The sequence below is a fragment of the uncultured Sphingobacterium sp. genome, assembly GCF_964277905.1.
Taxonomy (GTDB): domain Bacteria; phylum Bacteroidota; class Bacteroidia; order Sphingobacteriales; family Sphingobacteriaceae; genus Sphingobacterium; species Sphingobacterium siyangense.
Genome location: NZ_CAXYKD010000043.1, coordinates 57,672 through 115,342, shown reverse-complemented (window position 1 = coordinate 115,342; position 57,671 = coordinate 57,672). Strand labels below are relative to the sequence as shown.

50 protein-coding genes and 1 pseudogene (2 of these 51 cut by a window edge) are annotated in these 57,671 nt (G+C 38.6%); 26 read left to right on the top strand and 25 right to left on the bottom strand.

Annotation, left to right across the window (positions count from 1 at the left end; translation table 11 throughout):
- Both msrA and msrB read left to right on the top strand, forming a co-directional pair.
- Positions 1–19, top strand: a pseudogene (msrA, locus tag ACHWSC_RS18945) (peptide-methionine (S)-S-oxide reductase MsrA); its annotated part reaches 557 nt to the left of the window's first position; the annotation flags it as partial.
- Positions 20–127: 108 nt separating this feature from the next.
- The gene (msrB, locus tag ACHWSC_RS18940) at positions 128–547 is read left to right on the top strand and encodes a peptide-methionine (R)-S-oxide reductase MsrB (protein WP_343566901.1); all 420 of its coding nucleotides are present in this window, start codon (positions 128–130) and stop codon (positions 545–547) included.
- A gap of 58 nt (positions 548–605) precedes the next feature.
- Here msrB and ACHWSC_RS18935 read toward each other — a convergent pair whose 3' ends face one another.
- Complete coding sequence (locus ACHWSC_RS18935) at positions 606–1,361, bottom strand: response regulator transcription factor (RefSeq protein ID WP_075992811.1); 756 nt, start codon at positions 1,359–1,361, stop codon at positions 606–608.
- Between the two features lie 149 nt (positions 1,362–1,510).
- Here ACHWSC_RS18935 and ACHWSC_RS18930 point away from each other — a divergent pair, with 149 nt between their 5' ends.
- On the top strand, positions 1,511–2,317 hold the full coding sequence (locus ACHWSC_RS18930; RefSeq protein WP_201668232.1) for a DUF5694 domain-containing protein: 807 nt from the start codon (positions 1,511–1,513) through the stop codon (positions 2,315–2,317).
- An 84-nt stretch (positions 2,318–2,401) separates the two neighbouring features.
- Positions 2,402–3,133, top strand: coding sequence for a DUF3667 domain-containing protein (locus ACHWSC_RS18925; protein ID WP_394677795.1), 732 nt, complete (start codon positions 2,402–2,404; stop codon positions 3,131–3,133).
- 45 nt (positions 3,134–3,178) lie between these two features.
- Here the strand turns inward: ACHWSC_RS18925 and ACHWSC_RS18920 are convergent, their stop codons facing one another.
- Together ACHWSC_RS18920 and ACHWSC_RS18915 are read right to left on the bottom strand one after the other, a co-directional pair.
- Positions 3,179–4,894, bottom strand: a complete 1,716-nt coding sequence (locus tag ACHWSC_RS18920; RefSeq protein ID WP_394677794.1) for a hypothetical protein — start codon at positions 4,892–4,894, stop codon at positions 3,179–3,181.
- Positions 4,895–5,033: 139 nt separating this feature from the next.
- Positions 5,034–5,978 (bottom strand): aldo/keto reductase, encoded by a 945-nt coding sequence (locus tag ACHWSC_RS18915; RefSeq protein ID WP_201668230.1) that lies wholly within the window; start codon positions 5,976–5,978, stop codon positions 5,034–5,036.
- A 322-nt stretch (positions 5,979–6,300) separates the two neighbouring features.
- Here ACHWSC_RS18915 and ACHWSC_RS18910 point away from each other — a divergent pair, with 322 nt between their 5' ends.
- Positions 6,301–6,768 (top strand): GNAT family N-acetyltransferase, encoded by a 468-nt coding sequence (locus ACHWSC_RS18910; protein WP_394677793.1) that lies wholly within the window; start codon positions 6,301–6,303, stop codon positions 6,766–6,768.
- Between the two features lie 16 nt (positions 6,769–6,784).
- On the opposite strand, the gene ACHWSC_RS18905 is transcribed toward ACHWSC_RS18910, so the two are convergent.
- Complete coding sequence (locus ACHWSC_RS18905) at positions 6,785–7,840, bottom strand: NAD(P)-dependent alcohol dehydrogenase (RefSeq protein WP_394677792.1); 1,056 nt, start codon at positions 7,838–7,840, stop codon at positions 6,785–6,787.
- Between the two features lie 199 nt (positions 7,841–8,039).
- On the opposite strand from ACHWSC_RS18905, the gene ACHWSC_RS18900 reads away from it, so the two are divergent.
- Positions 8,040–8,606, top strand: a complete 567-nt coding sequence (locus tag ACHWSC_RS18900; protein ID WP_075992815.1) for a YceI family protein — start codon at positions 8,040–8,042, stop codon at positions 8,604–8,606.
- Between the two features lie 325 nt (positions 8,607–8,931).
- Positions 8,932–9,516: a hypothetical protein gene (locus ACHWSC_RS18895; protein WP_394677791.1), complete on the top strand. Its 585-nt coding sequence runs from the start codon at positions 8,932–8,934 to the stop codon at positions 9,514–9,516.
- Positions 9,517–9,548: 32 nt separating this feature from the next.
- Here ACHWSC_RS18895 and arr read toward each other — a convergent pair whose 3' ends face one another.
- Together arr and ACHWSC_RS18885 are read right to left on the bottom strand one after the other, a co-directional pair.
- Positions 9,549–10,292: an NAD(+)--rifampin ADP-ribosyltransferase gene (gene arr / locus ACHWSC_RS18890; RefSeq protein ID WP_394677790.1), complete on the bottom strand. Its 744-nt coding sequence runs from the start codon at positions 10,290–10,292 to the stop codon at positions 9,549–9,551.
- 225 nt (positions 10,293–10,517) lie between these two features.
- On the bottom strand, positions 10,518–11,729 hold the full coding sequence (locus tag ACHWSC_RS18885; RefSeq protein ID WP_394677789.1) for an amidohydrolase: 1,212 nt from the start codon (positions 11,727–11,729) through the stop codon (positions 10,518–10,520).
- A gap of 413 nt (positions 11,730–12,142) precedes the next feature.
- On the opposite strand from ACHWSC_RS18885, the gene ACHWSC_RS18880 reads away from it, so the two are divergent.
- Positions 12,143–12,793, top strand: a complete 651-nt coding sequence (locus ACHWSC_RS18880) for an ankyrin repeat domain-containing protein (protein WP_201668225.1) — start codon at positions 12,143–12,145, stop codon at positions 12,791–12,793.
- 98 nt (positions 12,794–12,891) lie between these two features.
- Positions 12,892–13,296, top strand: a complete 405-nt coding sequence (locus tag ACHWSC_RS18875; RefSeq protein WP_112376394.1) for an NUDIX domain-containing protein — start codon at positions 12,892–12,894, stop codon at positions 13,294–13,296.
- A gap of 35 nt (positions 13,297–13,331) precedes the next feature.
- Here ACHWSC_RS18875 and ACHWSC_RS18870 read toward each other — a convergent pair whose 3' ends face one another.
- Together ACHWSC_RS18870 and ACHWSC_RS18865 are read right to left on the bottom strand one after the other, a co-directional pair.
- Entirely contained in the window at positions 13,332–14,516 is a 1,185-nt protein-coding gene (locus ACHWSC_RS18870; protein ID WP_088161732.1) for a metallophosphoesterase, read from the bottom strand.
- Positions 14,517–14,725: 209 nt separating this feature from the next.
- Complete coding sequence (locus ACHWSC_RS18865) at positions 14,726–15,931, bottom strand: aminotransferase class I/II-fold pyridoxal phosphate-dependent enzyme (RefSeq protein ID WP_394677788.1); 1,206 nt, start codon at positions 15,929–15,931, stop codon at positions 14,726–14,728.
- A 144-nt stretch (positions 15,932–16,075) separates the two neighbouring features.
- Between ACHWSC_RS18865 and ACHWSC_RS18860 the strand changes: the two genes are divergently transcribed.
- Positions 16,076–16,534, top strand: a complete 459-nt coding sequence (locus ACHWSC_RS18860; RefSeq protein ID WP_201668223.1) for an Lrp/AsnC family transcriptional regulator — start codon at positions 16,076–16,078, stop codon at positions 16,532–16,534.
- A gap of 6 nt (positions 16,535–16,540) precedes the next feature.
- Here the strand turns inward: ACHWSC_RS18860 and ACHWSC_RS18855 are convergent, their stop codons facing one another.
- Positions 16,541–17,563 (bottom strand): bestrophin family protein, encoded by a 1,023-nt coding sequence (locus ACHWSC_RS18855; protein ID WP_394677787.1) that lies wholly within the window; start codon positions 17,561–17,563, stop codon positions 16,541–16,543.
- 247 nt (positions 17,564–17,810) lie between these two features.
- Between ACHWSC_RS18855 and ACHWSC_RS18850 the strand changes: the two genes are divergently transcribed.
- From ACHWSC_RS18850 to ACHWSC_RS18835, 4 genes are all read left to right on the top strand, one after another.
- Positions 17,811–20,213, top strand: a complete 2,403-nt coding sequence (locus ACHWSC_RS18850) for an outer membrane beta-barrel protein (protein ID WP_394677786.1) — start codon at positions 17,811–17,813, stop codon at positions 20,211–20,213.
- 408 nt (positions 20,214–20,621) lie between these two features.
- A complete protein-coding gene (locus tag ACHWSC_RS18845; RefSeq protein WP_394677785.1) occupies positions 20,622–21,452 on the top strand; it encodes a sensor histidine kinase in 831 nt (276 codons plus the stop codon).
- Positions 21,445–22,155, top strand: coding sequence for a LytTR family DNA-binding domain-containing protein (locus ACHWSC_RS18840; protein WP_201668220.1), 711 nt, complete (start codon positions 21,445–21,447; stop codon positions 22,153–22,155). Before ACHWSC_RS18845 ends, ACHWSC_RS18840 begins: the two co-directional genes overlap by 8 nt.
- A 141-nt stretch (positions 22,156–22,296) precedes the next feature.
- Positions 22,297–22,836, top strand: coding sequence for a hypothetical protein (locus tag ACHWSC_RS18835; protein WP_145326854.1), 540 nt, complete (start codon positions 22,297–22,299; stop codon positions 22,834–22,836).
- Between the two features lie 29 nt (positions 22,837–22,865).
- Here the strand turns inward: ACHWSC_RS18835 and ACHWSC_RS18830 are convergent, their stop codons facing one another.
- Both ACHWSC_RS18830 and ACHWSC_RS18825 read right to left on the bottom strand, forming a co-directional pair.
- The gene (locus ACHWSC_RS18830) at positions 22,866–23,435 is read right to left on the bottom strand and encodes a gluconate 2-dehydrogenase subunit 3 family protein (RefSeq protein ID WP_394677784.1); all 570 of its coding nucleotides are present in this window, start codon (positions 23,433–23,435) and stop codon (positions 22,866–22,868) included.
- 20 nt (positions 23,436–23,455) lie between these two features.
- On the bottom strand, positions 23,456–25,144 hold the full coding sequence (locus tag ACHWSC_RS18825) for a GMC oxidoreductase (RefSeq protein ID WP_394677783.1): 1,689 nt from the start codon (positions 25,142–25,144) through the stop codon (positions 23,456–23,458).
- Between the two features lie 348 nt (positions 25,145–25,492).
- Here ACHWSC_RS18825 and ACHWSC_RS18820 point away from each other — a divergent pair, with 348 nt between their 5' ends.
- Together ACHWSC_RS18820 and ACHWSC_RS18815 are read left to right on the top strand one after the other, a co-directional pair.
- Positions 25,493–26,545 (top strand): sugar phosphate isomerase/epimerase family protein, encoded by a 1,053-nt coding sequence (locus ACHWSC_RS18820; protein WP_394677782.1) that lies wholly within the window; start codon positions 25,493–25,495, stop codon positions 26,543–26,545.
- A gap of 34 nt (positions 26,546–26,579) precedes the next feature.
- Positions 26,580–27,737 (top strand): Gfo/Idh/MocA family protein, encoded by a 1,158-nt coding sequence (locus tag ACHWSC_RS18815; protein ID WP_394677781.1) that lies wholly within the window; start codon positions 26,580–26,582, stop codon positions 27,735–27,737.
- 65 nt (positions 27,738–27,802) lie between these two features.
- Here the strand turns inward: ACHWSC_RS18815 and ACHWSC_RS18810 are convergent, their stop codons facing one another.
- The 6 genes from ACHWSC_RS18810 to ACHWSC_RS18785 all read right to left on the bottom strand — a co-directional run bounded on the left by ACHWSC_RS18810 (position 27,803) and on the right by ACHWSC_RS18785 (position 35,265).
- Positions 27,803–29,026 (bottom strand): retropepsin-like aspartic protease, encoded by a 1,224-nt coding sequence (locus ACHWSC_RS18810; RefSeq protein ID WP_394677780.1) that lies wholly within the window; start codon positions 29,024–29,026, stop codon positions 27,803–27,805.
- A gap of 315 nt (positions 29,027–29,341) precedes the next feature.
- Positions 29,342–29,671, bottom strand: a complete 330-nt coding sequence (locus ACHWSC_RS18805) for a helix-turn-helix domain-containing protein (RefSeq protein WP_394677779.1) — start codon at positions 29,669–29,671, stop codon at positions 29,342–29,344.
- Positions 29,672–29,738: 67 nt separating this feature from the next.
- Positions 29,739–30,743: a YihY/virulence factor BrkB family protein gene (locus ACHWSC_RS18800; RefSeq protein ID WP_394677778.1), complete on the bottom strand. Its 1,005-nt coding sequence runs from the start codon at positions 30,741–30,743 to the stop codon at positions 29,739–29,741.
- 66 nt (positions 30,744–30,809) lie between these two features.
- A complete protein-coding gene (locus ACHWSC_RS18795) occupies positions 30,810–32,090 on the bottom strand; it encodes a hypothetical protein (protein ID WP_394677777.1) in 1,281 nt (426 codons plus the stop codon).
- Between the two features lie 334 nt (positions 32,091–32,424).
- Positions 32,425–33,057 (bottom strand): response regulator, encoded by a 633-nt coding sequence (locus tag ACHWSC_RS18790; RefSeq protein WP_394677776.1) that lies wholly within the window; start codon positions 33,055–33,057, stop codon positions 32,425–32,427.
- A gap of 12 nt (positions 33,058–33,069) precedes the next feature.
- A complete protein-coding gene (locus ACHWSC_RS18785; RefSeq protein WP_394677775.1) occupies positions 33,070–35,265 on the bottom strand; it encodes an ATP-binding protein in 2,196 nt (731 codons plus the stop codon).
- A 205-nt stretch (positions 35,266–35,470) separates the two neighbouring features.
- On the opposite strand from ACHWSC_RS18785, the gene ACHWSC_RS18780 reads away from it, so the two are divergent.
- Both ACHWSC_RS18780 and ACHWSC_RS18775 read left to right on the top strand, forming a co-directional pair.
- Positions 35,471–35,800: a multidrug efflux SMR transporter gene (locus tag ACHWSC_RS18780; RefSeq protein ID WP_075992835.1), complete on the top strand. Its 330-nt coding sequence runs from the start codon at positions 35,471–35,473 to the stop codon at positions 35,798–35,800.
- 53 nt (positions 35,801–35,853) lie between these two features.
- On the top strand, positions 35,854–37,152 hold the full coding sequence (locus ACHWSC_RS18775) for a DEAD/DEAH box helicase (protein ID WP_394677774.1): 1,299 nt from the start codon (positions 35,854–35,856) through the stop codon (positions 37,150–37,152).
- A 158-nt stretch (positions 37,153–37,310) separates the two neighbouring features.
- On the opposite strand, the gene ACHWSC_RS18770 is transcribed toward ACHWSC_RS18775, so the two are convergent.
- The 3 genes from ACHWSC_RS18770 to recQ all read right to left on the bottom strand — a co-directional run bounded on the left by ACHWSC_RS18770 (position 37,311) and on the right by recQ (position 41,510).
- Entirely contained in the window at positions 37,311–38,405 is a 1,095-nt protein-coding gene (locus ACHWSC_RS18770) for an SGNH/GDSL hydrolase family protein (RefSeq protein ID WP_394677773.1), read from the bottom strand.
- Positions 38,406–38,489: 84 nt separating this feature from the next.
- Positions 38,490–39,305, bottom strand: coding sequence for a 3-deoxy-8-phosphooctulonate synthase (gene kdsA / locus ACHWSC_RS18765; RefSeq protein ID WP_394677772.1), 816 nt, complete (start codon positions 39,303–39,305; stop codon positions 38,490–38,492).
- A gap of 15 nt (positions 39,306–39,320) precedes the next feature.
- On the bottom strand, positions 39,321–41,510 hold the full coding sequence (gene recQ / locus ACHWSC_RS18760; RefSeq protein ID WP_120334126.1) for a DNA helicase RecQ: 2,190 nt from the start codon (positions 41,508–41,510) through the stop codon (positions 39,321–39,323).
- 101 nt (positions 41,511–41,611) lie between these two features.
- On the opposite strand from recQ, the gene ACHWSC_RS18755 reads away from it, so the two are divergent.
- From ACHWSC_RS18755 to ACHWSC_RS18740, 4 genes are all read left to right on the top strand, one after another.
- Entirely contained in the window at positions 41,612–42,577 is a 966-nt protein-coding gene (locus tag ACHWSC_RS18755) for an SIS domain-containing protein (RefSeq protein ID WP_075992840.1), read from the top strand.
- Positions 42,578–42,675: 98 nt separating this feature from the next.
- Positions 42,676–43,050 (top strand): DUF1573 domain-containing protein, encoded by a 375-nt coding sequence (locus tag ACHWSC_RS18750; protein WP_075992841.1) that lies wholly within the window; start codon positions 42,676–42,678, stop codon positions 43,048–43,050.
- Between the two features lie 97 nt (positions 43,051–43,147).
- Positions 43,148–44,347: a pyridoxal phosphate-dependent aminotransferase gene (locus ACHWSC_RS18745; protein ID WP_394677771.1), complete on the top strand. Its 1,200-nt coding sequence runs from the start codon at positions 43,148–43,150 to the stop codon at positions 44,345–44,347.
- A 162-nt stretch (positions 44,348–44,509) separates the two neighbouring features.
- Entirely contained in the window at positions 44,510–44,803 is a 294-nt protein-coding gene (locus tag ACHWSC_RS18740; RefSeq protein WP_075992843.1) for a hypothetical protein, read from the top strand.
- A 42-nt stretch (positions 44,804–44,845) separates the two neighbouring features.
- Here ACHWSC_RS18740 and cmk read toward each other — a convergent pair whose 3' ends face one another.
- From cmk to topA, 3 genes are read right to left on the bottom strand one after another with little or no spacing between them, the layout of a single operon-like run.
- Positions 44,846–45,541 carry a (d)CMP kinase gene (cmk, locus tag ACHWSC_RS18735; RefSeq protein WP_313188540.1) on the bottom strand — a complete coding sequence of 232 codons (696 nt, stop codon included), beginning with the start codon at positions 45,539–45,541 and terminating at the stop codon, positions 44,846–44,848.
- Positions 45,541–45,954 carry a hypothetical protein gene (locus ACHWSC_RS18730; protein WP_046672862.1) on the bottom strand — a complete coding sequence of 138 codons (414 nt, stop codon included), beginning with the start codon at positions 45,952–45,954 and terminating at the stop codon, positions 45,541–45,543. Before ACHWSC_RS18730 ends, cmk begins: the two co-directional genes overlap by 1 nt.
- 2 nt (positions 45,955–45,956) lie before the next feature.
- A complete protein-coding gene (gene topA, locus ACHWSC_RS18725; protein ID WP_120334123.1) occupies positions 45,957–48,356 on the bottom strand; it encodes a type I DNA topoisomerase in 2,400 nt (799 codons plus the stop codon).
- 378 nt (positions 48,357–48,734) lie between these two features.
- Here topA and ACHWSC_RS18720 point away from each other — a divergent pair, with 378 nt between their 5' ends.
- Positions 48,735–49,649, top strand: coding sequence for a glycerophosphodiester phosphodiesterase family protein (locus ACHWSC_RS18720; RefSeq protein ID WP_120334122.1), 915 nt, complete (start codon positions 48,735–48,737; stop codon positions 49,647–49,649).
- A gap of 110 nt (positions 49,650–49,759) precedes the next feature.
- Here the strand turns inward: ACHWSC_RS18720 and ACHWSC_RS18715 are convergent, their stop codons facing one another.
- Complete coding sequence (locus ACHWSC_RS18715; protein WP_145326870.1) at positions 49,760–50,575, bottom strand: patatin-like phospholipase family protein; 816 nt, start codon at positions 50,573–50,575, stop codon at positions 49,760–49,762.
- Between the two features lie 110 nt (positions 50,576–50,685).
- Here ACHWSC_RS18715 and ACHWSC_RS18710 point away from each other — a divergent pair, with 110 nt between their 5' ends.
- Positions 50,686–51,390, top strand: coding sequence for a DsbA family oxidoreductase (locus ACHWSC_RS18710; RefSeq protein ID WP_394677770.1), 705 nt, complete (start codon positions 50,686–50,688; stop codon positions 51,388–51,390).
- A gap of 69 nt (positions 51,391–51,459) precedes the next feature.
- Positions 51,460–55,002, top strand: a complete 3,543-nt coding sequence (smc, locus tag ACHWSC_RS18705) for a chromosome segregation protein SMC (RefSeq protein WP_394677769.1) — start codon at positions 51,460–51,462, stop codon at positions 55,000–55,002.
- A gap of 137 nt (positions 55,003–55,139) precedes the next feature.
- Here the strand turns inward: smc and ACHWSC_RS18700 are convergent, their stop codons facing one another.
- A complete protein-coding gene (locus ACHWSC_RS18700) occupies positions 55,140–56,315 on the bottom strand; it encodes an MFS transporter (protein ID WP_394677768.1) in 1,176 nt (391 codons plus the stop codon).
- A gap of 556 nt (positions 56,316–56,871) precedes the next feature.
- Between ACHWSC_RS18700 and ppk2 the strand changes: the two genes are divergently transcribed.
- Positions 56,872–57,671: the 5' portion of a polyphosphate kinase 2 gene (gene ppk2 / locus ACHWSC_RS18695; protein ID WP_120334118.1), read on the top strand. The gene runs 10 nt beyond the window's last position; only the first 800 of its 810 coding nucleotides appear in the window; its start codon is at positions 56,872–56,874; the stop codon falls past the right edge of the window.

Sequence of the window (57,671 nt, the reverse complement as noted above, 5' to 3'; positions counted from 1 at the left end):
CCTGGACAAAAACCCCGGGGGTTATTGCCATATAAGCCCTGATTTATTTAAACTTGCGCGAAATGCCAACCCCGAAAAAGCGAAATCGGACGTTAAAAACACGTATAAAAAAGCAGACAAAGAGACCTTGAAGAAGGAGTTGACTCCATTGCAATACGATGTTACACAAAACAATGCAACGGAGCGCGCATTTGACAATGCCTATAATGATGAATTTAGGGAAGGTATTTATGTCGATATCACAACCGGAGAACCCTTATTTGTTTCTACAGATAAATTTGAATCGGGATGTGGGTGGCCCAGTTTTTCCAAACCAATTAGCGATAGCCTGATTGAAGAACACTCCGACAATTCGTACGGAATGCGCAGAACGGAAGTACGCAGCAAAACTGGTGATGCACACCTTGGCCACGTTTTTAACGATGGACCGGCAGATAAAGGTGGTCTGCGCTATTGTATAAACAGTGCTTCACTTCGATTTATTCCAAAAGACAAGATGAAAGCACAGGGTTACGAAAAGTATTTGCCATTATTGGTGAAAAAATAGGCTGCAGCGCCTCATTGGAGGCGCTTGCTATGAACATTCAGAACCCTTCAGGCTACCCTTATAATAACCTATTATTCAATGCAAAAACCAATGCTTCATTCATGTTGCTTACCCCTAGCTTTTCAAATAATTTTCGCCGATGAAATTTCACCGTATCAATGGAAACGAAAATTTTCTCCGAAGTTTCATGAATGGTCAGACCTCGATGATAAAAACGTAAAATCTCTATTTCACGTTCGGTAAGATTAATCTTTTTCTGGGAGTTCCATTTCCCAGTCAACAGATCCAATTCCCATACTAAGTTGGAGTGCAACTTTTCGATAGTCACGTTTCCTGAAGATATATTAGTGGATAAAGACACGATACAAATTGCTTTCCATATTTTCCCCTCTTCTGTCAAAAAAACAGGTGTCAGTTTATGATTAATTAAAATAAACTTGTTGTGTGCATTTTGTATCTGAAAATCATACGATATAACATAAAGCTTCCGTTCCTCAATGGGTATTTTTTCATAAAAGCTAAACCCCGCTTCGTTAATCGTAATGAGCATCTGGAAATCATCAGATGGAACATATTTTTGATAAAAGCCATAGCCCATTTCCATCACCTCTTTGGCTGTTAAACCAGCGAGAAACAGCGGGTTGTCTGAAACAAACTCAAAACTTTTAGCTTGGTAATCGATTAGGTAAATACTCTGATAAGTAATCCGTGAGAAGGCTTTGACGAGCTCAATATAGCCGTGGGTCTGCTGGATGTCCTTTTCTGAAAGACGATCAACAGTATTTTTTTGTGAAAATAGCGCGTTAAAATCCATAACGAAATTCTAAATGTCGAAGTTAATTAAAACTACACTCAAGTGTAGCTTTTATTTGGACAAACTGTAATACTTTTGGACAAAACAGCTAAAAAATATAGCTAACTGAACGAAAAGCCGGAAAAAACATAAAACCACTTCTTACACAAATGCTTATTAACACTATTCAAATTCGAAATATTGGAATCGCTATCGGGATCTTATTTTTTGGAAACAGCTATGCACAGCAGAAAATTGAGGTTCTAAATTTTGGGACATTTCACATGAGCTATACGCCTGATGCACATAAAGTGGAATTTGACGAAAAAGATCAAAAAAACAGAAAAGAAACATACCAAGTAGCTAAACTGTTGGCAGACTTTAAACCAACTATCATCTGCGTGGAAATCATCCCTGAAAAAAACGAAGAATTGAACGGCGACTACAGCTCTTTTATTAAAGATAAAGGACATAAAGCTAAGTTCGGTGGTGAAATAGCCATAATTGCATATGAAGTTGGCAAACTTGCAGGGGTAAAAAAAATTTATGGAATTGATGAACAACAAACTGCTGCTTATAATTACAACATTGCAAATGAGTTGGAGAATCAGGTAGACAGTGTAACCTATAAAAGCTACATGGGAAAAATTATGCAGGAATTCGCCCATATTGATAAACTCTCCATTTTAGAAAAATTAAAGGTATTTAATCAAAAAGAGACCTTGCAAAAGTTTATCAATGTAAACGCCGATATCTTAACCTACAGCAGTACAAAAGGTAATTTTGAAGGAGCAGATGAAGCCAGTAAATTCTACCGAAGAAATCTACGGATATTCTCCAATTTAAATCAGATCCCGGTCACTGGGCAGGATCGAATTTTGCTAATCACGGGCGCTACTCACGCAGCTTTCCTTGGTGAACTTTTGCAACGGAGCCCCAAATACAAACTCGTAGAAGTTGCCAAATACCTTCAATAAAACCATCGGTAAGCAAAGACTCCTTTGGCGAATTTCGAATGAAGCAGATTAACAAACCTTAATTATTTAAAGAAACACTTCAACATGATAACATGCAAAAACTGTGGCACGGGCATTACGTCAAAATTCTGTCCCGATTGTGGCCAACCTGCGACGCTAAAAAGGATAGACGCTCATTATATCACCCACGAAATAGAACATGTGCTTCACTTTGAACGCGGTATTCTCTATACCATTCGAGAATTGGTGACAGCTCCAGGTAAGAATGTGCAAAACTACATTTCTGAAAATCGCAGCCGACTGGTCAAACCTATTATTTTCGTTATTGTCACATCTTTAGTGTATTCTATTATTGCCCACTTTTTCCATACTGAAGAGCGCTATTTGCAATCAATCGACAGCCATGGTATTGAAAGCAAACTCGTCATCACAACCAACATCTTTCGATGGCTACAAGGTCATTATGGTTATGCTAACATTATTATGGGGTTCTTTATTGCACTTTGGACTAAATTATTTTTTAAAAAATACGGTTATAATCTTTTTGAAATCATCATCTTATTATGTTTTATTATGGGGATGACAATGTTAATTTATGCACTTTTTGCAATAATTGACGGTATCACGCACCAAAGTTTAATCCTATATGCAACTTTAGTAATTTGTATATATTACTCTTGGGCCATAGGACAGTTTTTTGATAAAGCTAAAAAGATCAACTATTTTAAAGCATTTGCCGCTTCAATAATAGGCTTTTTCTCCTATTTGATCGTCATACTTTTCATTGGTATTACATTGGATATACTTATAAAATAGCAATTTTGTGACTGATGCAGACATATATCTAGGAAGCCACCATCATCAATTGATGCGATAAATGGGATAAAGAAGATGTGACTCTTCATAATAAGGTGAATGTTTGTATATCCAATCCAGCTGCGCACTACTACTTGCAGCAAGTTTAGGGTTACTCATCTTTTCACGTTCAAAGGCAGATCTTAAATCTTTATTCTCCTTTAGAAGCTTGGCTGCTGTATCTTCAAAAACATAAGCTGAATAGTATTCTTTCTGTCCTAAGATCGCATCAAAGAAATTCCAATTAAAATAAGAGTCTATTGCTTCAGGTTCCAAGGTTTCCAGCAGAAACTTCACACCGTCCTGATTCAAAGGGACCAAAAAGTCACCGGCACTGAAGTTTACCTTGTTGGAGTCCCTAAGGAGGCTGGTATCAAAATGCAAATAATGCCCCTCATATGGACTTGAAGTTGTCTTGAAATCCTTAATCCTATACTGTTCCACTGCAATAACAGAATCTTGTTTAAGCGGAATCATCTTGATTTGATTGAGTGTCAACAATTCAATAACTTTCCATTCAGACTGCGGAATGACATAATACGATGGAATCGTCACTTCTTTTGTCGGAACATATGTATTATATAACTTAACTTGTTTTGAAAACTTAGCGTTTCTATCATACCACAACCTATCTTTCGAAGAAACGTCACTTGGTTTATATTTTGCCTCGAAGCCCTTAAATTCCAGCGATTCATATTTTGATGAATCAAGCTTCCATGCTATGGCATATTTATCCCCTATTTGATATTGCTTTAGGTTTTCAGCTCTTTTTTGTTTAATCACCTTATAATTCTGTTCGATAAAATCCAAGTTACAACGCATATAGTCATAAGTCGCTTTGACACGTTCTTGATAAGGTTTCAACATATGTGTTTCCACAACCGTTCCGATTACATTAAATAGACTGGTGTAGCCTGTTGCATATCTTGGCGAATCCATAAAGGTTGGAAAACCACCATCGGGCACATCGTTGCGGATGTTAACATAGGGAACAGACATAAATCCTTTCTTTTGGAGATCCTTGAGTAAGTTCTTTTGCATGTGACTGTTAAAATAATTTCCCAAAAGGTTTCCTAAACGTTCTTTGTTTGTTGAGATATAGGTGAAGGTGTACTGATAATCGGCCCCATTGCTGACATGATTATCTATAAAAACATCTGGTTTGACCCATTGGAAAATCCGCTGAAAGCTCCGCGAGTTTTTAGTATCTGTCTTAATAAAATCCCTATTTAAGTCATAGTGTCTTGCATTTCCACGAAAACCATACTCTTCAGGGCCATTTTGATTAGCTCTGGAAAAGCTCCCACGATTTAACATCCCACTCACATTATAACTCGCCAGCGCAACAACACTAACATTTTGAGGTGCCTTTATCTTTCCTGTTGCCAAATCGCGCATAAGCATCATAGTCGCATCAATACCGTCTGGCTCTCCAGGATGAATACCATTGTTGACCAATAAAATGCACTTCTCTTCCCTAGCCACTTCCAATGTCTTTCCAAATGGATTAAATACAACAACATCTATTGGTTTATTGTTATCGTCTTCTCCTCGTGTTTCATAGTGAATTGTTGTATATTTCCGTGCCAATTCCTGATAATATGCCCGCATTTCCTCAAAACTTGCCGATTGATTGCCATTACCCCGTTCATAAGGTGTAAGTATTTGCGCATAACTTCTGCCAAAAAGCATGAAATAAAATAATATCAGGAACTGTTTCATAAGATCAATTTAGGCTCCAATTTACGATAAACTTGTTAAAATGCGTAAGCAATTTCTACCTTCTATTAGGAACGGCTTCCCAATAAAAACAAAATCCCTAAGAAATGTAGGGATTTTGTTTTTACTCTTTATCACTATTTCATTTGCTGACCTCATTTAATAATTCAATATCTTCCGTATCTAATTTAAGAGTCGGCGCCGCACATAGCGTATCCAATTGACTCTCACTTGTAGCACTTACAATGGGAGCGGTAATTAGCGGTTTAGCCAACAACCATGCTAATGCTACAGTAGCCTGTTTTGTCCCGTGTTTCTCGGAGATAACATCGAGCGCTTTTAGGACAGCTTTACCTTTAGCATCAAAATATTTTTTGATCCCACCACCCCTAGCCGTTTTATCAAAGTCAGCTTCAGTACGGTATTTACCGGTCAAGAAACCTGCAGCAAGCGACCAATATGGAAATACACTCAAACCGTACTTCTCGACCAATCCCGCATAATCTGTTTCAAAACCAGCACGCTCTACCAAATTGTAATGCGGTTGCAAAGCAACATATTTAGGAAGACCATTTTTCTCCGCAACATCAAAGCTTTCCGTTAACCGCGTTGGCGATAGATTAGAAGCGGCAATATAACGTACCTTACCTGCTTTTATTAAGTCAGCATAAGCCGACAATGTCTCTTCCACAGGGGTTACGTTATCGTCAAAGTGGGTATAGTATAAATCAATATGATCTACTCCCAATCGTCGCAACGATTCATCAGCAGATTTCAAAATATGTTTTCTTGAGATATCATACCCGTGCTCCTTAGTCTCGGATCCAACTTTTGTTGCGATTACTATATTTTGACGGTTGCCACGGCTTTTTAACCATTTCCCAATAATTTCTTCGGACTGCCCGCCGGTTCCATTCACCCACCAAGAATACGTATCTGCCGTATCGATAAAATTAAATCCTGCTCCTACAAATTTATCTAGCATTTCAAACGATTTTTGCTCATCTAATGTCCAGCCAAAAACATTCCCGCCAAAATTAATTGGAGCTATCTGCAAATCTGTGTGTTGTATTTCTACCTTTTTCATTGAAATTATCTGTTTATTGTTCCTTTAAATAAAAAATCGCTATGCAAGTACAGCTATAAAGCTAAAGTTACGGTATTCATCTTGAGCCACGCCAGCATTCTTCACATCTAAATGTCAAAAAGAGTAAAGTACGCTATTGCAATTTAGTACGCAGTTACTATGATTATACTAAATTGCAGCCGACTTTCGATCAGATCATTGTGCTCATAGTTAAAAATCTTATCTTCGTACTCATGGCCCATATCAATCTGACCTTCTTTGAGCATGTCAGATAAAGCCTTCAATAGATTGAACAGATTACATTGATAAAACCCAATCATCTATGATCCCAATAGTATATAGACGAGCAATGGAAAGTGATTTGACTTTTCTTTTAGATCTACGATTAAAGACAATGACCCAACATTTAATAGCCGCTGCTTTACCCACAACGAGGGATTCACATCTACAAAGAATTAAATACAAATTTGAACATGCTGCTATCATTGAATACAACCATATCCCTATCGGACTTTTGAAAACCGAGAAAGGACGGGCTCATATCGAGTTGATTCAAATACAGATCGATCCCCGATACCAAGGGAAAGGGCTAGGAAAAAAGATATTAAAAGATCTTATAGATGAAGCAATTTACGAAGGGAAGTCGATTTCATTACATGTATTAAAAACCAATAAAGCGCAAAAGCTCTACTTTAGTCTTGGTTTCGAAATTATCGGAGAAGATGAGCATTCATATCATATGAAGTACTCAAACAAGGATAAGATTTTAAAAAACAGGTCGGCTCTTTAACCGACCTGTTTTTTCATTACTTTTCAATAGACGACATATCGATTACAAAACGATATTTCACATCACTATCCAATACTCTTTGATACGCCTCATTTACATAATCGATATCAATCATTTCTGTTTCGGGTAGAATATTATGTTCAGCACAAAAATCGAGCATATCCTGCGTTTCCTGTATTCCCCCGATGCTGGAAGCCGTTAGGATCTTATTTCCCCCCATGATTGAGCGTCCATTAATTTCCATGGGTGCAGCTGGAATCCCCACGCAAATATAAACTCCGTTTGTTTTCAATAATGCAAGATAGAGATTATAGTCATGTGGTGCCGATACGGTATCAATAATAAAATCAAAATACGAGGAGAATTCCTTTATTTCATCGGCCTCATGGGTATTTAAGAATTTGTGTGCTCCAAGTAGAGCGGCATCGTCCTTTTTGCGTGGTGAATGGCTTATCATTGTGACTTCTGCCCCCATTGCCACTGCAATTTTAACAGCCATATGTCCCAATCCGCCTAAGCCCAACACACCAACTTTATGCCCCTTGCTAATATTCCATCTTTTTAATGGCGAATAGGTGGTGATTCCAGCACAGAGTAGCGGTGCCACCTTTTTAATGTCCAAAGATTCCGGCACATGAAGCACAAAATCTGCATCCGCAACAATATTATTGCTATAACCACCAAAAGTAAAGCTGTGATCATGCATCACATCTTTACTGTTGTACGTCCAGACGGTCTTTTTTTCTGAACAGAACTGTTGTTGGTCTGACTTACAGTTATCGCATTCGCCACAAGAAGCAACCATACAACCGACACCCGCCAAGTCACCTTTTTTGAACTTAGTCACCCCAGGACCAACTGCACTTATCCGACCAACAATTTCGTGCCCAGGAACAATTGGGTATTGTGTTCCACCCCACTCATCATGTACTTGATGAATATCAGAGTGACAGATCCCGCTGTACAAGATATCTATTAAAACATCGTTTGCACCAAGCTCTCTCCTTTCAAACTCCCAGTATTCAAGTGGAGAACTACTGTCTTTCGCCGCATAACCTTTCGACTTAATCATATTATCTTTTTTTATAGACCACAATTTGGATACGAAGATATCTTCGATCCCCTATTTACGCTGTACTAAGTTAGCGCGTATCGATGACGAATAAAGAAAAGCAAGCACAATATTGACACTACGCAAACAAAAAAACAAGTTTAAACATAGAAGTATCCGCACGAGACCATGTATATTTGAGTTCATATAAATCACTTCAATGAAAAGAACCAGTCTAACGCTAGCAATTATTTGCTTAACATCAATGGCCTTCGCCCAAAAGATAAGCTACAAAGTGAACACGCAAAATTCGACGATCAAATGGAATGCGAAAAAAGTTGTCGGGGGACATGTGGGAACAATCAATATACAAGACGGAACGGTACAGACAGAAAAGGGGAAAATTACCGGCGGTGGTTTTACCATAGATATGAATTCCATGGCTTGTACTGATGCTCCTAAATTGACCGGGCACCTAAAAAATGAAGATTTCTTCAATGTGCCTACATACCCCAGCAGTAAATTTGTCATCAGTAAAGTTGATAATAGCAAAGGTAATCCAATCATAACGGGTAATCTGACGATTAAGAATAAAACAAAATCGATCTCCTTTCCAGCAAAAGTCACCACAACTGCGGACGGACTTTCTGCTGAAGCTATAGGAGTTAAGGTAAATCGACTGGACTTTGATATACAGTATCGTTCAGCAAGCTTTTTCTCCGACTTAGGCAATCGCGCCATCGATGATGAATTCACCTTAGATATTGTGCTTAAGGCTGTAAAATAAAAACTTCGTAGGAGCCATTTGTTAATACAGGTGGCTCTTCCTTCACTACATAATCGCGCCGAGAATCGATGCGATTTACTCAAAATGATTTGACACACGGGCTACTTAAAGCTGTGATCTCACCTTATATCGACACGGAAAATCCAACAATTATTACACTTATTCTTCCTAAGAAATAGCGCATTAGCGCAGTACGACAGCATTAAACAAAGACTCTATTAAATTAGATTTGATTCAAATTGCACTTTGCAAGCCATAAGATTGATGAAAGTAAAGTTTTAAAATTATCTTTAAACTCGCTAAAGTAAGGTTAGACAAATTATATATGGAGAAAATAAAAACTTTTCAACAGCACGAGCTTAATAGAATTAGAAAAAATTGGAGTGAAAGTGATCTCGCATTTGAAAAGTTGGGAAGATCTTCTAATATATCCGATTATTCGGATCGGGAGATCAATGAAATGCTGCTCGGTGTATATAAAGACAGTAAACACCTTATGGTCGATGAAGACTACTTTATTGATCTCTCGAAAGCGCATAAAGCCAGTTGTATTTTGGTTGATGTATCGTATTCAAGACGTATCAAACCTGCTCCAAACAGCATACTTAATCTTCAGGATATCCGTAATTTTTACATTGAAGATTATTTTATAGAGACGAAAGAAGCATTCTCCAACAAAACTAAACATAAGATAACGGGTTATCTCAAAAAGATCGGCGGTATCAGTTTGGGTAAAGGGCAATACAATTATCTGTATTCTATTCCGAACGATTTCAAAACATTTTTCGGTGATACACCGGCCGATCTGTTCTATCCTATACAACGTTATATCAACGGGTTATTTTTTGACGACGATTATCGAATTTCAGATTTTGAAGTCATCAGTAAGATTGTTATCAGTAAGACATAATTCCGATTGCCGGAGCAACCACTCCTGGTTTCTTAATTGATAATCTCGCCACCATTCTGATCTAGTTTATCACGAAATTTTTCAAGTTCCTGAACACCTGGTTTTGCCCACTCAGCAACCTCACCTATAATTTTTAATGAAAACTCAGATCTATAGGAACGTGTCGGATTTCCGGGAAACTTCTGGTCCGTCAGATTAGGGTCATGCTCATAATAACCGGTAGGTTCAACAATAAATACCCGCTCGCTGCGCTCACCTTTTGCCAGGGCCGCTGCAAGTCCGGCCCCATTCATCATACCTGTAAAATAAATATGATTCATTTTGAAGTCGGCTTGATAGTTGGAATTGAAGCCTGGAACCAATAAATCGCCGATTTGTGCATCTGCTTTTGTACCGTGATAAAAAGGTCCCTTATCAAAGGGAATGTTCTTAAAAGAAGAGGCTAACCTTGCATATTCACTTGCCATTGCTTCTTCTCCTAAACTTGTGTAACAGGCACAAATCTTCAAATACATTCCGGGCAATGCACTGGTAGTCCGATCATCACTGATTACCAATGCGTGATCTAAGGCTATGTGCAGCCATTTTAAACGATCCGACACCGTTTTCTGCTGCCGAGATACAAAATAGGCTGCAATAAACTTCTCATGGTCATCGCTTGCCTCCCGATAACCCTCTGTAAAAAAGGACAGGGCTTCATCGTGTTTACCGTTTTCTTCCAATTGTATGCCTTTTAGGCAAAGTTTGACAACCCCGTTAAATGGTGAAAATTCCATCGTATAAATTATTATCTATTCAACCGAATATTATCCTCGCTGTAGTTATAAATGAACACCCTTAGTAACATCAGGACTTAAGGAAGGCTCTGTATGTAAAAAGCCAATTATTAAGAATAACCAGCTCTTCAACAAAATTGTTCTCTTATTTTCAATATTTCTCGCTGGAATCCTGAGAACAGTTGACCTCCAGAGAGCAGCTAAATTATCCGATAGTCGGTCTCTTTAGAATGCAATATTGCCTTTGTGTATCAAGGAAGTCACCGGTGAAATACGAGAAACTGCTTCAGCGGAACAACTTGCCTCAACAAAAACCATGCTTGCCTCATCACCCACTTTCGGCCATTGTTGATTTCCATTATTGTCCAAAGGCAATTTGTAGCGTGTCGCGAAAGCGAGTGTTCTAGATAAGCCGAATTCTGTTCCATAACCATAAAGCTCAGCAATAAGATTCGCTTTCTGCAGCATGTTTCCCGAGCCAAACGTATTCCAGTGATCCTGAATATTGTCATTTCCAATCAAAACCTCCACACCATATTTCCGAAGTGTCGGAATAGGCATAATCATATTGCCAAAGGGCACAGAGGACACGATTCCCACCCCCGCTTCTGCGAGACGCGCCGCAATTTTTTCGGCTTCTACATTTGTGAGACGACTAAGTGCGAAAGCATGGCTAACAAAAGCTTTCCCTTTTAATTGGGGGTTTTCCAATGTACGGTCGATCAAAAACTCGATTGTCTTCATACCACTTTCTCCCATTTCATGGAGGTGTATGTCAATTCCCTTATTGTTATCAAGCGCCAACTGCGTAATCTGGTCCATACTTTTTTCGATACTTCCATCCAAAGAGTACGGATCTACTCCACCTATGAAACTAACAGCATCCAGTTTTGCAACATCCTTCAAAATAGGTAAAGTATCTGTATAATAAAGGCCATGCTGTGGAAAAGCAACCAGCTCCGCTTCTACCGTGTCTTTTTTCGATGCCAGTGCCTTTTCCAAATTTGTTAACGATTTTAGTCCAGATGTTGGATCAACATTGAAATGTGAACGAATAAAATCAGTTCCGTATGCCTGCAGAAAACGCAGCATTTTGCCCGTTCTTTCGACTGAGGTGCTTAACCATTCTGGGATCATCTTCTGCTCATACGCGATCATATCTTTTACGGTATGCCGTGTTGGCGATACAGCTTCCCATGGCAGACCAAACAACATTTTATCCAAATGGGCATGCATATCCTTAAAAGCCGGCAACATCAAGTGTCCTTTTGCATCGATCGCATTAGCATTTGCAGTATTTGGTTTGATTCCTTTGATCTTACCTTCTTCAACTTCAACACAGAATAAAGCCGTATTTGTGCTTATAACTTCCTTTCCATCAAACTCGAATCCTGTCTCAAGCCGTACGTTTTTTAAAATATATGTTTTAGCTTTCATATTTATTTTGATAATATTCTTTTTCTTGTTCTCTAAAATTTACTGGACAATAGAAACGGTATTATTTTTCCACTTTTATTATTCAGTATCACCAGAACAAAGGTCGCAATGATTCTCCCTGATCTTTTGCAGAATACATCTCGATATTTGAACAATTTATCACAGCGCCGACTTTTGCTCAACAGTATACATAAGGTGAAACTACCACGAATGTACTTTCAGCCAGCATGAGACCAATGAGAACAACACTTAAAATACACTGTAGTAATAAATTGTCCAACAGATGGAATGAAAACCACATTGTAAAAACAGCCTTAGCTACTATTTTTGTATTAAACATCGAAGCTTCTTCGGCTTTATCGAAAAAATTATAGCACAATAAAATGATGAAAACAACTTTAATACTCCTGATAATGATGAGCATAACAAATTCGTGCCGATCGGCATTAACAGAAAACTCATATACCGAAAATTCGTCCCAGGAAGAAATTATTAAATTGGTCACCAAAAATGACTTAGAGGGAGTGAAAAAAGCGCTCGAGAATAATGCCAACGTAAATAGCGAAGATACGAATAAACGTTCTATTCTACTTATCGCGACAAACAATGGAAATATTGAAATGGCCAAATTATTGGTAGAGTATGGTGCCGATGTCAACCTTCAGGCCGACAATATGGACAGCCCATTTTTATACGCAGGTGCAAGTGGGCAAGTTGAACTCGTCAAACTTTTCTTAGATCACGGCGCTCGCTTCGATTTATTTAATCGATATAACGGCACAGCTTTAATCCCGGCATGCGAACGTGGATATGTAGAAACGGTAAGATTATTGGCCAATACCAAAAATTTCCCTTTGGATCATGTCAATCGTTTAGGATGGACCGCTTTGATGGAAGCCATTGTACTCGGTGACGGAAGCAAAAAATATCAGGAAATTATTCAGATTCTAAAAGATGCTGGGGCAAAATTGGATATTCCTGATTTCAATGGCACAAGCCCTTTGCAACACGCAAAACAAAGAGGCTTCAATGAAATTGTTAAGATACTAACATCAGAAATATAAAGATTCATCTTCCTTTAAATACTCCAATTTGAATAAAATTTCAAGCAGTATTTCACCATGCTATCTGATTTTTCATTCTCAATGGCTAGTTTTGCAATATGCAGCATAAAATAATAGACAAAGTTGCTTTAATTAACATTAAAGACAGGAAAATACTGAGCACACGTTCCAAGACTAAAACAAAATTTTACTTTCCCGGTGGTAAACGAGAGAATAATGAATCCGATATTACCTGTTTAAAAAGAGAAATACTGGAGGAGCTTTCTGTGCACATCGTCGAAGAATCAATGCGCCTTTTGGGCACCTTTGAAGCAATCGCCGATGGACGAAATCAAGATACGCTCGTAAGAATGACCTGCTACTTTTCTGATTTCGAAGGAGTATTGCATCCAGCGAATGAAATCGAGACATTTGAATGGTTAACCTATAAGGACAAACATAGGACTTCTGCCGTAGATCAGATTATCTTTAGCCGATTAAAGGAAATGAATCTTATCGATTGATAGAACAGATGAGCGTTGTTTCTCATATCAAAATATCAGACAACGCTTTTCCGTAATGTAATAACCGTAATTTCAGGCCAAACACCTATCCGACCTTTTAGGCCGTGAAAACCAAAACCGCGGTTGACATAAAGATATTTTCCTTGTTTTTGATAGAGTCCAGCCCACTGTTTATAAAAATATTGAATTGGACTCCATTTTAACCCAAATAGTTCTATCCCAAACTGCATACCATGCGTATGTCCTGCCAGCGTCAGATGGACATGTTGGTCATAGTCCAAAGTAACATGATCCCAATGTGAAGGATCATGAGACATCAAAATTTTGAAGGTATCCGCGTCCAATCCAAGGGTTGCTTTAGCAAGATCACCATATTGATGAAACCCTCCTTTCCCCCAATTCTCAACTCCAATTAACGAAATACGCTCACCTTGCTTTTCTATTGCTATCGATTCATTTAGCAGCAATTTAAATCCCATTTCATGATGAATTTCCTTAAGCCTATTCAAATTTAAGGCTTTTGATTCAACACTTTCCCATTGTACGTAGTCCCCATAATCGTGATTTCCAAGGACTGAAAACTTGCCCGAAGGAGCTTCTAATCGGTTGAAGTCCGAAACCCAGGGTTCCATTTCGGAAGCTTTATTATTGACTAGATCGCCCGTAAACAATACCAGATCACTGTTTTGTGCATTGGCTAATTCGATACCTTTACGTACCCTTTTGATATCAGATAAACTACCAGAATGAATATCCGATAGCTGCGTAATTTTAAAACCGTCGAACGCCGTAGGTAGATCAGGAAAACTCAATACTTCCTCCCTCACTTTATAAAAATAACGACCTTTCGTTAAACCGAAAAAAATAACCAATAACATGGCCCCCGCCAAAAACAATACAATCTCACTCAAAAATATACTACGTGGAGGAAATGAACGAAAAATACGCATCAGATCTTCAACAAATAAAAAGGGAACAGCAAGCAATTTTGGTATGAAAACAATTAAAAATGCTGTAATCAGACTTGTTGCTGTCTCCTGGACATCATAACCCGCTCTCCGCAAAAAAATTAACGTAAAAACACCAAAAAACAACAGGATATCAATCCCCCAATACATGTTCTGCCAAATCGAACCACGAATAACCGTACTGAAAGCCTGAAAAAAATAGATATCACCCAAAACAAATAAGAATAATATCAGTAAAAGTCTCTTTGCCATATTAACTAAAATATTGATTTTAAATTGCTAATGATATGCCAAAAGAGATTTTTGAGCTATTACAGCCCCTATCATCATAAATAGTGATGTCTATGTGACAATTGAAACTTTTTGCACTCCAATCAATCAGAAAACTATCCATAGTTTCCTCCAAAACATGTCAAGATGTCTGATTATCCCATAAATGAACCCAACCGAGATACTGCTTATTACTCCAAAATTCCAGTCTTTTGCATACATGCTCTCATTTTTTGGTAGGTACGCTCAATGTCTTGATCTAGACCAATGGAAAACCTGATCAATCCATCGGAAATACCCATCTTCAAACGATCTTCCTCAGGAATTTCTGATGACGTAGAGCTACCTGAACAGGAGAATAGGGTCTTATAGAATCCTAGGCTGACAGCTAAATACCCTAAATTTTCAGCCTGCATCAGTTCCATTAGTTCATTGGCTTTTTCGGTTGTTTCCACATCAACTGTCATTAAGCCCCCAAAACCATAGGTTTCATGCATCATGTTTTTCATTAGTTCATGATCTCGATGCGACTGCAAGCCCGGATAAGATACCTTTAATCCATCTTTCTCAAACCGTTCGGCAAGATACATTGCATTATAACTATGTTGTTTCATCCGTATATGAAGTGTTCTTAAATTCTTCAATATACTTGCCGAACGTAAGCTGTCCATCGTTGGCCCCAATAACATACAGGCACCTGTGTTCACATTTTTCGTTTCATTAATAAACTCCTGACTTCCACAATAAACCCCACCGACTGTGTCACTGCTGCCATTGATAAATTTCGTTAAACTATGAATGACAATGTCCGCTCCCAAAAGTGTTGGTGAGATGGATAATGGAGAAAACGTATTGTCGACAATCAGTTTTAGCTTGTGTTTTTTACAGATGACCGAAAGTTTTCTTAAATCTGCCACATGCAATAAAGGGTTGCTCACACTTTCACAATACAACACTTTTGTATTAGGTCTTATCGATTTTTCGAGTTCTTCGACATCATTAATATCCAAAAATGTCGTCTCAATCTGGAAAGGCGGGAGAAAATTTTTAAGAAAGGCATAAGTTCCACCGTAGATTGTCCTACTGGAAATGATATGGTCACCACTTTTACATAGTTGTAAAAGAACTGTTGTAATCGCTCCCATCCCCGAAGATGTTACATTGGCCGCAGCGGTATCCTCCATTTTTGCTAAGGCTTGTGCCAAATACAAATTCATCGGCGACGAATGCCTTGAATAGAGATAACAGCCTTCCGCATTCCCTTCAAATGTGTCGAACATTTTTTTAGCGGAAAGAAAAGTATAGGTAGAGCTATCTGAAATTGACGGGTTCACACCTCCAAACTCACCAAAGTATTGCAAATCTTGAATTTCATTTGCTGCATTAAAATTTTCCATGTTTTTATCTTTAAAATTGAGATATTTCAAATTATATTACAAGTAATTTTACTTATCTTAGAATATAAATCTATTATACAAGCAATAATTAGTAAAAACATCTAGCTGATTTAAAACGAGCTAGTAAAAACCAAAAAAAAATCTATGCAATTTGACGAGATTGACCGTAAGCTATTGCGTTTTCTACAGGAAGATGCCAAACAAACGACCAAAGAACTCTCCTACAAACTGAGCTTATCTGTAACAGCGGTCTATGAAAGAGTCCGTAAACTCGAAAATACTGGAATTATCGCAGGTTATGTCGCCATACTTGACAAAAAGAAAATAGCAAAAGACTTCCTTGTATTATGCCACGTAAAATTAACACAGCACAAAAAGGAGTATATCTTACAATTTGAAAAAGAGGTCATGAACCTTCAGGAGGTAACCGAGTGTTTCCACGTGAGTGGCGACTACGACTATATCCTAAAGATTTGTGTCCAGGATATGGCAGATTATCGGAGTTTTATGTTAACGAAATTAACGAGCTTACAGCATATCGCAAGCACCCATAGCTCATTTATGATCGCTGAGGTGAAAAATACGATTGCAATTGATTTGTAAAAAAATTTAAACCAAAACACCATTTTTTGATGCTATTGCTTCCGGAAGATCCTCATCTCCCACCATTTGCAACACATCAATTTCTATGGTTCGACAAATCGAAAGCATAGGCACATCAAACATGAGTCCTCCAAAAGGATTTTCAGTATAATCGCCGACCAATTCCATCACAATATAAATCCATCCAATTACCACACAAAAAGGAATACTCGTCCATATCCCCCAGTCGCCCAATTTCGCAAATTCATTTACTAGGCCCAATGGGAGTAGAATGATGAGAATAACATTAAAGACAAATGCTGTACTGGCAAATTGTCTCGGTGAAGGAAATTTTTTGATTCTTTCTGCCTGACCTTGATAGTCGTAAAATTGATTCAGGCAATTCTGCAGTTGCGTTTGGTTAAAATCCGAAATGATTTGATCATTTTTCAATGCATTAACTTCCTTTGCTTGTTTAGAAATCAAATACGTTGCAAAATTTTTATAGGTACTCTGCAACTTAAACTCATCTGTAGAAAGGTATTTGCGCAAAAAAATCGATGTTCTACTGTAATCAGGAAAGCCAGCCTTTATCAGCCTGTTCCGTTTAACATTCATTGAACCAAAGTGTTTTTTCAAACTGACATGCTCCCATTCTGTCGGGATCAACAACTGCTCACGAAAAGTATATAACCAAGCGATATGGCGATAGGCAATCCTTTTCCTCCGCTCCTCCAAATCGGTATGATCACCATCTTGGGTATCAAAGGCATATAACATTGCCGTGAAAGAACGACTTGAATTGACAATCCCACCCCAGATTTTCCGGGCTTCCCAAAGTCTATCATAGGCCTGATTATTCTTAAACCCGACATAAAAAGCCTCAGCGGTTCCAATCAAAGCCAATGGCACCCAAGGAATTATCATCCACTGCCAATTAAAAAAATAATAGATGATCGCCACCAAAGAGCACCAAAGCGTCAGCCATATTAAATGTGCGCCCGCTAAATTAAATATTTGTCGACGGTTAAAATACTTGGTTGTGATCATAAAAATTAAATATCTTCCTTTATTAAAAACGTTATGAAAGTACAATTTAAATTGTAACTGTCCAATACGCTAAATTGTTTTCGACACGATGATATTTTATCTCGCTCATTTTTATAACAATAAACCTCGTCGCTTTATATGGCTTATCCTTAAATTTACGGCTTCCATCCCTAAAAGGTTTCCTTATATCCAAAAAAATTGAAATAAGCCACCAGCGAAACTAGTTTTGAATAATTATTCAAAATTTATGATCAAATTAATTACTTTCAGTCTTATCACCTTTCTCCTTAACAACTTCCTGTTCGCCCAAACCGCCATTGTTGGTAAAGTCTCGGATCAATATGGCGCGTCGATCCCCTATGCTTCATTATCCTTTCGCGCATTACACGTAAAGAAAGATTCTCTCATTGAAAAAATAACAGATGAAAATGGAAATTTTCAGTTAACGCTTACCGAAAAAGGGACTTACCTCGTTTCGATTCGCGTGGAAAATGTACTCAAAACGCAACAAAAAATTGAAATTAACGACCTTAAAGCCCCGCTAGCGTTCATTGTCCCAAAATCACTACTATCCAACCTCATGTTAGATGAAGTAACAGTAAATAAGCGCAAACCAACAATACAGCGAAAAATTGACCGCATCATTATGAACGTAGCACAAACCGCCAATGCTTCTGGAAAATCAGCTTTGGAATTATTTAAAATGGCTCCCGGGGTATTCGTTAACAATGGTCAAATCTCCATTAATGGAGTTGTAGGAACACGTATTCTTGTCGATGGCAAAAGTATTAACCTCGCGGGAAATGATCTCAGGAACTACCTTCAAACCTTGCGTTCCAACGACATCCAATCCATTGAGATTATCGCACATCCCTCGGCAGAGTTCGATGCAGAAGGCAGTGGTGGTATCATCAATATTGTGCTAAAAAAGCAAGATAAACAGGGACTCAATGGTTATATTGGCAATGACTATGCAATTGGGCTTGGAAAATATGTAACGTACACTCCTTATGCAGGTTTGAATTATCAAATAGGTAAAGTTGGTTTAATGGCAAGTTATTCCCATAGTCGTGCAAAGTCATACGAGGAACTAAAACAACGACGAGATTTTCCAAATCAGGGATTATATCAGCAAGAAACGGAAAACACTCAGACCAACAAAAACGACCGTATACGGCTTGGTGCGACCTATGATTTCACGGGGAAACAATTTCTAGGCTTTTCCTACACCGGTCAATACAGCAGTTTCCTTGGACCATCCACGGCGCATTCGACAATTACCTATCCCGATGCGGCAAAAAACATCCGCTCGCAAGGTAGCTTCCCATCTGAATCAAAATCTAACTACCAAAATCTCGGTTTAAATTATGTTTTGGAAACAGACAGTTTACATTCGAAATTCAGCCTTGTTATCGATTATACACACAATCAACGAAACGGAAATAGTATCAGCAATAGTGTCGATTTCGATGCGAATGGTAACATACGCAGTGATACTTTGTTCAGATTGGATTATCCCAGCGAAGCAAAAATTTTTACTGGCGACGCAAAGTACAATTGGATAACTAAATCTGGAAACAATTTATCAATTGGTATAAAAGCGACTGCAACGGATATCATGAATACCAATCGATACCAGGTCTTTCATCAGGCCTGGATGCCAATGCCTGCCCTTGATTTCCAGTTCGATTACGAAGAACGAATTTATGCTACCTATGCAAATTATACGGGAAAATGGGCCCAAATAGATTATCAATTGGGATTAAGAGGCGAGAAATCCAATATTCAAGGACAACTTTTGAGCGAGCAAAGGGACAAACTCGCACAAGACTATTTCAATTTGTTCCCAAGTATTTTTTTAAAGAAGAATTTAAACTCGCAGGGAAGCAATTATATATTACTTACCTACAATAGAAGAATTAAACGGCCCTCATATTTTGATTTAAACCCTTATAAATATTATATAGATAATTATTCCGTACAGACAGGAAATCCCTTTCTGAAACCGCAGTTCACAAATTCGTTCGAAATTAGTGGATTATGGAAAGAAAAATATTATACTGCTTTGAACTATTCCCATACCAAAAATGCGATCTCGCAAATTATACGCAACCAGGCAGAAGAAGAACTGTTAACGATTATTAAAGACAACGTGGGGACTCAAGGAGTATGGACGGCCACTCTGAGCGCTCCCATTTCATTGCTACCCTGCTGGTCAAGTACGAACACGATTTTATTCACTCATACACGTTCAACTTCCCCCTATTTTAATCTAAAGAAAGCTTCTTTTATATTACAGACAGAACAAGAAATTTCCTTTGGCAAAGGATATAGTATAAATCTGAATGCTTTTTACACCCCCCAAATGTTACTTGGAAATATTGTAACTAAAGCCATCGGCTCCGTTGATCTAGGGATTCAGAAAAAATTAATCAAAGATCAATTGGTTGCCAAGGCAAATATTAGCGACATCTTTTTTACCAATAATTATCGGGCGACAAGTTATTTTAACAATACTAAAATCTGGATAATGCACAGGGAGCAATCGCGTGTATGCTCCATTTCTTTACTATATAACTTCAAAACCGGCACTACCTTTAAAGCAAAACGAATGGAATCAAGCAGTATGGAGGAGAAAGGAAGATTATAAATGTACCACTATTTTTTATCTTTGCGGCTCATTGAGCCGCAAAACTGAACTATCTAAGGATTTATGAAACAATCTCGACTTAATCAATACATCACTAAAGCAGATACATTTTTCAGGAAGCAGGATTTCGATACTTTTTATACAACAAATGTACGTATCCTACTTCATTTTGGAATGTGGTTTACGTTTACCCTGCTCCTTTTCAGCAACTACTATTACGTAACTGGAATATCCTCAAACCAATCAATATTTTTGTCAACGCGTGTTTTATTGTCTTCTCTTGTTGTCTTTTATCTATTTTTCTACTTGGTTATACCTTATGCGAGGAACTTAAATTTATGGATATTACCTTTCTTAACTGCGCCAATATGTATTTTTATTTGGTTATTTATCAATAATTTGTTTTATGTGTTAGCTTACAAATATGGTTTTGATATTTCTAATTTGTATCCATTAATGGGTAAGGAAAAGGATTTTATTCCCAACCTGTGGTCCGTATTCAGCTTTAAAGCAGTGTTATTAAATGCATTGTCGGTTATCTATTCATTGTCTCCTTTTTTCTTTACCAAAATATTAATAGACATCAGAAGAATAAATAAAGACCGAATGCGAATCCTGGAGCAGAAGTCAAAATTGTTATTGGAAAATATTAGCGTAGAAAAGGCTTTTTTAAAAGCACAACTCAATCCACATTTTTTATTCAACACACTCAACAACCTCTATCGTTTGACGCTAAAAAAAGACGACACAGCACCTGAGGTCGTATTGAATTTATCCGAAATTATGGGGTATACACTATACGATTCGGATGTAGAATACGTCTCCTTAGCTAAAGAGCTGGATTTTATAGAGAATTACTTTTCATTGGAAAAAATGCGTTACCCAAAATCATATCAGATTGAACTAAATATAGAGGGGCGAGCGCATGCTCACGCCTTAACTATTGCTCCTTTATTGACCTTCACCCTTATCGAAAATGCATTTAAATATGGGCTGAAAAACGAGGAAAAATCCTTTGTCATTCTTACTATTCATATCAGCAAAGATCAGGTTGCCTTTAAAATAAAAAATGACAAAGATGTATTCAATACCGTGAAAACACCTAGCTTTACGGGTATTGGTATTAAAAATTTACAAAAACGTTTACAATTGATTTATCCAAACCAAAGCGACCTTTACATCATAGATAGCTTCAATGAATTTAGCGTTGCATTGAATATCGCACTTCAACATGATTGAAAAATATAGTTGCATCATCATCGATGATGAACCTTTAGGCATTGAACTTATTACGGATTTCGTCGAACAAGTACCTTTTTTGGAATTAAAAAAGACCTTCAGTAAGCCACTGGAGGCAATGGCTTTCTTGCAGGAAAATCCCATCGATATTGTGTTTAGCGATATTGAGATGCCCCGCTTAACTGGTTTAGATCTGTTGGAAACGCTGGCCCAAAAACCTTACTTTATTTTTATAACTGCCCATCGACATTTCGCCATTGACGGATTTGAAAAAGGTGCCGTAGATTACCTTATTAAACCCATTCGATTTGAACGCTTTTTGAAAGCTGCAAATAGAGTAAAGGAAAAAATATCACCCTTTAACAAACTAAATGACAACCCAATAAAAACAGAACGAATTTTTATAAAAAGTGAAAATAAATTTATAAAGATTATGCTTAGGGATATTCTATATATTGAAGCTCAGGGAAACTATTTGAATATTGTCACGCAGACCAATGCACATCAAACCCTATCTACCCTTAAGTCGATGGAAGAAATTTTACATAACACCAGTTGCTTTCGAATTCATAGAGCATTCATTGTCAATACAGATAGCATACAATCGTTAAATGGAAATATAGTCCAGCTTTCAAATGGAAAAACTATCCCCATTGCGAGCAATAAAAAAGATCTCTTATATACGCTTTTAGGATTAAATTAGATCGATTATAGGCGATACGCATGGTGAAAACTTTAGTTGATCCGCTATAAAAACAAGTATAAAGCACTATTGTATATTTTTACTCGTTTGATTAATTTTAATCTTACGGACATAAACAACTGCCAAACAAATAACAAGGATATGATGAAGATAAAAGCATTTACATTAAATATAGGTCTTTTCCTTTTTGCTGCAACGACTTTCGCGCAGAACAAAGCGGAGTTAAAATCATTGTTGAATAAAAACAGTGAATTTGTATTTCCGCAGACAATAGATAAAATAGCGGCTACGTTAAACGTAAAAACAGTCTTCTATGAAGATGCCAACGAAGAAAAGTATGCAAAATGGATCACAAAATCCGGCTTGGAACTCTATAGCAATTATGGGGCTGATAAATCCGTCAATGAACTGTTTTTTGATATCCCTGAAGACAAGTTTCTGGTTGTCGAAGGGTTGCCTTTTGATCTAGCGATCAATAAAACAACAGTCAAAGAGGCGCTCTCAAAATTCAGCAGACACAATGTTAAAAAGGAAAAACTTGATGCTGGAAGCTCTTTTCCGGGCGGTACCAGACTGACGATGAAAACAGGAACACATTTTACCACTTTACTTTTCGATAGCAAAAATCTTTTAAAGTTCATAGGCTTGACAACCTCTTTAATTGACCCCGCTGCCAATTAAAGACTGGGGGTCAATATACTATTTATTAGCTAGGTTGCCCAGGCATGATCCCCCTTTTGATAAGGGAAATCGCCGTTATATTTCCCAGGGATTTTCACATAACGGAACACTTCCGTGGCGCCTAATTTTGAGCTAAAAAAAGTAAGCAGTGTAAGCTGTTTAAACAGCGTAAAAAAATGGGGCAGTTCATTAACTGCTTTCTTTTCATCGTAATCTTGCGCTTCCTTGTCCAAAATATCAACAAAAGCAGTTTGGTCTTTTTTGTCGAGTTGCTGAAAATTACGTCCAAATTCTTTCTTGGCACGTTCGTCAATTCCGGCTGTTCCAGTCAAAAAAACCTGCTGTTCTTCAAGTTTATAGCAGTCTCGCACTAGAACGGGAATTTCAGAACCTACACCAGCTTCTTTCGCCCCTGGGGTAGTAGTTTTAGGAAGAATCGCCTCCGCGAGATCTCCCAAAAAATCGATTGATTTTGGATCAAAGAGCATTTCTATATCTTTCGAAGCAGACCTCTGGCATCCTTCCAAAAATAACGAAACACCAATAACTGTTCCTCCCATGAGCATGGCTACACGTTGTATTGCTTCTCGTCTATTCATAATTATTGCATCATAAAATATTAAAGATTCCCTTTTTTTAATTCATTAACAGCAAAATCTACGGCCCTTGCAGTAAATGCCATATAGGTAAGCGATGGATTCACACAGGAAGACGAAGTCATAAAGGCCCCATCTGTCACAAAAACATTTTTAGCATCCCATACTTGGTTAAATTTGTTTAATACCGAGCTTTTCGGATCATTGCCCATCCGTGCCGTGCCCATTTCATGAATTCCCTGTCCCATACTAAACCCGTTGTCGTAGGTTGTTACGTCTTTGACACCGATAGATTCCAACATTTCCTTCATTTCATTACTTGCATCAAGCCGTATTTTCCGCTCATTATCCTTAATCTCTGCATCTATAGCCAATACTGGAAGCCCCCACTTATCTTTTACAGATGAATCCAATAGGACTTTATTTTCGTGATATGGCAGTATTTCGCCAAATGAAGTAAAACCTACTCCCCAGCTTCCGGGCTCGGCGATAGCATCTTTCCAAGCCCCACCCACGCTCTTATTATCTACTTTGCCCGACCATTGTCCCCTTGAAGCTCCGCCCTGATAGCCAAAGCCACGTATGTAATCTCTCTTCTTGGTATCGCCGGCAATATTAGCAAATCGGGGTACATATAATCCATTGGCGCGTCGTCCAAAAATATATTTATCCTCAAATCCTTCAACTCTTCCCCCGGCTCCACTATTTAACATGTGATCCATCAGATTATGTCCCAGTTCACCACTGCTGCTCCCAAGACCACCTTCCCATACATCAGTAGCTGAATTCATTAACACCCAGGTGGAATTTAAAGTCGAAGCACATACAAAGACAATTTTAGCAAAATACTCGTAGGTTTGATTCGTCTCCGCATCAACAATTTCTACTCCTTTAGCTTTCTGTGTATCCCGATCGTAAATAATGCTTTTTACTATTGAAAATGGTCTTAGGGTAAGTTTTCCAGTCTTCACTGCTGCGGGCAATGTTGCAGACTGTGTGCTAAAATAAGCGCCGAAATTGCAACCCAGCCAACATTTGTTCTGGTATTGGCAATTAACACGGCCGTGGTGGGGCAATGTTATGTTGGCTACCCGGCCAATTATAAAGTGTCTTTTTCCCTGATAATGCGATTTCAAGCGTGCAGCAAGATCTTTTTCCACAATATTCATGTCCATTGGCGGCATAAATTCGCCATCCGGCAACACCGCTATACCGTCTCTATTACCTGAAATACCCGCGAATTTTTCAACATGACTATACCAAGGTGCTATATCTTTATAACGTACCGGCCAGTCAATACCATGCCCGTCTTTGCTATTTGCCTCAAAATCAACATCTGACCATCGATAACTCTGCCGCCCCCACATAAGCGAGCGACCGCCAACGTGATAGCCCCTGAACCAATTAAAGGGTTTTATTTCCTTATATGGACTTTCTGTCTCATTAGTCCAAAAGTCGATGTTCCCTTCGTTCATCCATTGATTTTTAATTCCAAAAGGTAAGTAGTGCTGGGCTCGATCCAAAGGTACCCGACCCCGATGCGGAAATTCCCAAGGATCTTTGTTTGGTGATGGGTAATCTTTGATATGCTCAATATTGCGTCCTCTTTCTAACATGATGGTTTTCAATCCACGTTCCGTTAGTTCCTTGGCTGCCCAGCCACCTGTGATCCCAGATCCGATGACAATTGCATCATAAACATTATTTGCCATTTATTTATAATTGGTTTATTTGGTTATTACTCAAAGGGAAGTTTCCCTTTAAAATCAAGTCTCCTCCACAATCAAGTGCTGCAAAGATGCCTGACAGTTATACCTAGTTTAGACGCTCCATTCTTATATTTTGGAAAGTGTAAGCATGAATCGTCTAAACAAGTTTAAGGTTTTTTTTTGATTTTATTGCAACCGGTTGCAAATTTTTGTAATATTGTATTAAACAAGCAGGTAGCTTGGATAACCAAATTATAATAGTATAAACGACAGACTGAACCATTTCTTCAATCGCATTGGAATATTGATCTGTTTTGTACGTAATATAGTCTTTTTCAAAACACAATACATATGACAACAATTAAAGGTCCTGCCATCTTTCTCGCACAGTTTATCGGTGATGAAGCTCCGTTTAACTCTTTGGACTCAATCTGCCAGTGGGCAGCAGCACTTGGCTATAAGGGTATACAACTACCAACTTTGGATGCCCGTTTTATCGATCTAGAAAAAGCAGCGCTCGATAAAAGCTATGCACTTAATCTAAAAGCTAAAGTACAGTCATTTGGATTGGAAATCACCGAACTTTCAACCCATCTCCAAGGGCAATTGGTGGCTGTGAATCCAAGTTTCGATGATCTATTTGATGCCTTCGCACCACAGCATTTACATGGTAATCCTCAAGCAAGACAACAGTGGGCGATCCAGCAATTAAAATATGCCGTACAAGCTTCCCACAACCTCGGACTTAAAGCGCTAGCAACCTTTAGTGGCGCCTTTCTATGGCCATTTATATACCCTTGGCCACAAAGACCAGCTAACCTGATCGAAACGGGTTTCGCTGAACTTGCAAAATTATGGTTACCCATTCTCGATGAATGTGACTTGTATGATGTTGACCTATGTTATGAATTACACCCTGGAGAAGATCTCCATGATGGTGCTACTTTTGACTTATTTCTCGAAAATGTAAATTACCACAAGCGGGCAAACATTCTCTATGATCCCTCCCATTTTGTTCTTCAATGTCTTGACTATCTTCAATTCATCGACATTTACCATGAGCGAATTAAAATGTTTCATGTTAAAGACGCTGAGTTCAATCCTTCTGGTCGTCAGGGTGTCTATGGTGGCTTCCAGAGCTGGCAGTCAAGAGCCGGTCGTTTTAGATCAATTGGTGATGGTCAAGTGGATTTCAAATCTATATTTACCAAACTCACACAATATGATTATCAAGGCTGGGCAGTACTGGAATGGGAATGTGCATTCAAGAATGCTGAAGATGGTGCGCGGGAAGGCGCGCTGCATATTAAAGACTATATTATCCGTGTTACTGACAAGGCTTTCGATAATTTTGCTGCCGTCGAAACCAATGATAGCCTTAACCGTAAACTATTGGGTTTGTAATTACAAAAGATATCGTCATTAAAAATTCAACTTTATGCGCAATACAAAACTAAAAATGGGCATGGTCGGCGGTGGAAAAAATGCATTTATTGGGGCTGTACATCGTATGGCTGCAGGAATTGATGGTCAGATTGAATTATGTTGCGGCGCACTGAGCGCTGATCCCCTTGTTGCAAAAGAATCTGCCGCGCTTTTAGGTCTTCCAAAGGAAAGGAGCTATGGAAGTTATCACGAAATGATTGTCCAGGAAAGTAAGCGCCCAGCGGATGACCGCATGAACTTTGTCAGTATAGTCACGCCGAATTTTGCTCATTTTGAACCAGCAATGATGGCTCTGGAACATGGCTTCCATGTCGTGCTTGAAAAGCCGATGACTCTGACAACAGAACAGGCCGAATTGCTCCAACAAAAAGTAGCTGAAACAGGATTGATACTCTGTGTTACATACACCTACTCGGCCTATCCGATGGTAAAACAAGCTCGTCATCTCGTCAAAGAGGGCCAATTAGGTTCGATTAGAAAGATTATGGTAGAATATCCGCAGGGTTGGCTCAGTAAGATGATCGAAAATGGTCTTTCTTTGGCCTTTTGGCGGACAGATCCCGAAAAGAGTGGAAAAAGTGGTTGTATGGGCGATATTGGAACACATGCTGCCCACCTAGCAGAATATATTTCAGGTTTAAAAATCACTAAAATGTGCGCCGATCTTCAAACATTTGTGACCGGAAGAAAACTTGAAGATGACGGCAATATATTACTTGGATTTGAAAATGGAGCCACAGGCGTACTATCGGCGTCTCAAGTTGCCGCAGGAGAAGAAAACGCATTAAAAATTAGAGTATATGGTGAACTTGGGGGATTGGAATGGAACCAGCAGGATGCAAATACACTTATTTTTAAACAGCTCGATGCGCCGACCCAGCTATTTCGTGCAGGTCAACAATACCTTTCACCAATCGCCAAACATAACATCCGTCTACCGGCCGGTCACCCCGAAGGATATATAGAAGCATTTGCCAATATTTATAGAAATTTTGCAGCCACGCTATTGGCATCTATGCAAGGTATAGAGCCGCGAGAAGAAGATACTGATTTTCCTACCGTAGCTGATGGTCTGCGTGGCATGAAGTTCCTAGAAACTGTGATTGCCTCGGGAAAATCAACACAAAAATGGACCGATTTTATTCGTTAGATATATACTTACCATAAGTGGCCAATGTCATTTGCTATCTGAACAAACGACATTGGCTGCACACTTTAATTTTTCTGTATTGACTGAGACATCTGGTTCAAATATCCCTCATAGTTTGAATAAGGTTCCTTGATCCTACCATTTGGTTTCAGATAAAGAAATCCTTCCTGATTATCCAAAATGACATTAAAATGGTTCAGAATCTGATTTCCGAATAAACTTGGTCTACCATTAGGTTTGGCCGGATCAGCGGCATTCGTCACAATATCTTTAAATTCAACACCAGCTATTGAAGCATTCAAACGGATAATCTTCCGGTTACTGATCATGGTAAGTGGCTCTAGATCGTCCCAATTGTGACCTATACTGGTAAAATCTTCACCTAACAACATCGTGCCATCACGGCCTGTATCAAAAAGGAACCAAAAATCAAATTGTCGTTGATTATGTCTAAAAGCAGCTTTAAACTTTGGTCGATTTTGTTCGTAAAATATCGGAAGCTTTGTATACTCCTTTGCTTTGGTGGGGAGATCGCGATGAATTACCAATTCCATTTTGTCATAATCGATTTCAATAATGTGATTTCGAAAGAAACTGTTACCAATAATAAGATCTTCAAACGACTTCATATTACCGACCTCTGTCATTGACACATTTTTCCAGACCATAGACCCAATACGCAATTGATTGCCTGGGCTTGTCCGCTCGCTATTGACCCCGTCGGTATTCGAAACTGTCGTAAACGATGAAAATGATAAATCCAGCTGCTTTGAGTTATTTCTATTGACAACACCTGTTCCTGCTCCTAAATCAAACTGTATCGCGACATTTTTCTTGTTAATTGTTCCATTCAGGAAAATCCTTGAGCCAATAAGACGAAAAGGTATTGGCATAGGAAACGGATCATTTTGATCCAATACAGGTAGATCAGGTGGTAGTTGAGCATTTATACGAATGTGACAAGAATCCGTCCCATTCAATAGTACTATAAAATCATATATCGCTCCGGGTTTAGTCATAACAGTTAATTCCTCCTGATCTGTTTTAAAAACGACTGTGCTTTCTTTCGTTGGAATATTCACGAAATAGACATCAGGGTTTGCTTTAGGATCTAATTTCCAGTCGACATGGCAATAGGCGCCGTCTTTAATACTGACTTTCTCAGATGAAGCTTTGATCAAAGGTATCTTATTTTGTGGAAAGACGTTCGTCATCGTAAAAAGAGAAAGAAAAATAACAAAGGTAGCCAAGGCCATATGGCTTTTCCTTTTTTCATAGTGTGTTTTCATAATTTTGTATTTTTTTCAAAATCAAAGAAAAAAAATACCAGACGAAGAGTACACTTTTGCATCCCGACAATGTCCCGACAGCTACCCGACAATTGTATAATAGTCGCTATAAAATACTAATATCGGGCAAAATCCGTGAATTTTCACCTTTATTTAATCCGATCGCATTTCGCAGTATAACGATTATATTCATAAGGATCCAACATAGCGGAATAAGCAATTTCACATTGCTCTTAACACCTAGCCAATCGTTGAGTATAAAAATAACAAGCATCAGTAACACCGCGATTAAGGTAGATACGATTTGTATTGAGATTAACTGACGGACCTTATACGAATGCTGTTTTTTAACAGCATGATTGCAATGGGCACCAAAACATTTAATGGAGGCAATATAGAAAAGGGTAAGGAAGAAAGGTTGATAATCTTGATCCATGTGAGATTTTCGGATTCAGCAGGCATATCATATGCAGAAAACTCCGATTCGTCCACATTCAATGCCTGTGCAAGTGCACGAAGGGTGTAGCCCTTTGGTGGCTGCCCTGCTTCAATCCGCTGAATTGTTCTTACTGAAATACTTGATTTTTGTGCTAGTTCCTCTTGGGTTAAATTGAGTTTCTCACGTAATGATTGTAATTTGTTCATAAACAATAGATCGATCTTACGACCAAATTTACAGAATTTGGCCGTAAAAATTCATCAAATCTAACGTTTATGGTTTCTTGGGAAAGTTAGCATCCTCTTCGGTAACCGTCTGCTCCTCAAACGTTAAAGGAGCTGGAGGTATTTCGGTTACATTACGCTCAATTTCCTGCGTTTCAACGTGCACGGCATATTGGGAGGGTTCAATAGGGATTCCCATTACAGTGGCATACTCCCTTGTGTAAATTGCACCAAAATATAAAATGGCTGCTGTGTAATAGACCCAGAGAAGGATCAGCACAAATGAACCTGCCGCTCCATACGTATCTTGGGTTGCAGAGTGCTCCAGGTAGACTCCAATTAAATAACGTCCCAATACAAATAAAATTGAAGTAAATAAGGCGCCAGCACGTACTGTCCGCCAATGTATATTGACATCCGGAAGCGCTTTAAATATGACACTAAATAACAAGAATATAATTCCGAAGGACAATGCAAAGTTAATCCCATCCATTAACATCACCGTTATGTCCGGGAAATAATGCTGGAGCTGATCTGTAAATGCTAATATTACACCATTTACAATCAATGTAACAACTAACAAGAACCCCAATCCAATTACCAAAGATGAAGACAATAATCTATCCTGAATCAATTTTAACCAGCCTTTTTTCGGCTTCGCCCTTACATGCCAAATCTTATTGATCGAATTCTGTATATCCCCAAAAACAGTCGTTGCTCCTAAAATCAATGTAATACCACTGACAAGCAATGCCAGGTTTGATTTTCCAGAAAGTTGCAAATTCTGAATAACCTCTTGAATCTGTCTTGCGGCACTGCTTCCCACCAATCCACGGAGTTCCAAGAATACTTTCCCTTCAATTGCATCCTCACCATAAAAAATTCCGGCTAAGGCAATCATTAAAACCAATATTGGACCAATAGAGAAAACAGTATAATAGGATAATGAAGCACTATACTTCATCGAATCCTCATTCAAAAATCCCGAGACCGTACTTTTTAAAATTCGCCAATAGGTTTTCACCTTACTTCTACTTTTAGTTCGTTTATCCATGTTCTTGTACTTTGTACTCAAGAACAAAACCATTGAGAAGCGAAGAAAGTTTGTAATTAGTGTGTTTTAATGCGAGTAGTCCGCTATAGTTCCCTGGAGAACCAAGCGATTGTGGTCTACAACTTTAAGACTCAGCGTAATATCTGAAGCGATGGTTTTCAATAATAGAATCGGTGATATTTTAGCTTCATTTGGCCAATCTACCAAATGAACTGCAACATGGGATAGCTCAGCTGTCTTATTGTAGGCCACATTAAGTTTATCAATATCCTTTGACGTGGTCAGCAAACTAAACTCCTTATCTTGTTTTTGAAACCATTGATAAAATAATTTACTGGGGAGGAACCTGCGCATGTCGTTATCTCCACGCATGGCTAATCTTACTTCTGGAACTTTCGTTTCGTAGGGTGTTTTCTCTTCGATCGTTTCGAAATTTTCGTCAACCGCATAATTAATAATGGTATCTGTTTGAATGACCTTGTTTTTCAAAATTTCAATATCGACGTAATTTCCATCCAAATGTGCTATAATAGAATCAGCGGCTATAGGGAGTTCGCTAATTAATTGCTTTAGCTGATTTTTAAGTTGACTATTGGGGATATTGATCCAAGCTTTACCAATGTATTTTGAGGAAACGAGTTCTCTAACAAGATATTCCTTTGGAAAGCTCCAATCTGTTGAGAAAAACTCGCCAGACACATCGAGATGGTCTCCTTTCAATTCAAGCTCAATAAAATTATCCGTTGAAATATCACTATAACGCAGTGATTTACCTGTCAATGTACTTGGACGGTTAATAAATTGTTCGATGGTAACCCGGTCTTCTTTTGATTGAATTAACTGAAGCATTTCTTCTTTCTTTGTATCAAGATCAAAGCCTAGACTTAGCAGCAGGTCATCCCCTTTCCAGATAAATGCGATTTTGCTCGGTTGATGATAGGCATAGCTCACATCAGGGGCTAGATTACTTTCCACAGCACCAACCTGTATCACATCTTTTAGAAAGGTCAAAAATTGTTGCTTATCCTTTAGCTGAAAAAAAGCATAAAAGTTTTTGGGGTGGGGCTCCAAAGCAAAAAGAAATACATTCGCTTTGATATCAATTCCATTGTCTTTGAGTTTACTTAGTTTTTGACCAAAATCTTGCCCCTCTTTCGGCGCTGACTGCCATTTATTAAAAAACTGATTCAAAAGAATATCATCTAATGATACGGTCAACAAAGCCTTACTTCTTTTATGGACCAATGATTTGTAAGATTCTTGCTGTCGTAGTATGTAACCGCCCCAGGCAACGATCGCCAAAAGTACGAGGACAGCTATCGTCCAAAGTATTATTTTTTTAATCATATCAATTGAATCAGTAATTTTTGGTTGTTTATCTCCTAAAAGCTCCTCTGAAAGGTCCCTCAAGCTGAAAAAGTTATATTTCGCAGTATTAGGCGCTCTAAGAAAAACCTAGATTTGAAATTTTGTTCTGAAACAGATTCTATTTAAAATAGACCGATGAATCTTAAAATAGATCAATGAATCGAAGACCGAAACAATGTCTTCTCTTGAAATAGTACAAAATACTAGTTTTCAACAATGCACTTGATACCTTCTATTTTAAATCAATAATAGCAAAAGTATCAAATGCCTGGAGATCTTTTCATCCCTGAAATCAGGGAATTGGGGAATTTAATTAGGTTTCCCGAATTAATCCGTATTCAATAGCCGATTTTACTGCAGCAGTAACACTTTTGGTTTGAAATTTCTCCATTAGATTCTTGCGATGGCTTTCTACCGTATGTGAACTGATAAACAATGAATCTGCAATTTGGTTTGTTGTCATTCCTTGCGCTACGAAAGTAAGCACTTCTTTCTCACGACGTGTCAATTTTGGTACTTGCTTAAGCCCCATTTCCACCTTCTTGTTCAAGATAGCCTGAGTTTTTTCACAGAGATATCTTCTTCCAACAAGAACAGCGGAAATGGCAGCAAGTATTTCATCACCATTTGCATTTTTCTGTAAATAGGCATTGGAACCCTCATTTAAAATGCTGTTGATCACTGCAAATTCATTGTGGACACTAAACGCAATAATTTTTAAATCCTTATTGCTTTCCTTCAGACCTTTAACCAAATCGATACCGTTAGCATCCGGTAGATTGATATCGAGCAGCAATACCAATGGCATATCAGTGGCAATACGATGGAACAGTTCAGTTGCACTGGAATACATACCCACTACTTCAAAATCCTCATGCGCATTTATAATGTTTTTCAATCCCTCAAGTAGCAAAGGGTGATCGTCTGTAATCGCTATTTTTATCATTTTTCCAAAAAGTTAAATCATGGGTAATTCCAATTCAATGGTTGTACCCGCTCCATTCTCCGACATAACCTTCATTTCCCCGTTTAGAAACGAAAGTCTTGATCGCACATTATGCATTCCTGCAGAATGCTGCAAATCGACACTTTCCATATCAAAACCCTTGCCATCATCTTCAATTGTAATGTGTAAACGTTTATTATGTGAAGAAAGCTGTATTAAAATGTTGGTCGCATTAGCATGCTTCAACGCGTTATTCACCAATTCTTGAATAATTCTATACAAAGAAATCTCCTGTTCCGTACTTAGGGTTGATTCAAATTGTAAAAATTCACATTCAACTTGACATGTAGATTGACTCATTCGGCTTGCATAGTCTCTTAAAGTTTCTTTCAAACCATATTTTACAATTAAATCTGGCATAAGATTATGCGCAAGCCGGCGAAGTTCATCGACAGCCCCGTCCAGCAAATCAATGCTTCGATCGATTCCTGCTTTCATGGTTTCTTGCTCCAAAGCATTTTTATTGATGGCTGATAATCCCAATTTGGTACTTGACAGTAAACCTCCCAATCCATCATGAAGGTCGCGAGCAAGACGGGTACGCTCTTTCTCTTCCCCTGCCAACATCGCAGTCAGGTTTTTAATGGCATGTTGTTGATTATTCTTTTCTATCTCAAGCTCATGCAAATGTTCCTTTTGCTTCAATGCCTTTGAACGCTGCCAGTAGGCGTAAAACAACAATACGATCACAATCAAACAACTGATAAATAACCAGATATAGATCGAATTCATCCGTGATTTGAAAGCAATCTGTTTTTTGGAAACATCAAGCTCCTGTAAGCGTTGTTCATTTTCCAGTCGGCTTAATTGCAGATCCTGCTCCTTCTTATCCCGTTCGAGCTGCAATACTTTAAGTTGCTGGGTTCGATTCAATTCATTTAACTTCAAATTCTCCACCAGTTGATGCTGCCTATCATTCAAGGCTTTCATCAACTTGATCTGCTGTTCCTTTTTCTCCCCTTCCAATCGAAGCCGCATTAACTTTTGGTTTTGCAGTTCACGCTCATACTTCAGCTCCAGCTGCTTCGTCTTATCGAGTTTATCCGAATTAAATGCTTTTTCAAATACATCTATGTAGCTTTTTTGATAATTGAAAGCCTCTTCATATTTACCTTCCTCAACACTTACTTCGGCCAGTCTACTAAACAGGCTTAGCCCCACTTGATAATCGTAATGGGCCTCTCTTTGAAGATTGTACAGTGCCTGCTGTAGATATTTTTTTCCTTCCTCACGATGCCCCAATTTGAAAGACTCATCAGCAAGGATACCATAAGCAGGTATTGTAATGGCATATTGCCCCGTTTCAGCAGCAATATCTAAAGCCTGTCTGGCGTAGGATATCGCTTTCTTACCGCCATTATCAGGATAAAACTCATGGTACAGATTCGCCAGATTAACCGAAACATACGCTAGATCAGTCGGATTAACCAAATGCTTCTCATTCTTTTTGATCAAATTATAAGCCTCAAGATAATGTTGTTCAGCTTTCCTCAATAGATCACGATCTGCATTATTCGATCTATACTCCTCTTCAAATAGATAAGCAGCCTGCATGTAGGCGTCAAATAGACTATTGACATTCTTCCCTTCTTTAGCCGTTTCTAACAAAAGAGAAGTATACTTTTCTTGAAAATCATAATTGCGTTGGTTTGCATATATTGCTGTCAGTTCCTTATAAACGGCTAGTTTTCGAGCGATATTTGCGTCAGTCTGTGAAGCTTTCTCTAAAAATGAAATTGCTTTATGAAATTGAGAAACCGCTTCATCCTCCTTATTCTGCCTTGTCATAACCCACCCATCACAATAATACACATAACCTTTAATTCCATTATCGCGGACAATCGGTAGCACAGATTTAGCATGTTCTAAATAATACCGTGATTTTTCATATGCATGATCGTTAAAGCTGTTCATGGCTGCAATACAATTCAAATAAGCATAATATTGCTTGTCAGGATAAATTCTGGCTAGCTGAATATTATCATTAAGCAGTTGACTGGCCAGTACTTTTTCATTATTAAAATATAAGCCCTGCGCATATTTTCCAGTCAATACAAACCGCTCCTTGCTTCCTAAAGGAAGACTGTAATATGATTTCTTTAACTCTTGCAGCTGTTCTTGGGCAAGAATAACACTACAAAAGCACAAAAAAACAAAAAATATTAGTACCGATTTCCAAAAAGTTCGAACATGCCCCATAAAATCAAATCTTGCGTCTAGCTATGTGAATTGGCCAAACTTAGATAAATTTACCCTTATACGCAATTCATTATCTCGAAAACAACTTAACTTCTCGCTGTTATTGACCTAATTAACCGAACCTTACCAAACAAAAAATTGTACCTTTGTAACAATGAAGTACATCTATCTTTTTCTTGCCATAGCCGCTGAGATATTTGCAACCACTTTTCTAAAGAAGTCTGCAGGTTTTACCCTTATAAAACCTACCCTTATCTGTATTGTAGGTTATATTATTGCCTTCTATTTTTTAAGTATCACACTTAAATACCTCCCCGTCGGAATATCCTATGCAATTTGGTCTGGGGTTGGTATTGTAGCCATTACGCTGATTGGTATGTTCTTATTCAAACAGATCCCCGATACAGCAGCCATTATCGGCATGGTCTTGATTGTCGTTGGAGTCATTATTATTAATCTCTTTTCAAAAATGGGCGCACATTAGCTGATCTAAGATCTAAATTTGTACTTTTGTAACTTACATAAATAAAAGGATACGTGTCGTTAGAGAAACTAAAACTTAGCAAAAGATTGACTGCTACGATGACCGAACTCGGTTACTTAGCTCCAAAGGAAATTCAAAGTAGATGCATTTCCAGAATTCTTGGTGGACAGGATGTGATTGCCATCGCTCCGGAAGGTGCTGGCAAAACCACAACTTATGTCTTATCTACCTTGATGAAGTTGAAATTCACAACAGATGAAGCTCCGAAGTTTTTGATCTTGGCGCCTAATGAAGAACGTATCGACGAAATTGTTGAGAGATTCTACCAATTAAGCAAAAATAAAGGTCTTCGCATCATTGGATTACGGGCTTCAGGTAGCATGGAAGAAGAAATCGAAGAACTGGTTGATGGAAAAGATATTGTTGTCGCTACTCCAAATCGTGCAAGAGCGATCTATCTTAAATTGGCCTTGAATCTCAACCGTATTCAGACATTAATTATTGATGATGCTGAAGAGATTATCAAACAAGGAATGCAAAATACAGTAAGGGAATTAGCCGAAAGCTGTGGAAAGGTACAACATTTGGTTTTCAGTACTGTTGAACACCAAAAACTTTATGACATGATCGACAATTTCATGAATGAAAATTGTGCCTCAGTCGAAATAGATGAACTTGAAAATGACACTGTCGACACCCTAGATCTATTATTATATCATGTTCCCAATTTCACAACAAAGATCAATTTATTAAATCTTCTGTTGCAGGATAAAGAAGTATTTCAAAAAGTAGTCGTCTTTGTAAACTCGAAACTTACTGCCCAAAAGTTGGCCAGCAGTTTGTTCAGTAGCAATAAAGAAGAAATTGCTATCCTCAATCCATTGTTCTACGATGATTTTGGCTACGAAACCGTGGAAGATTTCAAGGAAAATAATCAATCTCGTGTCTTGATTATTGCACGGGAAAATACAAACGATGTGGACCTTTCCGCTATTCCATTCATTTTTCAATTTGAGTTACCGAATGAAAAGGAGGAATTCTTAAATCATCTTGTTAAAAATGACGATAATGAAGAATCGGTCGTGTTGACTTTCACAACAGATCTGGAATTACCAATGGTCAAAAAAATAGAACAGGCCGTCGGTAAAAGAATGGATGTTTTGGAATTGCCTGAGGACCTTGCAATCTATAATCCCATCGCCGACAAAAAGAAAAAGTCGAGCAAGGAGGAAGATAAAGAAGATCTTTCCCGTGGCGGTGCTTTTCACCAAAAGAAAGAAAGCAATGCCAAAACCTTTAATTATGGGGGTGGTGAAAAGGCAAAAATGACGATGAAAATGAAAAAGAAATAAAAATAGAAAAGGGAAGTTTTAAGCTTCCCTTTTCTATTTTTATTTCTTGTGCTGACGGATGTATGCTAATCCAATAAATCTGTTTCATATACGATGCCCTATTATTGATTCAGTGAATTCCGAACGCTCATATCCAGAGCGTCCCCGTTAACAATAGCCTACTTTAGAATTTTTTTCAATAATTTAATATACGCATTTGCGATTCTTTCCATACCTTGATCATTTGGATGAGCATAGTCTACAGTCGAATTCAAATCCAGATTAAGCTCTTGGCTCGACAATAAGAAAAGCTGGCGAACCCCTTTCGATTGTAATTTTTCAAACGCAGCTTTCAATGCCCGGCTGCTTTGCTGATACTCTGCATTTTTATCTTCATTAAAGACTTCTGCTATACTCCCCGAGCTATGCTGGGTCAAAATAATAGGTGTTGCAGGATGTTTTTTTCTTAAAAATGTCACCGCATGGACCAACAAAGAATCCAATTGTGTCTCTGTTAGCGATTTCGAAATAGCCAGATTGGGAATACAGTCGAGAATATAGCAGGCGGCATCTTCTTGGTTCATCATATTTAAAATAGGTTGCTCGAGTCGACCATTTCCAGAGAAACATAAATTGATCACCTCGTGATTAAATGCCCTTCCTACCTGACTGGTCCAAGCCAAACCAGGACGGCTTGTACAGGCCCCCTGTCCGATCGAGGTTCCATAGACAACAATAGGCTTTGCTGCTGTGGTATGAGTATACGTTAATTTAGCCGTATTTGGCACACCAATCTTTAACCACTTAACAGTATTGTAGAGCGGAAGATATAAGCGATAATTAAATTTTTCATTGCGCCCAATATTCTTCCACGTATAAGAAATAGTATCCGAGAAATCATAACTGCCATAAGCCCACTTCCATTCTTTCTTTGCCGTATCATAAGCATAAAGATCCAGCCCGCTAACACCTGTTGTTGGCATATGGGGCATATTTAAGCCTCCGGCAACTTGGTATTGAACTGTAATCTCAGGCGAAGAAGTTTGAAAGTCAATATAGAATCCTGCGCTATTCTTACCTAGCTCCCATACTGGTTTACGTACCTGACTTTCCAATTCATCCGGAAGTCTGTTGAAGGCTGAAAGCTTCTGATTCTCCAACCTACCTTCCACATGTTTATCTTCTAGTGGAGAAAACCAACTATAATTCTCCTGCGCTTTAATGGCAGAAAAAGACAACAGAAAAAACGCTGTCAACGCAACTTTTGATAACATATAATAATTTAGCTTTAAGTTTGATATAATTGATTATAAAAAAGGAGCCTATTGGCTCCTTTTTATTGTGATTTATTTATTATACTATAAAATAGCTTGTCTAACTCGTACCAGTTTTTCCATCAAGCCTTCAAGTAAATCCAAATGTAACATATTGGCGCCATCAGATTTCGCATTTGCCGGATCAGGATGTGTTTCTATAAACAGACCGTCAGCTCCCACGGCGATAGCTGCTTTCGCGATCGTTTCAATTAAAGCTGGTTTTCCTCCAGTAACGCCAGAAGTCTGATTTGGTTGTTGCAAGGAATGTGTACAGTCCATCACTGTTGGGACGTTAAAAGCACGCATTTCGGGAATACCTCGATAATCTACAATGAGATCCTGATAGCCGAATGTATTGCCACGATCAGTTAAAAAAACCTTTTCATTTCCAGATTCCACGATCTTATCTACTGCAAATTTCATAGATCCAGCGCTTAAAAACTGGCCTTTTTTTACATTGACCACCTTATTCGTTTTTGCCGCCGCAACCAATAAATCAGTCTGTCTGCACAAAAATGCTGGAATTTGAAGAACGTCAACGTACGCGGCTGCCATTTCTGCCTCTTGGCTCTCATGGATATCTGTCACCGTAGGTACACCAAAAGTTTTCCCTACTTTTTCTAAAATCTTCAGCGCCTTTTCATCACCTATTCCCATAAATGAATCTAGGCGGGACCGATTGGCCTTACGGTAGGATCCCTTGAAAATGTAAGGAATATTAAGTTTATCTGTAATTGTAACAATCTTTTCAGCAATACGCAAAGCGATTTCTTCTCCCTCAATTGCACATGGTCCCGCCATTAAAAAGAAATTCTGCGATGTCCCATTCTTTATTTCGGGAATGTATTTGTTAATCATATAATTATAAAAATATTAATTGCCAAGCTCTGATAAAAATTTGATTCGCATCAATTGGAGATCTTCATAACTGTAATCATCCCCGCCAAGTTCTTTAAGCGCATCATTAATTGAATCAGTCTCCGCTGTCTTAAAATAGTCGTATACCTCATCCTGGCGATCCTCATCAATAATTTCATCAATAAAATAATTGATATTGATTTTTGTGCCCGCATTTACAATCGTTTCTATTTCCTTCAATATTTCCTCATAAGTTATCCCCTTAGCTGAAGCAATATCATCCAATGCTATTTTACGATCGATATTTTGAATAATAGACACCTTTAACGCCGATTTATTAGCTGTACTTTTAATGACAAGATCTACAGGTCTATCGATTTCATTTTCCTCAACGTAGTCTTTAATCAAGGCAATAAATGGAGCGCCAAATTTAATCGCTTTACCATTCCCTACTCCCTGGATCTGTTTCAACTCATCGATGGCAATTGGATAATGTGTACACATTTCTTCCAGCGAAGGATCTTGAAAGATGACAAACGGAGGCAATGACTTCCCTTTTGCAATTTTCTTGCGTAGGTCTTTAAGCATACCCAACAAGACGGTATCTAAGGCTCCTGTGCCGTGCCCTGTATCTTCCGAATTTGTGCTATCTCCCCCTTCAATTGGACGATTCAAAACAAATTTTAGTTGATAAGGGTTATCCAGATAATGACGGCCAATATCTGTCAATTTTAAAAGGCCATAATGATCAATATCTTTTTCGATAAAGTTGTCAAGCACAGCCTGTCTCAGCAAAGATTTCCAATAAATAACACCTTTCTCTTTACCCGTTCCGAAAAGACGATGTTCATCATGTTTATAGGAAGATACGGGTTGATTATTTTGACCCATCATGACGTTGATCACGTGATGATCATCAAATTTCTCACCCTGTTCCTGAATGAAGCCCAGTACATTTTTCAGCGAATCTTCGGCCTCAAAATACTCTTTCTCCGAGCGGCAGTTATCGCACATGTTACTGCAGCCCTGCTCGTCAAAATTTTCTCCAAAATAATGAAGAATTTGTTTACGACGACATACTGCAGACTCCGAATAATCAATAACCTCTTTTAAGATCTGTGTACCGATCTCGCGTTCGGCCACAGGTTTATCTTTCATAAATTTGGTCAGCTTTTCAACATCTTTTTCCGAGTAAAAAGCCAAACAATAACCATCTCCGCCATCACGTCCAGCACGTCCAGTTTCCTGATAGTAACCCTCCATGGATTTAGGAATATCATGGTGAATGACATAACGAACGTCAGGTTTGTCTATTCCCATACCGAAAGCGATGGTAGCCACAATCACTTCGACGTCCTCCATCAAAAATTTATCCTGTGTATCAGCTCTTGTTTTAGCGTCTAACCCCGCGTGGTAAGGTAAGGCTTTGATGCCATTTAGGTTCAAAACCTCACTGATCTCTTCCACCTTTTTGCGGCTCAAACAATAGACAATACCAGTCTTTCCCGATTTGGTTTTGATAAAACGAACAATCTCCTTAACAACATCCTTTTTGGGCCGCACCTCGTAATACAAATTGCTCCGATTAAATGATGATTTAAATAAAACAGCATCATTCATCTGTAAATTTTTACGGATATCCGACTGAACTTTGGGAGTAGCAGTCGCCGTAAGAGCGATAATAGGGATATTGGCACCTATTTCGTTAATTACCTGGCGTATTTTACGATATTCTGGTCTGAAATCGTGCCCCCATTCCGAAATACAATGCGCTTCGTCAACCGCTACGAAAGACACGGTAATCTGATGTAAGAATTCCAAATTATCTTGCTTGGCAAGGGATTCTGGAGCTACATACAGCAATTTGGTCTTCCCGGCGAGTACATCATCCTTAACCTTTGTAATTTCGCTCTTATTCAATGATGAATTTAAAAAATGAGCGATACTATCTTCGCCACCGAATGCACGAAGCTGATCTACCTGGTTTTTCATTAAAGCAATCAGCGGAGAAATAACAATTGCAGTTCCCTCACTCATAAGAGCAGGAAGCTGATAGCAAATTGATTTCCCTCCTCCGGTTGGCATTATTACAAAAGTATCTCTTCGTTGAAGAATACTAGTTATAATTGCCTCTTGATCCCCTTTAAAAGTATCAAAACCAAAAAAATCTTGTAAATTGTCGAAAAGTGATTTTTCTATTTCCATTGCGCCTTGGGCAAAAATAAGATAGATAAATGAAGAAATAATCTTGAAAAATAATCTATTTTTGCAATCTATTCTAATACATAAAAGTAAGAGTATTTTTTGTGAAAAACAACTACGAAATAAAAAATATAGCTATTCAAGCTATTCAAGAAGAAGCCAAGGCAGTAGCTGCTTTAGCTCAATATATTGATGATGATTTTGTTACCGTTGTCGATCGTATTCTAAATTTACAGGGGCGTGTCATTGTAACTGGAATCGGCAAAAGTGCCATTATTGCTCAAAAGATAGTTGCAACGCTAAATTCGACAGGCACACCATCGATCTTTATGCATGCAGCTGATGCTATCCACGGAGATCTTGGTATTATCCAACAAAATGATTTAATTATTGCGATCTCAAAAAGTGGTAATACACCTGAAATTAAAGTACTTGTCCCCTTTTTAAAACAGACAAAGAATGTATTGGTTGCTTTAGTCGGAAATACGGAATCCTATCTCGCTAAAAATGCAGACTATATATTAAATACTACCGTTGAGAAAGAAGCTTGTCCTAACAACCTAGCACCGACTTCAAGTACAACTGCTCAATTAGCAATGGGTGATGCGCTTGCTGTCGTTTTACAAGAGTGCCGCGATTTCACGGATAAAGATTTTGCAAAATACCATCCAGGAGGAGCATTAGGAAAAAAACTGTACTTAAGAGTCGGCGATCTATCCGATCAGAACGGCAAACCTAGTGTCCAACCGCAAGCCACTGTAAGTGATATCATCATCACCATAACAAAGTTTAGACTGGGAGCTGTAGCGGTATTGGATGCTGACCACATACTCGGCATCATCACAGACGGTGATATCCGTCGTATGCTGGAGAAACACACCAATTTAGCAGCAATTACTGCCGCCGATATCATGGGAAAATCACCAAAAATCATCGACAAAAATGAATTGGCAGCCAATGCTCTCCATATTATGCGTGAAAATAACATCACACAACTACTGGTTTCCGACAAAGGGAATTATGCTGGTGTTATCCACATACAGGACCTATTGAAAGAAGGTATAATATAACTGTAATAAAGTTGTTAGATGTACAATAAATTGGCAATAAATATTAAATTTGGCATATCAGTTGTACTATTTTAATCGTAAAGTAATATTTTAGAAGCATGAAAAAGTATATAACAATCTTAGCAGTGATCATTTCCTTTATTGGTTTTTCTTCGATGCAGACAGGACAAGGGGAATTTAAATTCGAAAAAGAAACCCATGATTTTGGCAAAATTCCGGCCGGTACGCCCGTTTCGTATAATTTTAAGTTTTCAAACACAGGCAGTGAGCCAATTATCATTTCAAATGTTGTGCCTACCTGCGGATGTTCTGTAGCAGAATTTACGAAAACGCCAATTAAACCAGGCGAAAGCGGAACGATCAAAGTAACTTACAATGCGGCGGCAAAAGCTCCATTCACAAAGAGTTTCACCGTACAGTCGAACACCAAGACTCCTGTAAAAACGCTATATATTAAGGGTATTGTAGAATAACAATGCTCGTAAATAAAACGAAAAAAGCCACATAATCATGTGGCTTTTTTCGTTTTATTTTGGTTAGCTTTGCACTACTAATTTTAAAAAAACTATAATGCCAGTAATATCAGAAAAAGGGCTGAATATGCCTGCGTCGCCTATTAGAAAGTTGACGCCATATGCTGATCAAGCAAAAAAAGAAGGTAAAAAGATATACCACCTCAATATCGGACAACCTGATATCCAAACACCTGAAGTGATGCTTAATGCTTTGAAAAATATACAGTTCAAAGTGTGGGCCTATACACCTTCTGAAGGTACAGCCTCTTATCGAAATAAGTTAGCAGAATATTATAATAAGCTAAATTATAATATTGAGCCAACAGATATATTAGTAACGAATGGCGGTTCAGAAGCGATTATGATCGCTATGCAAGCCTGTTTAAATGAAGGAGAAGAGATTATCATTCCAGAGCCATTTTATGCAAATTACAATGGTTTTGCGTGTTCCTCTAATGTTGTAATCAAACCAATCATGTCCTATATTGAAAGTGGATTTGCATTACCTTCTATCGCTGAATTTGAAAAAGTAATTACCCCTAAAACCAAAGCGATCTGCATCTGTAATCCAAATAACCCGACGGGTTACCTTTATTCCAGAGAAGAACTCGAAGCTCTTCGTGAACTTTGTCTAAAATATGATCTTTACCTTTTCTCAGATGAGGCCTACCGTGAATTTTGTTACGATGGCAGAGAGTTTATCTCACCAATGCATTTAGAAGGTCTCGAAAATAATGTGGTTATTTTTGATACAGTATCAAAACGTTACTCTGCGTGTGGTGCGCGTATTGGATGTATCATTACCAAAAATAAAGAACTATATCAGACTGCACTGAAATTTGCGCAAGCTCGCTTAAGCCCTTCGCTGGAAGGTCAAATTGCGGGTGAAGCTGCTGTTGATACACCAGACAGTTACTTTGAAGCAGTATCCAAAGAATACACAGCAAGAAGAGATACCCTCGTGAAAGGACTTAACGCCATTGAAGGAGTTTACTCTCCTAACCCAGGTGGTGCATTTTACGTCGTTGCCAAACTACCGATTGACAATGCTGATAAATTCTGCCAATGGATGTTGGAAGAGTTCTCTTACAATAACGAAACAGTAATGATGGCTCCCGCTACGGGTTTTTACAGTACGGAGGGTGCTGGTGTAAATGAAGTACGCCTTGCCTATGTGCTTAATCAAGAAGATCTTAATAAAGCATTGGTTTGCCTAGAGAAAGCTCTTCAAGTGTATCCGGGACGTACAAATTAATAACAAAATAACAGGACTTATGAAAGGCGGGACAGGCATGTTCCGTCTTTTTCTTTTTTATAGTTCCTTCCCATAAACTCCTCTTCTATTTGCATTTAAAAAAAAAACAAAACAAACTTTCGAGGCATCTTGTTCTTATTATAGTAACCAAAACGATTTCATATGGATAAATTGAAGAAATTCCAATTGATGGAAAAAATAGCAAGAGAATTAGAAGATGTCAGAAATAGTCAACAAGCTGTTTTGGAAAAAATAGGCAAAATCGAAGTTGATAACATTGAACTCGGCGATAAGAATATTGAAAAAACAATTCCCGATATCTATCAACGTACAGCAGATAATTCAGATGCTATCAAAGCGCTTCTGGAGTCTTTTCAAGAGCAGACAGCAGAATTCGGAGAGAAAAACAATGTTGGAAAATTATTGGAACAACAGCAGATCAATAGCGTAAAATAGCTAAAAAAGGAGGCCGACTAAATAGTCGGCCTCCTTTTTGTTTTATGATTGTGCTTTTGCAGCCTTAGCTTTTAAATATTCCTCTTCAACAAAATGAAGCTGTTGTTCTGGCGTCAGATTTGAATTATCCAAAACAATAGCGTCTTCGGCTTGTCGTAATGGACTTTCCGCGCGCGTACTGTCGATACGGTCACGTGTAGAAAGATTCTCCACGACTTCTTCTAAAGTCACGTCCTCTCCTTTTTCCGTCAACTCCAAATAACGCCTCGCGGCACGTACTTTAGGGTCTGCCGTCATAAAAATTTTCAGATCAGCATCTGGAAAAACGGTAGTACCAATATCACGGCCATCCATAATAATATTTCGTCTGCTACCCAATTTTTGCTGCTGGGCAACCATAGCAACCCGAACAGCTTTGATTGCACTCACATCGCTGACTTTATCAGAAATATACATCTGACGGATCTCTTCCGAGATATCCTCATCGTTTAGATGAATTTCCGTTTTTATTGCATTTGGGATAAAATCAATGTGGATATCTTTCAGTGCATTTTCGATCGCTTCTTGATCATCCAGCGCTATCTCATGCCGGATAAAATAGAGTGTGACGGCCCTATACATAGCTCCACTGTCAATAAAGGCAAACTTCAGTTTTTTTGCCAAAGCCTTTGCCAGGGTACTCTTGCCGCAGGAGGAAAAACCATCTATGGCGATAATAAAATTGTGACGTCCACTCATTATTCGTTTCCTCCTATGATTACACCGGGACGATTGACTAAAGGAACCTTAGTCAGGTTACCATCCACAATGCTTTCGGGTAAAAAGATATACTTTTTATCGTAAATAATATTATCAATATAAAAACTCAACCAATATTCATTTGTCAACCCGAATACCTGTTCGTCAATCGCTTCAACACGATCGAAAGATTTAGCTTCTATATTTCCAATAAAATGACGCAAAGTTGTTGTTGTTACTTGTCGGCCATCCTTTTCGCCATAACCTTTTGAGCTGATCAGCACATTCTGAATGGCAATGTTCTTGTCATTGATAACATAGACAGTCCAATTTTTTGTCTCCACCGTCTCACCTTCCAAAACAACGGCGATCATAATATCTTTGACAATATTTTCAGGCAAATCTGCTTTCATCCTTATTTAGACTTTGTAGTTTTTTTAGCTGGAGCCTTCTTTGCTGTAGCTTTTTTTGCTACAGTTTTCTTTTCTGTTGTTTTTGCTTTGGTCGCTTTTCCTTTCGGAGCATCCGCCTCAGCCCATTTCAGCACATCCGCATACGTGATTTTTTCAATCTCGGTTCCCTTAGGGATTTTCAGATTTTGCTTACCAAAACGAATAAATGGCCCCCAGCGTCCCTGCTCGATTTGAGCATCTGGATTTTCATCAAAAACCCGAATCACTTTCTCGATATCTTTCTGACGTTTGTCTTTGATAATCTGTATCGCCTCTTCTTCTGTTACGTCCAAAGGATCAACACCTTTTGGTAAGGAGTAAAACGATGAATTGTGACGTATATAAGGTCCAAATCGTCCAACCGCGACAGTCATTTCTTTATCTTCAAATAAACCGACTTTTTTCGGTAATTTGAACAATTCCATGGCATCCTCAAAAGTAATGGTTTCGATCATTTGTCCCTTCCGCAAGGAAGCAAAACGAGGTTTTTCTTCATCGTCGGGAGAACCAATCTGTACCAACGGGCCGAACTTACCAATACGAACCGAAACGGGCTTTCCGGAAACTGGATCGACACCGAGCTCACGTTCATTATTCGCACGATCTGCATTTACTAAAGTATCTTCTACTTCAGAATGAAAAGGTCCATAGAAATCATGTAACATTTTTGTCCATTCGGTCAGTCCATGCGCAATATCGTCAAATTCCTTTTCTACGTTGGCCGTAAAATGAAAATCCACAATACCGTTGAAGTGTTCAACCAAAAAGTCATTCACCACAACACCGATATCCGTTGGAAACATTTTTCCTTTTTCGGCACCGGTTATTTCGGTTTTTGTTACCGCTGTTAATTCGGCATCCTTTAATGTCAGTACACGGTAATCGCGCGATTTACCTTCACGCTCTTCCTTTACAACATAACCGCGGTTTTGAATAGTTGAAATCGTAGGGGCGTAAGTTGAAGGACGGCCAATTCCCAATTCCTCCAATTTTTTCACCAAAGCAGCTTCCGTATAACGTGCTGGAGGTCGTGTAAAACGCTCCGTTGCCGACATGTTTTTCAAAGTCAATGGCATACCAATGGCTAACGGTGGAAGAATAGCATTGTCACTATCTTCGTCCATCGCGTTGTCTTGATCGTCATCCAAGGATTCCATGTAAACTTTCAAGAACCCATCAAATTTCATAACTTCTCCCGAAGCATTCAAATCTTCGGTACGGGTTGAGATGTCGATCTTTGCCAATGTACGTTCAAACTCCGCCTCACTCATTTGGGAAGCAATTGCTCTTTTCCAAATGAGCTCATATAATCTTTTTTCGGATGCATCACCATCAATGGTGTGCTCAGAGAAATAAGTAGGACGAATAGCTTCGTGTGCTTCTTGTGCACCCGATGTTTTTGTTTTATATTTTCTGAGCTTATGGTACTGGTTGCCGTAAGCCGATTTGATTTCCTTTTCAGCAGCCTCAATCGCTGTATCACTCAAATTAACAGAATCGGTACGCATATAGGTAATTCGTCCTGATTCATACAGCCTTTGCGCCACCTGCATGGTGCGGGCAACCGAAAATCCAAGCTTTCTACTTGCTTCCTGCTGTAATGTTGATGTGGTAAATGGCGCCGCTGGTGAACGCTTTGCAGGTTTTGTTTCTAGATTTTTTACTGAAAACAGCGCTGCTTTACAATCTTCCAAAAATTTAGTCGCCTCTGCTTCTGTTGCAAAACGCTGCGGAAGTTCGGCTTTAAAACTATCTTTAACTTTTCCCGTATGAAAAAAAGCAACGATCTTAAAAGCCGCTTCAGGTTCAAATTTATTGATTTCACGCTCACGATCTACAATCAGACGAACCGCGACAGACTGCACCCGCCCAGCAGATAAGGAAGGCTTCACCTTTTTCCATAGAACCGGAGATAATTCAAAACCGACTAATCGATCTAGAACTCTTCGCGCTTGTTGTGCATTTACTAAGTTATAATCTATTTTACGCGGATTGTCAATAGCCTTCAGAATAGCTGGCTTCGTAATCTCATGAAACACAATCCTTTTTGTACTTTCATCTTTTAATCCCAAAGTCTCAAATAAGTGCCATGAGATAGCCTCTCCTTCGCGGTCCTCATCGGACGCTAACCAAACCGTTTCTGCAGCTTTAGCCAATTTCTTCAGTTCACTTACAACCGCCTTTTTGTCGGAGGGAACTTCATACTTTTGTTCAAAATTCTTTTCGGTATCAATTGCATCATCGGTTTTCACCAAGTCGCGAATATGTCCATAACTCGACTTGACCAAAAAATCCTTTCCTAAATACCCTTCTATCGTTTTCGCTTTCGCTGGAGACTCAACTATCAATAAATTTTTCGCCATCTAATTTGAGATTTGTGCAAATAAAGGGAATTCTGAAAGGAATGACAATAATTTCTTGCAAAAAAGACAAAAAAAATAGATTTCATGTCAACAATTAAGAAATTTATCCAAGGACAAAGGACCACGCAACGGAGTTGAGCTCGACACAGAAACGCTGTCAGATCAAGCGAATTTGCCACTCCAACCACTTTGTTTCCGTCTATTTCAAACAAAAACAAATTCATTTAACTTTATTCGGTTTCGAATCAACCTTCATAAAGTTGCAAAATCAAATATTCGAAACAGTTAAAATACGTATAAGTAAAATATATATGTATATTCGCTTATTCAAAAGGGCAATATATAACAACTCCCCTATTTTGTTTAAATATTTTAATAATGAAAAGAAGTCTTCTCAGAATTGCCTTTTGGGGCACGTTATTACCATTTGTATCTTGTTCAGTTATGAAAGATTCAGCAAAATCAAATTCAGGCAATTTCCCTAAACTTAGTCTGGAAGCACATCGCGGCGGCCGCGGCCTATATCCTGAAGAGTCTATCGCTGCCATGAAAAATGCAATAGATCTGGCAAAGGTGACCACACTGGAAATGGATTGCCACATTACCAAAGACCGTAAGGTTGTTGTCTTTCATGACGACTATCTTAACCCAAAATTTGTATTGAAACCCAATGGCTCCGAAATTTCTGACAAAGATAAACCGCTGAGAATTTATGATATGCTTTATAAAGATCTGATTAAATACGATATCGGATCGAAATTTTACAAAGAGTTTCCTGAACAGAAAAAACAGGTTACGCGTATTGCAAAACTATCAGACCTTATTGACAGTACTGAAGCCTACGCAAGTGTAAAAAGGAAAGCGCCGATGTTTTATAATATCGAAGTGAAGAGTAAGGAAGATAAAGATGGTATTTTCCATCCAAGGGTAGAAGAATTTGTGGACCTAATGGTACAGGTGATCACTGATAAGAAAATTGCTTCACGAACCGTCATCCAATCGTTTGACAGTAGAGCTATTAAATATCTGCACAAAGCATATCCTCAAATCAAAGTTTCTTATCTTATTGATGCAAACTATACCAAAAGCGTTGAGCAAACAATTGCAGCTTTGGGCTTTACACCTTTTATTATAAGTCCGCACTATAAAATAGCTACACGCGATTTTATTACACAGTGCCATAAAGCGGATATCAAGGTTATTCCATGGACAGTCAATACAAAGGACGAGATAGAACAGCTGAAGGCTGTAAAGGTTGATGGAATTATTAGCGATTACCCCAATTTGTTTTAACAAACACCTTGCTTGTTTCGCTTAGAATGAAAAAAATTGAGCTCTAGTTCATCTCAATGCCAGGAGAAACCAAGCCACACCAAAGCAAAGCAGTTCGTTAATCACCTCAACTACTTTGCTTTGGTCTTGTTTTTTAATGCTTTTTCAATATATTCCCGCCCCTTTTGAACCAAAAATTCAGAGCGGTGATAATCCCAAAGGTTACAGATATTATAAGGAATATCCACCACCACATCGGGATGATATAAATCAACAATCATACGACTCATTTTCCTGCGCATCACATAGTACGAGGCTTGTAGAATATCCAAGGAATTCGAAGTCTTCGGATCCAGTTTTTTGATAACAGAATATTGTTTATCGGGTTTAGATTCCAGATTGACAGCAATGATTAAATTCTCTTTCTTGGTTACATGATTTATGGGCAATGGATTCAGTACACCACCGTCAACGTACACATGGTTCTCCTCCTCTACCGCTGTAAATACAGCTGGAATTGCAATCGAAGCCCGAATGGCATCATACATACTCCCAAAATCCAGCACAACCTCCTTTTCGTAGTTTAGATCTGTCGCAACGGCTTTAAACAAAATTGGAAAAGTCTCTATATTAGCATCGGGGATCACAGATTTCAAGGCGTTAAACACCTTGACCCCCTTCATCATTCCTAGTCCCTTCCAGCTAAAATCCATCATATTAAAGACCGATTTCTTCGTCAGGCGCTGCATCCAATCTTCGAGAACATCCATCTTCCCCTGCGCATAAATACCACCGACAAGTGCTCCTATTGAACAGCCTACCACCTCATCGATTTCAAAGCCCAGCTCTTCAAGCCGTCGAATAATACCAATATGCACAAGACCTCTTGCACCACCTCCGCCCAGGACAAGGGTAACTTTACGATTCAAAAAAGCTTTCTCCAACATAATTATACAAGTACATGAAACACTTGTTTACATCCAAGCAACAATGTAAACAGATAATCATCGTTATTATATGTATTTTTGATTACAATATACGCAGTAAAAAAAGAAATATGAAAATAGAAATTTGGTCGGACATTATTTGTCCATTTTGTTATATTGGCTTGACAAAGCTTGAATTGGCGCTTCAGCAATCCGCTAGTAAGCCTGCCGCTGAAATCATCTGGAAATCGTATCAGCTTAACCCCGACTATCCCGAAGATGCTCCAGCAATGCCAACCTACGATTACCTCGTTCAAACGAAAGGCATGAGCATGGACGATGTTGTTGCAATGACTTCACAACTCAGTGCGCAGGGAAAAGAGCTGGGAATTGACCTGAATTTTGAAAAAGCAATCGTTGTAAATACAAAAAAAGCTCATCGTCTGATCCATTTTGCCCAGGCACAGCAAAAAGGCACTCAGATCAAAAAAGCCTTATTTAAGGCTCATTTCACCGATGGTCTCGATGTAAATAACAACGAGGTTCTCATCGCTATAGCAACGCAAGAGCAGCTTTCCGCTCAGGAGGTGAAAAACTTATTGGAATCGGATGAATTTGCTTATGATGTTGCACAGGATATCCAAGAAGGTGTCAGCTTAGGACTCCGAGGTGTTCCTTTCTTTGTATTTGACAGAAAATACGCTATCCCCGGAGCACAGCCCATGGAAGTCTTTCACAATACAATAAATGAATGCCTGGCCAGTCAGCCTGCACCTCTTGAACGCAGAGGCGAAGAAGGCCCTTCATGTGATCCTGAAACAGGAAAATGTGAATAAAGAAAGAAAAAATTATTGTTTAATTTTACTATTTTCGCAAGCTTATAACGACAAACAAATTTGGTATAAATGCAGTTAACCAAACTAGAAATTAAAGGATTTAAGAGTTTCGGAGACAAGATCACGATCAACTTCAATGATGGTGTCACAGCGATTGTCGGTCCCAATGGATGCGGAAAGTCCAATGTGGTCGACGCCATACGCTGGGTACTGGGGGAACAAAGTACAAAGATGCTTCGCTCCGATAAAATGGAAAATATTATCTTCAATGGAACGAAAAATAGAAAGCCGGCAAACCTTGCAGAGGTTTCGCTGACCTTCAACAACAACAATAATATTTTACCAACGGAATTCTCTACAGTGACCGTCACCCGTAAGCTGTTTCGCAACGGCGATAGTGAATATCGATTGAATGATGTCAAATGTCGTTTAAAAGATATCACGGATCTGTTCCTGGATACCGGAGTTGGTGCCGACAGTTATTCGATCATCGAATTGAAAATGATTGATGAAATTATCAACAACAAAGATAATTCACGTCGCAACCTCTTTGAAGAAGCATCCGGAATCTCGAAGTATAAAGTTCGTAAAAAACAAACTTTAGCAAAGCTGAGAGATACTGAAGCCGATCTTTCCCGTGTGGATGACTTGCTTTACGAAATCACAAAGAATCTCAAATCATTAGAAAATCAAGCTAAAAAAGCTGAAAAATATACCTCCCTTAAAGCAGAATACCGCCAGAGCAGTATAGATTTGGCTTATTATAGAATTGCTGATTTTTCGACCGAATTAGAAAGACTTCAGACACAAGAATCCAAGGTTCAAAAAGATGCCGTCAATGCACAGCAAAATATTTTGAACGCGGAAACTGAACTCCAAATACTCCGCCAGACAAATTTGGAACAGGAAAAAAACCTTTCGGTACAGCAAAAAACAACACAGGAATTTGTCAATAAAATCCGAGGTTATGAATCGGAAAAGAAGATAAAAAACGAAAAAGTCAAAAATCTTCAAGATAAAGAAAACCGACTGAACCTCGATATCAACAGCGATAAACAACAGCTTAATCACGTCCTCTACACCATCAAACGACTGAATGAGGAATTGTTTGATGAGCAAAATAAACTCGATTCGTTAAAAATAAATCTTGAATCGGATAAAACCGAAGTCGACGAATTGAGAGGACAGCAACAGTCTGCAAAGGGAAAGCTCGATATTTTTAATAAGAGCAATGCTGAATTACAGGCAAAAATCTACAAATTAGAAAAAGATCTTGCGGTATTCACAATTCAGAAAGAAGCTCTTCTGCAAGAATCTGTTCGCAATAGTGTAGATACAGAAGCAAAAGAAGCCGAATTGCAGCAGTTCAATTCCTCTGTTATGGAATTGGACGGCCGTGTAGAAGCACAGCAGCTTCAGTACGATTCAGCAAACCAGCAGGAAGAAGAGCTCCAAGAACAGATTAATCAGTGCCAAGCAAACCTCGAGGAATTTAAGGCCCAGCTTGCCAAAGATCTCCGTCTGGTAGATGCCAAACAAAACGAATACAACCTCACGAAATCCCTTGTTGATAATTTAGAAGGTTTCCCCGATTCCATTCGCTTCCTCAAGAAAAATGCAGGCTGGAAAAAGCAGCCTCCACTCCTATCAGATGTCCTTTTCTGTCAGGAAGATTACCGTGTGGCTATTGAAAACTACCTAGAGCCTATTATGAACCATTATGTTGTCGAAACACAACAAGATGCCGTTCAGGCTATCCAACTATTGAGCGATGCAGCAAAAGGAAGAGCTAATTTCTTTGTTTTAGATGCCATAGTAGATTCCCCAAGCGCTGCCCCTGTACCAAATGACAATTTGATGTCTGCGTTAGATGTGATTAACGTAGATGAAAAGTACAAGACTTTATGTACGATGCTGCTCCAGCAGGTCTTCATCCTTAAACATGAAAATGAAAAGGAGCTTGATGAAAAGCTACCTGCTCTAGGACAGGTGATTCTACAAAAAAATGGACGTTATTCGAAACATCATTTGGGCCTTTCGGGTGGTTCGGTGGGATTATTTGAGGGCAAACGTATCGGAAGAGCGAAAAACCTGGAAGTGCTATCCCAAGAGATCAAAACCTTAAATCAGGAAATAGCAAAACTTGAAGATAAAATAACGGCCGAAACAGCTCGTTTGGATGCACTACGTGGCAATTCACAGAAAGAGTTAATCGATGAGCTGCGCTTTCAGCTCAATAGACTGAATAATGAATTAATTACCGTCAAAACAAAGCAAGAGCAATACCAAGCCTTCATCAATAACTCCCAGGCCCGTAAAAAAGATATTCAGGAGAAAATTGAAGGTATAGAATCGGATTTAAAAATTGCGGAGCCACAGCTTCAGGACCTCCGTCTGGAAAAAGAACAGAGTATAGCCGAATTATCGACTTTACAAGATCAGTTCCATGAAATATCTGAGGTACTTAACGAAAAATCAACCGCATACAATCAAGAGAATATCGCTTACCATCAACAGTTAAACAAAGTTTCCAATATCACAAAAGATCTCGAATTTAGAGAGACGCAGAAAGATGATCACGAAATCCGTGTGGAGCGAAACAGTGCAGAATTAGTTGAAGTGCAGGAAGCTTTAAGAACAACCATTCCATTTGAAGATGAAGAAGATCAGGATCTTATTGCCATGTATGAGCAGAAGATTGCCCTGGAAGATGGTCTCAAAGAATTGGAAGACGGCTACTATGCAGATAAGCAGAAAATCAATAACCTCGAAGATGCTCTGACACAGCAGCGTCGTTCAAAAGAACAGAGTGACTTTCTTGTTTCAGAGATCAAAGATAAAAAAACGGGTCTTCAGATCGACCTCAATGCCTTGAAAGAACGTCTTTCTGTTGAATTCAACGTTGAACTGAAAGACCTGATTGACCGTGAAGATGTGCCTGAGATCACAGAAGATCAGACGACATTGGCAACCAAATGCAGTAAACTCAAGAAACAGCTTGATGAATTTGGAACGATCAATCTAATGGCAAAAGAGGCTTTTGACGAGATGAATGAACGCTATGATTTCATTAACAAAGAGAAAGCTGATTTAATCGAAGCAAAAGGCTCATTGATGGCAACAATAAAAGAAATTGACGATACCGCTCAAGTTCAGTTCATGTTTACATTCGATGCCGTAAGGAATAACTTCGTCAAGGTATTCCGTTCGCTATTTAACGAAGAAGACAGCTGCGACCTGGTGCTCACAGACCCAAGCAATCCGCTGGATTCAGACATCGACATTATTGCAAGGCCAAAAGGGAAAAGACCGCTGTCTATCAATCAGCTTTCGGGTGGTGAAAAGACCTTGACTTCAACAGCCTTGTTATTCTCACTCTATCTTTCTAAACCGGCACCTTTTTGTATATTCGATGAGGTGGACGCTCCGTTGGATGATACTAATATTGATAAATTCAATAATATTATCCGGGATTTTTCCAAGAATTCACAATTTATCGTGGTCTCACACAATAAAAAAACGATAGCAAGTACAGACATCATCTATGGCGTAACCATGGTTGAACAAGGTGTATCCCGTGTAGTTGCAGTAGATCTAAGAGAAGTTGCTTAGTGAGCAACAAAATACACAATAAATAAGACGGACTCAGGGGATCTACACCCGGTCCGTCTTATTTATACAGATCAATTTAATTTCCTCTCGCCTTTAATGAAATTCTTTGCTTCAACATGCTGTGAATTTCCGTCAGCTTATTTCCTGTTGCAGATCAATATAAGGATAGACAGCAGACAGCTGATTCCCCCAAATAAATAGACCGACTGATAACCAAACGAGCCCGCGATCATTCCCGCCAATGGTCCTGCCAGTCCCAGCGACAAATCCACAAACGCAACATAAGCTCCAAGTGCTGTACCACGCATCTGCGGTGCAACTTTTTTTATGGCTAGCACACCCAAAGCCGGGAATACCAGGGAAAACCCTACACCTGTAAGTCCGCAGCCTATTATTGCAAGCATTTTGGATGTGGCAGTCCAGATCAGCGCTTGTCCCAGAACTTCGATAAACAATGATATCAAAGCTATTTTAAGACCGCCAAATCTATCTGGAAATGATGCAAAGAACACTCTGGTTAACACATAACATGTCCCAAAAACCATAAACGCCAATGAAGCCTCCCCCCAATTCATCGCCTTGAAGAACAAGGCAATGAAGGACGCAATACAGCCAAATGCCATGGAAGAGAATGCCAAGCTCAGCCCTTGTCCAGAAATCGCCCCTATCACCTTATAAAACGGTGTACGGATATGGTCTTTATCAATGGCTACGGCTGGCAGTTTTACCGTGGCAAGCCAGCTCATCATTGGCAATAATAACATAAGAAAACAGGCGGAAAGGTCTCCGGATACTCGTCCCAACCAAATACTTAGAGGGGCGCCGATAGCGATACCAGCATACATCGCAATACCGTTCCAGGTCATCACCTTTCCGGACTGCGCCGGTCCAACCAACCCGATGCCCCAAGTAAGCGCTCCTGTGACCAGAAAACTTTCTGCAATACCATGCATTACCCTGGCAAAAAGAAGCAATGCAAGCGCTGTACCGCTGCTAAATTGAAAAAAAACAGCTAAAACATAGGCTGATCCCGCTAGAACAGCTAAAATAGCGCCCGACATCTTGCTCTTCTTAGCACCCTTCGTATCGGTAATTTTACCCGAGTAAGCGCGTGTAAGAAGTGTCGCTAGCGATTGCAAACCAATAACCAAACCAATAATAAAACTGTCGTATCCTAATTTCTCCTCAACAAACTTTGGAAGTAGCCCCAAAGCAATTCCAATAGTTAAATAGACTCCAAATACCGATACAATAATGGGAATTATGGCTTTGTAGAAACCAATTGTTTGTCCTTTTTCTAAAATTACACTCATAAATTTTTTGTTTAAATATATTTCGAGTGCAAATATGCCGCGGATCAAAAAGCTAAACATTGACTCAAGTCAAAAAAAGAGTCTGCAAGTCAAAAAAGGATGCTGAAAAATAAAAAGCCCAGAGTGGGGAACTCTGAGCTTTCGTTAGCCATATATTAACCTATTTTATGAAAAGTATTTGTAATGAAAACGCCACATTTTTGAATTCATTATAACAAGAATAGTCATTTAACATTTTTTAACGTTTAGAAGAGGTTAATATTAAACTCTATTTGAGCGTGGCAAAAACCATAATTTTTCGTGTTCTCGTCAGGGATCCTCCGATCCTGTTCACAAAAAAAGCTCGAAGTGGGGAACTCCGAGCTAACCTAACCAATTATTAACCTAAATTTATGAAAAGTCTAATTTATACAAACAGCCTCTTTCGCTGTTTTGAATATTAAACGTAAACCATAAGCTTATTATTACGCAGCTCTTACGGATTTATTTGAAATTTGACATTTTTTAACAATTCAATAAGTAACTTTAGGAAAACGAACATATAAATAAATATCATATGGCAGAGTACGATTTAAATGAACTTCAGAAGATCCACGAAAACAAAGATGTTTTAAACTATCTGGAACAACATGGCATTCTGGAAATAAAAAAATTCAATGATGTTTACGATTATGAGAAAGAACTTTACGAGCTTCAAGTCAAGCTCTTAAAGCTTCAATATGAAATCATTGAAAAAGGGAAACGGGTCCTTATTATTTTTGAAGGTAGGGACGCTGCGGGTAAAGGTGGTACAATAGGCCGCATAACCCAATACCTAAATCCCAAAAAGGTACGCGTTGTTGCATTGCCCAAACCAACCGAAGAGGAAGCCGGACAATGGTATTTTCAACGATATATCAAACAGCTCCCTAATGCCGGCGAAATTGTGATTTTTGACCGTAGCTGGTATAACAGAGCTGTTGTTGAACCTGTATTTGGATTTTGCTCCAAGGAGCAACATGAGCTGTTTATGAACCAGGTCCCTGAATTTGAGAAGCAGTTAATCGACGATGGCATCATCCTTATCAAATTATTCCTTAACGTCAGCAAAGAAGAGCAAGCCGAAAGGTTAAAAGAGCGAAAAGAAGATATCCTAAAACAATGGAAAATCGGTGTGCTAGACCAGCAGGCCCAGGAGAAATGGGATGTATATACGGGCTATATTGAGGATTTATTTAAAAAGACAAGTACAAAAAAATCGCCTTGGCTAGAAATCACGAAAGATAATAAGAAAAAGGCTCGCCTGGCGTCCTTCAAACTTATTATCAATGCTCTTGTTGGAAGTGAACAGGAAAAAATAGATTCTTTCGTCACAAA

Excerpts from the sequence above, each read along its gene's own strand:
- ACHWSC_RS18935 (WP_075992811.1), bottom strand. The coding sequence starts at position 1,361 with ATGGATTTTAACGCGCTATTTTCACAAAAAAATACTGTTGATCGTCTT.
- ACHWSC_RS18930 (WP_201668232.1), top strand. The coding sequence starts at position 1,511 with ATGCTTATTAACACTATTCAAATTCGAAATATTGGAATCGCTATCGGG.
- ACHWSC_RS18925 (WP_394677795.1), top strand. The coding sequence starts at position 2,402 with ATGATAACATGCAAAAACTGTGGCACGGGCATTACGTCAAAATTCTGT.
- ACHWSC_RS18920 (WP_394677794.1), bottom strand. The coding sequence starts at position 4,894 with ATGAAACAGTTCCTGATATTATTTTATTTCATGCTTTTTGGCAGAAGT.
- ACHWSC_RS18915 (WP_201668230.1), bottom strand. The coding sequence starts at position 5,978 with ATGAAAAAGGTAGAAATACAACACACAGATTTGCAGATAGCTCCAATT.
- ACHWSC_RS18910 (WP_394677793.1), top strand. The coding sequence starts at position 6,301 with ATGATCCCAATAGTATATAGACGAGCAATGGAAAGTGATTTGACTTTT.
- ACHWSC_RS18905 (WP_394677792.1), bottom strand. The coding sequence starts at position 7,840 with ATGATTAAGTCGAAAGGTTATGCGGCGAAAGACAGTAGTTCTCCACTT.
- ACHWSC_RS18900 (WP_075992815.1), top strand. The coding sequence starts at position 8,040 with ATGAAAAGAACCAGTCTAACGCTAGCAATTATTTGCTTAACATCAATG.
- ACHWSC_RS18895 (WP_394677791.1), top strand. The coding sequence starts at position 8,932 with ATGGAGAAAATAAAAACTTTTCAACAGCACGAGCTTAATAGAATTAGA.
- arr (WP_394677790.1), bottom strand. The coding sequence starts at position 10,292 with ATGGAATTTTCACCATTTAACGGGGTTGTCAAACTTTGCCTAAAAGGC.
- ACHWSC_RS18885 (WP_394677789.1), bottom strand. The coding sequence starts at position 11,729 with ATGAAAGCTAAAACATATATTTTAAAAAACGTACGGCTTGAGACAGGA.
- ACHWSC_RS18880 (WP_201668225.1), top strand. The coding sequence starts at position 12,143 with ATGATGAGCATAACAAATTCGTGCCGATCGGCATTAACAGAAAACTCA.
- ACHWSC_RS18875 (WP_112376394.1), top strand. The coding sequence starts at position 12,892 with ATGCAGCATAAAATAATAGACAAAGTTGCTTTAATTAACATTAAAGAC.
- ACHWSC_RS18870 (WP_088161732.1), bottom strand. The coding sequence starts at position 14,516 with ATGGCAAAGAGACTTTTACTGATATTATTCTTATTTGTTTTGGGTGAT.
- ACHWSC_RS18865 (WP_394677788.1), bottom strand. The coding sequence starts at position 15,931 with ATGGAAAATTTTAATGCAGCAAATGAAATTCAAGATTTGCAATACTTT.
- ACHWSC_RS18860 (WP_201668223.1), top strand. The coding sequence starts at position 16,076 with ATGCAATTTGACGAGATTGACCGTAAGCTATTGCGTTTTCTACAGGAA.
- ACHWSC_RS18855 (WP_394677787.1), bottom strand. The coding sequence starts at position 17,563 with ATGATCACAACCAAGTATTTTAACCGTCGACAAATATTTAATTTAGCG.
- ACHWSC_RS18850 (WP_394677786.1), top strand. The coding sequence starts at position 17,811 with ATGATCAAATTAATTACTTTCAGTCTTATCACCTTTCTCCTTAACAAC.
- ACHWSC_RS18840 (WP_201668220.1), top strand. The coding sequence starts at position 21,445 with ATGATTGAAAAATATAGTTGCATCATCATCGATGATGAACCTTTAGGC.
- ACHWSC_RS18835 (WP_145326854.1), top strand. The coding sequence starts at position 22,297 with ATGATGAAGATAAAAGCATTTACATTAAATATAGGTCTTTTCCTTTTT.
- ACHWSC_RS18830 (WP_394677784.1), bottom strand. The coding sequence starts at position 23,435 with ATGAATAGACGAGAAGCAATACAACGTGTAGCCATGCTCATGGGAGGA.
- ACHWSC_RS18825 (WP_394677783.1), bottom strand. The coding sequence starts at position 25,144 with ATGGCAAATAATGTTTATGATGCAATTGTCATCGGATCTGGGATCACA.
- ACHWSC_RS18820 (WP_394677782.1), top strand. The coding sequence starts at position 25,493 with ATGACAACAATTAAAGGTCCTGCCATCTTTCTCGCACAGTTTATCGGT.
- ACHWSC_RS18815 (WP_394677781.1), top strand. The coding sequence starts at position 26,580 with ATGCGCAATACAAAACTAAAAATGGGCATGGTCGGCGGTGGAAAAAAT.
- ACHWSC_RS18810 (WP_394677780.1), bottom strand. The coding sequence starts at position 29,026 with ATGAAAACACACTATGAAAAAAGGAAAAGCCATATGGCCTTGGCTACC.
- ACHWSC_RS18805 (WP_394677779.1), bottom strand. The coding sequence starts at position 29,671 with ATGAACAAATTACAATCATTACGTGAGAAACTCAATTTAACCCAAGAG.
- ACHWSC_RS18800 (WP_394677778.1), bottom strand. The coding sequence starts at position 30,743 with ATGGATAAACGAACTAAAAGTAGAAGTAAGGTGAAAACCTATTGGCGA.
- ACHWSC_RS18795 (WP_394677777.1), bottom strand. The coding sequence starts at position 32,090 with ATGATTAAAAAAATAATACTTTGGACGATAGCTGTCCTCGTACTTTTG.
- ACHWSC_RS18790 (WP_394677776.1), bottom strand. The coding sequence starts at position 33,057 with ATGATAAAAATAGCGATTACAGACGATCACCCTTTGCTACTTGAGGGA.
- ACHWSC_RS18780 (WP_075992835.1), top strand. The coding sequence starts at position 35,471 with ATGAAGTACATCTATCTTTTTCTTGCCATAGCCGCTGAGATATTTGCA.
- ACHWSC_RS18770 (WP_394677773.1), bottom strand. The coding sequence starts at position 38,405 with ATGTTATCAAAAGTTGCGTTGACAGCGTTTTTTCTGTTGTCTTTTTCT.
- kdsA (WP_394677772.1), bottom strand. The coding sequence starts at position 39,305 with ATGATTAACAAATACATTCCCGAAATAAAGAATGGGACATCGCAGAAT.
- recQ (WP_120334126.1), bottom strand. The coding sequence starts at position 41,510 with ATGGAAATAGAAAAATCACTTTTCGACAATTTACAAGATTTTTTTGGT.
- ACHWSC_RS18750 (WP_075992841.1), top strand. The coding sequence starts at position 42,676 with ATGAAAAAGTATATAACAATCTTAGCAGTGATCATTTCCTTTATTGGT.
- ACHWSC_RS18745 (WP_394677771.1), top strand. The coding sequence starts at position 43,148 with ATGCCAGTAATATCAGAAAAAGGGCTGAATATGCCTGCGTCGCCTATT.
- ACHWSC_RS18740 (WP_075992843.1), top strand. The coding sequence starts at position 44,510 with ATGGATAAATTGAAGAAATTCCAATTGATGGAAAAAATAGCAAGAGAA.
- cmk (WP_313188540.1), bottom strand. The coding sequence starts at position 45,541 with ATGAGTGGACGTCACAATTTTATTATCGCCATAGATGGTTTTTCCTCC.
- ACHWSC_RS18730 (WP_046672862.1), bottom strand. The coding sequence starts at position 45,954 with ATGAAAGCAGATTTGCCTGAAAATATTGTCAAAGATATTATGATCGCC.
- topA (WP_120334123.1), bottom strand. The coding sequence starts at position 48,356 with ATGGCGAAAAATTTATTGATAGTTGAGTCTCCAGCGAAAGCGAAAACG.
- ACHWSC_RS18720 (WP_120334122.1), top strand. The coding sequence starts at position 48,735 with ATGAAAAGAAGTCTTCTCAGAATTGCCTTTTGGGGCACGTTATTACCA.
- ACHWSC_RS18715 (WP_145326870.1), bottom strand. The coding sequence starts at position 50,575 with ATGTTGGAGAAAGCTTTTTTGAATCGTAAAGTTACCCTTGTCCTGGGC.
- ACHWSC_RS18710 (WP_394677770.1), top strand. The coding sequence starts at position 50,686 with ATGAAAATAGAAATTTGGTCGGACATTATTTGTCCATTTTGTTATATT.
- smc (WP_394677769.1), top strand. The coding sequence starts at position 51,460 with ATGCAGTTAACCAAACTAGAAATTAAAGGATTTAAGAGTTTCGGAGAC.
- ACHWSC_RS18700 (WP_394677768.1), bottom strand. The coding sequence starts at position 56,315 with ATGAGTGTAATTTTAGAAAAAGGACAAACAATTGGTTTCTACAAAGCC.